Source organism: Streptomyces sp. CBMA152 (assembly GCF_014596475.1).
In the GTDB taxonomy this organism is placed as follows: domain Bacteria; phylum Actinomycetota; class Actinomycetes; order Streptomycetales; family Streptomycetaceae; genus Streptomyces.
This window is the reverse complement of sequence record NZ_MECJ01000033.1, coordinates 511,489-569,159: the sequence shown is the minus strand read 5'-3', so window position 1 is coordinate 569,159 and position 57,671 is coordinate 511,489. Positions and strand designations below refer to the sequence as shown.

Annotated in this window: 30 protein-coding genes and 1 tRNA gene (2 of these 31 only partly in view); 14 read left to right on the top strand and 17 right to left on the bottom strand. The window is 72.7% G+C overall.

Annotated elements, in window-relative coordinates; all coding sequences use genetic code 11:
• The 4 genes in view from BG418_RS35450 to BG418_RS35435 are tightly spaced (at most 33 nt apart) and all read left to right on the top strand, a layout consistent with a single transcriptional unit that may run on beyond the window.
• Nucleotides 1-15,428 carry the 3' portion of a non-ribosomal peptide synthase/polyketide synthase gene (locus tag BG418_RS35450; RefSeq protein WP_188278161.1) on the top strand. 1,786 nt of this gene lie to the left of the window's left edge, so only the last 15,428 of its 17,214 coding nucleotides appear in the window; its start codon lies beyond the left edge, outside the window; its stop codon occupies nt 15,426-15,428.
• Nucleotides 15,428-19,354, top strand: a complete 3,927-nt coding sequence (locus BG418_RS35445; protein ID WP_188278160.1) for a non-ribosomal peptide synthetase — start codon at nt 15,428-15,430, stop codon at nt 19,352-19,354. Before BG418_RS35450 ends, BG418_RS35445 begins: the two co-directional genes overlap by 1 nt.
• 29 nt (nt 19,355-19,383) lie before the next feature.
• Nucleotides 19,384-19,605: an MbtH family protein gene (locus BG418_RS35440; RefSeq protein ID WP_188278159.1), complete on the top strand. Its 222-nt coding sequence runs from the start codon at nt 19,384-19,386 to the stop codon at nt 19,603-19,605.
• Nucleotides 19,606-19,638: 33 nt separating this feature from the next.
• Entirely contained in the window at nt 19,639-20,988 is a 1,350-nt protein-coding gene (locus BG418_RS35435; protein WP_188278158.1) for a hypothetical protein, read from the top strand.
• 33 nt (nt 20,989-21,021) lie between these two features.
• On the opposite strand, the gene BG418_RS35430 is transcribed toward BG418_RS35435, so the two are convergent.
• From BG418_RS35430 to BG418_RS35420, 3 genes are read right to left on the bottom strand one after another with little or no spacing between them, the layout of a single operon-like run.
• Nucleotides 21,022-22,074: an alpha-hydroxy acid oxidase gene (locus tag BG418_RS35430; RefSeq protein ID WP_188278352.1), complete on the bottom strand. Its 1,053-nt coding sequence runs from the start codon at nt 22,072-22,074 to the stop codon at nt 21,022-21,024.
• Nucleotides 22,075-22,124: 50 nt separating this feature from the next.
• The gene (hppD, locus tag BG418_RS35425) at nt 22,125-23,213 is read right to left on the bottom strand and encodes a 4-hydroxyphenylpyruvate dioxygenase (protein ID WP_188278157.1); all 1,089 of its coding nucleotides are present in this window, start codon (nt 23,211-23,213) and stop codon (nt 22,125-22,127) included.
• A gap of 34 nt (nt 23,214-23,247) precedes the next feature.
• Nucleotides 23,248-24,489: a PLP-dependent aminotransferase family protein gene (locus BG418_RS35420; RefSeq protein ID WP_317453866.1), complete on the bottom strand. Its 1,242-nt coding sequence runs from the start codon at nt 24,487-24,489 to the stop codon at nt 23,248-23,250.
• A gap of 472 nt (nt 24,490-24,961) precedes the next feature.
• On the opposite strand from BG418_RS35420, the gene ccsB reads away from it, so the two are divergent.
• Nucleotides 24,962-26,122, top strand: a complete 1,161-nt coding sequence (gene ccsB, locus BG418_RS35415; RefSeq protein WP_188278155.1) for a c-type cytochrome biogenesis protein CcsB — start codon at nt 24,962-24,964, stop codon at nt 26,120-26,122.
• A gap of 108 nt (nt 26,123-26,230) precedes the next feature.
• Entirely contained in the window at nt 26,231-26,605 is a 375-nt protein-coding gene (locus BG418_RS35410; protein ID WP_188278154.1) for a hypothetical protein, read from the top strand.
• Between the two features lie 132 nt (nt 26,606-26,737).
• Here the strand turns inward: BG418_RS35410 and BG418_RS35405 are convergent.
• A tRNA-Arg gene (locus BG418_RS35405) sits at nt 26,738-26,810 on the bottom strand.
• A gap of 344 nt (nt 26,811-27,154) precedes the next feature.
• On the opposite strand from BG418_RS35405, the gene BG418_RS35400 reads away from it, so the two are divergent.
• The 7 genes from BG418_RS35400 (at nt 27,155) to BG418_RS35370 (ending at nt 36,584) form a co-directional block, all read left to right on the top strand.
• Complete coding sequence (locus tag BG418_RS35400) at nt 27,155-28,753, top strand: dynamin family protein (protein WP_188278351.1); 1,599 nt, start codon at nt 27,155-27,157, stop codon at nt 28,751-28,753.
• A gap of 626 nt (nt 28,754-29,379) precedes the next feature.
• On the top strand, nt 29,380-31,152 hold the full coding sequence (locus BG418_RS35395; RefSeq protein WP_188278350.1) for a GTPase: 1,773 nt from the start codon (nt 29,380-29,382) through the stop codon (nt 31,150-31,152).
• Between the two features lie 290 nt (nt 31,153-31,442).
• Entirely contained in the window at nt 31,443-31,949 is a 507-nt protein-coding gene (locus BG418_RS35390; RefSeq protein ID WP_188278153.1) for a single-stranded DNA-binding protein, read from the top strand.
• A gap of 219 nt (nt 31,950-32,168) precedes the next feature.
• Nucleotides 32,169-33,602 (top strand): LAETG motif-containing sortase-dependent surface protein, encoded by a 1,434-nt coding sequence (locus tag BG418_RS35385; protein WP_188278152.1) that lies wholly within the window; start codon nt 32,169-32,171, stop codon nt 33,600-33,602.
• Between the two features lie 200 nt (nt 33,603-33,802).
• Entirely contained in the window at nt 33,803-35,467 is a 1,665-nt protein-coding gene (gene ettA, locus BG418_RS35380) for an energy-dependent translational throttle protein EttA (protein ID WP_188278151.1), read from the top strand.
• 5 nt (nt 35,468-35,472) lie between these two features.
• Entirely contained in the window at nt 35,473-35,916 is a 444-nt protein-coding gene (locus BG418_RS35375) for a thioesterase family protein (protein ID WP_188278150.1), read from the top strand.
• Nucleotides 35,913-36,584: a hypothetical protein gene (locus tag BG418_RS35370; protein ID WP_188278149.1), complete on the top strand. Its 672-nt coding sequence runs from the start codon at nt 35,913-35,915 to the stop codon at nt 36,582-36,584. The genes BG418_RS35375 and BG418_RS35370 overlap by 4 nt, the downstream gene beginning before the upstream one ends.
• A 310-nt stretch (nt 36,585-36,894) precedes the next feature.
• On the opposite strand, the gene BG418_RS35365 is transcribed toward BG418_RS35370, so the two are convergent.
• The 4 genes from BG418_RS35365 to BG418_RS35350 all read right to left on the bottom strand — a co-directional run bounded on the left by BG418_RS35365 (nt 36,895) and on the right by BG418_RS35350 (nt 44,640).
• Nucleotides 36,895-37,869 (bottom strand): ABC transporter ATP-binding protein, encoded by a 975-nt coding sequence (locus BG418_RS35365; protein WP_188278148.1) that lies wholly within the window; start codon nt 37,867-37,869, stop codon nt 36,895-36,897.
• A 67-nt stretch (nt 37,870-37,936) separates the two neighbouring features.
• Entirely contained in the window at nt 37,937-40,690 is a 2,754-nt protein-coding gene (locus BG418_RS35360) for an ABC transporter permease (protein ID WP_188278147.1), read from the bottom strand.
• Between the two features lie 20 nt (nt 40,691-40,710).
• On the bottom strand, nt 40,711-44,007 hold the full coding sequence (locus BG418_RS35355; RefSeq protein WP_188278146.1) for an FtsX-like permease family protein: 3,297 nt from the start codon (nt 44,005-44,007) through the stop codon (nt 40,711-40,713).
• 219 nt (nt 44,008-44,226) lie between these two features.
• A complete protein-coding gene (locus BG418_RS35350) occupies nt 44,227-44,640 on the bottom strand; it encodes a globin (protein ID WP_188278145.1) in 414 nt (137 codons plus the stop codon).
• A gap of 77 nt (nt 44,641-44,717) precedes the next feature.
• Here BG418_RS35350 and BG418_RS35345 point away from each other — a divergent pair, with 77 nt between their 5' ends.
• Nucleotides 44,718-45,680, top strand: coding sequence for a methyltransferase domain-containing protein (locus BG418_RS35345; protein WP_188278144.1), 963 nt, complete (start codon nt 44,718-44,720; stop codon nt 45,678-45,680).
• 6 nt (nt 45,681-45,686) lie between these two features.
• Here the strand turns inward: BG418_RS35345 and BG418_RS35340 are convergent, their stop codons facing one another.
• From BG418_RS35340 to BG418_RS35300, 9 genes are all read right to left on the bottom strand, one after another.
• The gene (locus BG418_RS35340) at nt 45,687-46,820 is read right to left on the bottom strand and encodes an FHA domain-containing protein (RefSeq protein ID WP_188278143.1); all 1,134 of its coding nucleotides are present in this window, start codon (nt 46,818-46,820) and stop codon (nt 45,687-45,689) included.
• Between the two features lie 85 nt (nt 46,821-46,905).
• Entirely contained in the window at nt 46,906-48,264 is a 1,359-nt protein-coding gene (locus BG418_RS35335; RefSeq protein WP_188278142.1) for a VWA domain-containing protein, read from the bottom strand.
• Nucleotides 48,265-48,328: 64 nt separating this feature from the next.
• On the bottom strand, nt 48,329-49,585 hold the full coding sequence (locus tag BG418_RS35330; RefSeq protein WP_188278141.1) for a PP2C family serine/threonine-protein phosphatase: 1,257 nt from the start codon (nt 49,583-49,585) through the stop codon (nt 48,329-48,331).
• 4 nt (nt 49,586-49,589) lie between these two features.
• Nucleotides 49,590-52,232, bottom strand: a complete 2,643-nt coding sequence (locus BG418_RS35325; protein ID WP_188278140.1) for a serine/threonine-protein kinase — start codon at nt 52,230-52,232, stop codon at nt 49,590-49,592.
• Nucleotides 52,229-53,557 carry a hypothetical protein gene (locus BG418_RS35320; protein ID WP_188278139.1) on the bottom strand — a complete coding sequence of 443 codons (1,329 nt, stop codon included), beginning with the start codon at nt 53,555-53,557 and terminating at the stop codon, nt 52,229-52,231. Before BG418_RS35320 ends, BG418_RS35325 begins: the two co-directional genes overlap by 4 nt.
• A 59-nt stretch (nt 53,558-53,616) precedes the next feature.
• Entirely contained in the window at nt 53,617-54,594 is a 978-nt protein-coding gene (locus BG418_RS35315; protein WP_188278138.1) for a glutamate ABC transporter substrate-binding protein, read from the bottom strand.
• A gap of 61 nt (nt 54,595-54,655) precedes the next feature.
• A complete protein-coding gene (locus BG418_RS35310) occupies nt 54,656-56,053 on the bottom strand; it encodes a hypothetical protein (protein WP_399001519.1) in 1,398 nt (465 codons plus the stop codon).
• Between the two features lie 213 nt (nt 56,054-56,266).
• Nucleotides 56,267-57,241, bottom strand: coding sequence for an N-acetylglucosamine kinase (locus BG418_RS35305; protein ID WP_188278137.1), 975 nt, complete (start codon nt 57,239-57,241; stop codon nt 56,267-56,269).
• Nucleotides 57,238-57,671, bottom strand: partial view of a 6-phospho-beta-glucosidase gene (locus tag BG418_RS35300; RefSeq protein WP_188278136.1) — the end only. 832 nt of this gene lie beyond the right edge of the window; only the last 434 of its 1,266 coding nucleotides appear in the window; its start codon lies off the right edge, out of view; its stop codon occupies nt 57,238-57,240. The genes BG418_RS35305 and BG418_RS35300 overlap by 4 nt, the downstream gene beginning before the upstream one ends.

Here is a 57,671-nt window from a genome sequence, read left to right as displayed (position 1 = left end):
AGGGTGTGGTGATCCCTCACTCCAACGTCACCCGGCTCTTCTCCGCCACCGCCGACCAGTTCGGCTTCGGCGAGCAGGACGTCTGGACGCTGTTCCACTCGTACGCCTTCGACTTCTCGGTGTGGGAGCTGTGGGGCGCGCTCCTCTACGGCGGCCGCCTGGTCGTCGTGCCGCACACGGTCTCGCGCTCGCCCGAGGCGTTCCGTGCCCTGCTCGCCGAGCAGCGCGTCACCGTCCTCAACCAGACCCCGTCGGCGTTCTACCAGCTGATCCAGGCCGACCAGCGTCACCCCGACAGCGAACTCGCCCTGCGCTACGTCGTGTTCGGCGGCGAGGCGCTGGCCCCGGGCCGCCTCGGCGAGTGGTACGACCGGCACCCGGACGACCGGCCGACGCTGGTCAACATGTACGGCATCACCGAGACGACCGTGCACGTCACCCAGCAGGCGTTCACCCGCGAGAGCGCGGCGAGCGACAACGGCAGCACCGTCGGCCCCGCCCTCGCCGACCTGCGCGCCTACGTCCTGGACGCCGCCCTGCGCCCGGTGCCGCCCGGCGCGACCGGCGAGCTGTATGTGGCCGGTGACGGTCTGGCCCGCGGCTATCTCAACCGGCCGGGCCTGACCGCCGACCGCTTCGTGGCGAACCCGTACGGGCCCGCCGGCAGTCGGATGTACCGCACCGGCGACCTCGCCCGCTGGACCGCCGACGGCCTGCTCGCCTACGAGGGCCGCGCCGACCAGCAGGTGAAGATCCGCGGCTTCCGCATCGAGCTGGGCGAGATCGAGTCCGTGCTCGCGCGCCACCCGAAGGTCGCCCAGGTCGCGGTCGTCGTACGCGAGGACCGGCCCGGCGACAAGCGCCTCGTCGCCTACGCCGTGCTGCGCGACAGCGCGATGGACCCGGCGGAGCTGCGCGCGTACGCGGGCGAGTCGCTGCCCTCGTACATGGTGCCCGCCGCCGTGGTGTCCCTGGACGTGCTGCCGCTCACCCCCAACGGCAAGCTGGACCAACGCGCCCTGCCTGCCCCGACGTTCGAGGGCGACGACTCCGGGCGCGCGCCGCGCAACGCCCGGGAAGAGATCCTCTGCCGCCTGTTCGCCGAGGTCCTGGGCGTGGAGCGGGTCGGCATCGACGACAGCTTCTTCGACCTCGGCGGCCACTCGCTGCTCGCCACCCGCCTCGCCGTACGCGTACGCGCCGAGCTCGGCACCGAGATCATGCTGGGCACGCTCTTCGAGTCGCCGACGGTCGCGGGGCTGGCGTCCCAGCTCCCGGAGGCCGCGTCCGTACGCCCCGCCCTGGTGCCGATGCGGCGGCCCGACGCCGTGCCGCTCTCCTTCGCCCAGCAGCGGCTGTGGTTCCTCGACCAGGTCGAGGGCGGCGGCTCTACGTACAACATGCCACTGGCCCTGCGGCTCACCGGTGAACTCGACCGTGCCGCCCTGGAGTCGGCGCTGGCCGATGTCGTCGAGCGCCATGAGTCGCTGCGTACGGTCTTCCCGGACGTGGACGGCGAGGCCCGCCAGGTCGTGCTCGGCGCCTGCGAGGTGCCGGTCCCGGTCGTCGACACCGACGAGGAGGCGCTGCCCGCGCTGCTCGACGCGGCGGCGGCCACGGTCTTCGACCTGGCCCGCGAGATCCCGGTGCGCGCGACCCTGTTCTCGCTCGGCGAGCGCGAGCACGTACTCGCCCTGGTGCTGCACCACATAGCCGGTGACGAATGGTCCATGGCGCCGCTGGCGCAGGACCTGGCCGCCGCGTACACGGCCCGTATCGACGGCCGGGCGCCCGAGTGGCGGCCGCTGCCCGTGCAGTACGCGGACTACGCGCTGTGGCAGCGTGAACTCCTCGGCGACGAGAGCGACCCGGCGAGCCTCGCACACGAGCAACTGACGTACTGGAAGCGCGCGTTGGCGGCCTTGCCGCAGGAGCTCGACCTGCCCGCCGACCGGCCCCGCCCGGCCGTCGCCAGCCACCAGGGCGTGGCCCTGCCCGTCCACCTCGACGCGGAGCTCCACCAAGCGCTGCTCGCCCTCGCGGGAGAGCGCCGGGCCACCCTCTACATGGTGCTCCAGGCCGGTCTCGCCGCCCTGCTCACCCGGCTCGGGGCGGGCGACGACATCCCCGTCGGCAGCCCCATCGCCGGACGCACCGACGAAGCCCTCGACGATCTGGTCGGCTTCTTCGTCAACACCCTCGTACTGCGCACCGACACCTCCGGCAACCCCGGCTTCGCCGAGCTCGTCGACCGGGTGCGCGCCGCCGACCTGGCCGCCTACGCCCACCAGGACCTGCCGTTCGAGCGGCTGGTCGAGGTGCTGAACCCGGTGCGCTCCGCCAACCGGCAGCCGCTGGTGCAGATCCTGCTCGCCCTCCAGAACACCCCGGGCTCCACGATGGAGCTGCCGGGCCTGGAGCTCGACCGTTACGGGGTCCATCCCGGCGGCTCCAAGTTCGACCTGTCGCTCAGCCTCACCGAGACGCGCGCCGCCGACGGCTCCCCGGCCGGGCTCGAAGGCTTCGTGGAGTACAGCACCGACCTGTTCGACCAGGGCACGGTCGAGCTGATGATGGCCCGGCTCACGCGCCTGCTCCTGGCGGCGGCCGCCAAGCCCGAACTTCCCATCGGCGACCTGGAGTTGCTGACGGACGCCGAACACGCCCAGCTGACCGACGGGTGGAACGACACCCGCAAGGACCTCCCGGCGCTCACCATCCCCGAGCTGTTCGAGGCGCGGGCTGCCGCCGCCCCGGACGCGCCCGCCGTCGTCTTCGGCGACACCACCCTCTCGTACGAGGAGCTGAACGGCCGCGCCAACCGGCTGGCCCGGCTGCTCATTCAGCGTGGCATCGGCGCCGAGGACACGGTGGCGTTGATGCTGCCGCGCTCGGCCGAACTGCCCGTCGCGGTGCTCGCCGTCCTGAAGGCGGGCGCCGCCTATCTTCCGGTCGACCCCGCCTACCCGGCCGAGCGCATCGCGTATCTGCTCACCGACGGGCGGCCCACCCTCACCCTGGTCGCCCAGGGAGCGACGGCCGGGCTGCCGGACGGCACCGCGTACCTGGAACTGGACCACGAGGCGGCGGCCGACCTTCCGTCCCACGACGTCACCGACGCCGAACGCCGCAGCCCGCTGCACCCCGCCCACGCGGCCTACATCATCTACACCTCGGGCTCCAGCGGCCGCCCCAAGGGCGTGGTGTGCACCCACACCGGTGTCGCCGGACTCCTCGACGCCGACGGGCTCCTGGAAGTGGGCCCCGGTGACCGGGTCCTCCAGTTCGCCTCGCTGAGCTTCGACGCCGCGTTCTGGGAGTTCGCCATGGCGCTGCTCTCCGGCGCCACCCTCGTACTCGCCTCGCCCGACCAACTCCGGCCCGGCACCCCGCTGGTGGAGCTCGCCGCGAAGCACCAGGTCAGCCATCTGCTGCTGCCGCCGTCCGTGCTCGACGTCCTGTCGCCGTCCGACCTGCCCACGGTCCGCACCCTGCTCGTCGGCGGCGAGGCCTCGTCCGGGGAGCTGGTGGCCCGCTGGTCGCCCGGCCGTCGGATGATCAACGCGTACGGCCCCACCGAGATCACCGTGTGCGTCACCATGAGCGGCGCGCTCTGCGGCGACCAGCGGCCGCCGATCGGCACGCCGGTCACCAACATGAGCGCGTACGTCCTGGACGAGCGGCTGCGGCCCGTTCCGGTGGGTGTCGCGGGAGAGCTCTATCTCGCGGGCGACGGTGTGGCGCGCGGCTATCTGGGCCGCGCGGGTCTCACGGCCGAGCGTTTCGTGGCGTGCCCGTTCGGGGCGCCGGGCGCGCGGATGTACCGCTCCGGCGACCTGGCCAGGCGCCGGGCCGACGGCACCCTGGAGTACCTGGGCCGCGCCGACGAGCAGGTCAAGATCCGTGGCCACCGGGTGGAGCTCGGCGAGATCGAGTCCGTGCTGGGCGCGCAGGCGGGCGTCGCCCAGGCCGTCGTCGTGACCCGGGCGGACCGCCCCGGCCAGCTCGTGGCGTACGTGGTCCCGACGGACTCAGGTGTGGACGCGGCCGAGCTGCGGGCCCAGGTGGCCCGGGTGCTGCCGGAGTACATGGTTCCGGCCGTCATCGTCGAGATGGACGCGCTGCCGCTGACCCCGAACGGCAAGCTGGACCGCAAGGGGCTGCCCGCGCCGGACTTCGACATGGTGGTGTCGGGGCGTGCGCCGCGCACCCCGCGCGAAGAGGTGCTGTGCGGTCTGTTCGCCGAGGTGCTCGGCGTCGACCGGGTCGGTATCGACGACAGCTTCTTCGAGCTGGGCGGGCACTCGTTGCTCGCGACGCGTCTGGTGAGCCGGATCCGTTCGGTGCTCGGTGTGGAGCTGGCGCTGTCGGCGCTGTTCGAGACGCCGACGGTGGCGGGTCTGGCGGGGATCACGACCGAGGCGGAGTCCGCGCGTCCCGCCCTGGAGTCGCGTGAGCGCCCCGAGTCGGTGCCGCTCTCCTTCGCCCAGCGACGGCTGTGGTTCCTCAACCGCCTAGAGAGCGTGGACGCGCTCTACAACATGCCCCTGGTCCTGCGTCTGACCGGCACGGTGGACGGCGACGCCCTGCGGGCCGCCCTCGGTGATGTGGTCGGCCGCCATGAGTCGCTGCGTACGGTCTTCCCGGACGTGGACGGCGAGGCCCGCCAGGTCGTCCTCGGCGCGTGCGAGATACCGCTGCCGATCACCGCGACCGACGAGCAGGGACTGCCCGCGCTCCTCGACGCGGCCGCCAAGCAGCCGTTCGACCTCTCCCGCGACCTGCCGGTGCGCGCCGAGCTCTTCTCGCTCGGCGAGAGCGAGCACGTACTCCTGATGGTGCTGCACCACATCGCGGGCGACGGCTGGTCGATGGCACCGCTGGCCCGCGACCTGGGCACGGCGTACAAGGCCCGTCTTGAGGGTAGGGCCCCGCAGTGGGAGCCGCTGCCCGTCCAGTACGCGGACTACGCGCTCTGGCAGCGCGACCTCCTCGGCGACGAGAGCGAGCAGGGCAGCCTGGCGCAGCGCCAACTCGACTTCTGGCAGCACGCGTTGGCCGAGCTCCCGGAGGAGCTGACCCTCCCGACCGACCGCCCCCGCCCGGCGGTGGCCAGCCATGCCGGTGGCCGCGTGTCGGTGGAGTGGGACGCCGAACTGCACCGTGGGCTCACGGAGTTCGCGTGGGAGTCGTCGTCCTCGGTGTTCATGGTGGTGCAGGCGGCCCTTGCCACGCTGCTGAATCGTCTCGGCGCGGGCGAGGACATCGCGATCGGCAGCCCGATCGCGGGGCGGACCGATGAGGCTCTTGACGACCTGATCGGGTTCTTCACCAACACCCTCGTGTTGCGTACGGATGTGTCGGGTCAGCCCACCTTCCGTGAGCTGGTCTCGCGGGTGCGTACGGCGGATCTTGCGGCCTACGCGCACCAGGACGTGCCCTTCGAGCGGCTGGTCGAGCTGGTCAACCCGGCTCGCTCCCGCGCTCGGCACCCGCTGTTCCAGGTGCTGCTCGCCTTCCAGAACACGCCCGAGGTCCACCTCGACCTGCCCGGTCTCAGCATCGGGGTCGAGCCGGTCGACACGGGCGTCGCCAAGTTCGACCTGTCGTTCAACGTCCAGGAGCAGCACGGGAACCAGGGTCCGGCCGGGGTCGGCGGCACCCTTGAATTCAACGGTGACCTCTTCGACCGCGACACGGCTTCGGCGATCGCCGCGCGGCTGGAACACACGCTGCGTGCGCTGCTGTCCGACCCGGACCGGCCGGTCAGCCGGGTCGACATCCTCGGCGCGGACGAGCGGCAGCGCGTCCTGAAGACGTGGAACGCCACGGCGAGTGCGGTGGCCCACACCACGTTGCCGGAGCTCTTCGAGGGCCAGGCCGCGCGGACTCCGGATGCCCCCGCTGCCCGCCAGGGCGACGACACCCTCACCTATGCCGAGCTGAACGCGCTGGCAAACGGTGTGGCGCGGGAGCTGACCGCTCAGGGCGTCGGTCCCGAGGACCTCGTGGCGGTGGCCATGCGGCCGTCGCCGCGCCTGCTCGCCGCGCTGCTCGGTGTGCTCAAGTCCGGGGCCGCGTACCTCCCGGTCGACCACGACTACCCGGCCGACCGCATCGCGTACATGCTGCGCGACGCCGCGCCCGTGCGGCTCCTGACGACGCGGGACGCGGTGGAGGGCCGCGACGAGTTCGACGGGGTCGCGCGCGTCTTCGTGGACAGCGTGGAACCCGTCGCCGAGAACCCGACCGACGCGGACCGCATCCGTCCGCTGCGGCCGCACCACCCGGCGTACGTCATCTACACCTCGGGCTCCACCGGCACGCCGAAGGGTGTGGTGGTGGAACAGCGCAACCTCGTCGACTACTTGGAGTGGGCCGGCCGGAGCTACCCGAGCGCAGGAGGGTCCGCCCTGCTGCACTCGTCGGTGTCGTTCGACATGACGGTCACCGCGCTGCTCACGCCGCTGACCGTGGGCGGCTGCGTCGTCGTGGGCCGCCTCGACGAGAGCGAGCTCCCGGCCACCGCGCCGACCCTGCTCAAGGCGACCCCCAGCCATCTCCCGATCCTCCAGGCCCTGCCCGGGCACGCCTCGCCCACGGCCGACCTGCTGCTCGCGGGCGAGCCGCTGACCGCCGAGGCGCTGCGCGACTGGCGCGCCGCGCACCCGGACGTGACCGTACGCAATGTCTACGGCCCGACCGAGACCACGGTCAGCGCCACCGAACACCGCGTCGAGCCGGGCACGACCCCGGCCTCCGGCCCGCTGCCGGTGGGCCGCCCGCTCGCCAACACCCGGCTGTACGTGCTCGGTTCGGGCCTCCAGCCGGTCCCGGAGGGGGTTCCCGGTGAGCTGTACGTGGCGGGCAACGGTGTGGCGCGCGGCTACCTCGGCCGCCCGGGCCTGACGGCCGAGCGCTTCGTACCGTGCCCGTTCGGGGCGCCGGGCGAGCGGATGTACCGCACCGGCGACCTGGTGCGCTGGAACGTGGACGGTGAGCTGGAGTACTTGGGCCGCGCGGACGACCAGGTCAAGGTGCGCGGTTTCCGTATCGAGCCGGGCGAGATCGCGGCGGTCCTGGGCCGTCACCCGTCGGTGGCGCAGGCTGCCGTGGTCGTACGCGAGGACAGGCCGGGGGACAAGCGCCTGGTCGCGTACGTCGTGCCGACGGATTCCGTACGAGGTGTCGACGCGGCCGAGCTGCGGGCGCATGTCGCGGGCGCGCTGCCCGAGTACATGGTTCCGTCGGCCGTCGTGGCCCTCGACGCGCTGCCGCTGACGCCGAACGGCAAGCTGGACCGCAAGGCGCTGCCCGCGCCGGACTTCGACGCCGTGGTGTCGGGACGTGCGCCGCGCACTCCGCGCGAAGAGGTGCTGTGCGGTCTGTTCGCCGAGGTGCTCGGTGTGGAGCGGGTCGGCATCGACGACAGCTTCTTCGACCTCGGTGGTCACTCGCTGCTGGCCACGCGGCTGGTGAGCCGCATCCGTTCGGTGCTCGGCATCGAGCTGGCGCTGTCGGCGCTGTTCGAGACGCCGACGGTGGCGGGTCTGGCCGGTGTCTCGGCCGAGGCCGATGCGGCGCGCCCGGCACTGGTCCCGATGGACCGGCCCGACGCCGTCCCGCTCTCCTTCGCCCAGCGGCGGCTGTGGTTCCTCAACCGCCTGGAGAGCGTGGACGCGCTCTACAACATGCCGATGGTGCTGCGACTCACGGGTGAACTCGACCGTGCTGCCCTGGAGTTGGCGCTGGCCGACGTCGTCGGTCGCCATGAGTCCCTGCGTACGGTCTTCCCGGACGTGGACGGCGAGGCCCGCCAGGTCGTCCTCGGGTCCTGTGAAGTTCCGCTGCCGGTCACGGACACCGACGAGCAGGCGCTCCCCGCCCTCCTCGACGCGGCCGTGAAGACGGGCTTCGACCTGTCGACCGACATCCCCCTGAAGGCGTTCCTGTTCGCGCTCGGCGGGGCCGAACACGTACTGCTCGTATCGCTGCACCACATCGCAGGTGACGGCTGGTCGATGGCGCCGCTGGCGCGCGACCTCGGTACGGCGTACGCGGCCCGCTGCGACGGCCGCACTCCGGACTGGCAGCCGCTGCCGGTCCAGTACGCGGACTACGCGCTGTGGCAGCGCGAACTCCTCGGCGACGAGAGTGAGTCGGAAAGCCTCGCGCACGACCAACTCGCCTTCTGGCAGGACGCGTTGGCGGCCCTGCCCGAAGAGCTCGATCTGCCGACCGACCGCACCCGTCCCGCCGTCGCCAGCCACAAGGGCGGCATGGTCCCGTTCACGTGGGACGCCGAACTGCACGGCAAGCTGGTGGAGTTCGCCCGCGAGTCGTCGTCCTCCGTGTTCATGGTCGTCCAGGCCGCGCTCGCCGCGCTCCTGAACCGGCTCGGCGCGGGCGAGGACATCCCGATCGGCACCCCGATCGCGGGGCGTACGGACGAAGCGCTCGACGACCTCGTCGGGTTCTTCACCAACACGCTGGTGCTGCGTACGGATGTGTCGGGTCAGCCGACCTTCCGTGAGCTGGTCTCGCGGGTACGCAAGGCAGACCTCGCGGCGTACGCGCACCAGGATGTTCCCTTCGAGCGGCTGGTGGAGCTGGTCAACCCGGCCCGTTCGCGGGCCCGGCACCCGCTCTTCCAGGTCATGCTGGTCTTCCAGAACACGCCCGAGGTCCACCTCGAACTGCCCGGACTCACCATCGGGGCCGAGCCCGTCGGCACGGACGTCGCCAAGTTCGACCTGGTCTTCAGCCTGCGCGAGCAGGCCGGGACGACCGGTATGGACGGCGTCCTCGAATTCAGCGGCGACCTCTTCGACGAGGACACCGCCACCGGCCTCGCGCAGCGGCTGCACAGCCTGCTGCACGCGGTCGTCGGCGACCCGGACCGCCCGGTCAGCCGCGTCGACGTCCTCGACGCGGACGAGCGGCAGCGCATCCTCACCGACTGGAACACCAACGGCGAGCCGATAGCCCCGGCGACGCTGCCCGAGCTGTTCGAGGCGCAGGTCGGCCGGACGCCCGAGGCGACGGCCGTGCTGCACGACGGTGAGGCGCTGAGCTACGCCGAGCTGAACGCCCGCGCCAACCGGCTCGCCCGCCGTCTGGTCGACCGTGGCGTACGGCCGGACACGGTGGTGGCTCTGGCCCTTCCCCGGTCGGCCGAGCTGGTGCTCGCGGCCCTCGCCGTGGTCAAGGCGGGCGCGGCCTACCTCAACATCGACCCGGACTACCCGGCCGAGCGCGCCGCCTACATGTGCGCGGACGCCGTGCCCCTGGGCCTGCTCACCGTCGGCGACGCGGGCCGCCGCGTACCCGACGACGTGGCGCGCTGGCGCTTGGACGACGAGGAGTTCACGACAGGGTCGGATACGAATCTGACCGACGCCGACCGCCTCTCCCCGCTGCGCACCGGCCACCCCGCGTACGTCGTCTACACCTCCGGCTCGACCGGCAAGCCGAAGGGCGTCCTGGTCACCCACCGGGGCCTCGCCAGTCTCGCCGTCTCCCACCAGGAGGCGCTGGGCGTGGACGACGAGTCGAAGGTGCTCCAGTTCGCCTCGCTCAGCTTCGACGCCTCGGCAGGTGAGCTGGTCATGACGCTGCTCGCCGGTGCCACCCTGGTGGTGCCGCGCCCGGAGCAGGTCATCGGCGACGCGGTCGTACGGCTGATGGCGGAGACGGGCGTCACACACGCCATGCTGCCGCCCGCCTTCGTCGCGACCCTCGACCCGGAGACCGTGCCCACCCTGCGCGGGCTGATCACCGGCGGCGAGGCGTGCCCGCCCGAGGTGACCGCGCGGTGGTCGGCCGGCCGGACCATGCTCAACGCGTACGGCCCCACCGAGTCGACCGTCTGCGCCACCCTCAGCACCCCGCTGACCGGCGCCATCTCGGCCCCGATCGGCCGCCCCATCCCCAACACCCGTGCATACGTGCTGGGTTCGGGCCTGGAGCCGGTCCCGGCCGGTGTCATGGGCGAGCTCTACCTCGCGGGCGACGGCGTCGCGCTCGGCTATCTCAACCGCCCGGACCTCACCGCCGAGCGCTTCGTGGCGTGCCCGTTCGGGGCGCCGGGCGAGCGGATGTACCGCACGGGCGACCTGGTGCGCTGGAACGCGGATGGCGAGCTGGAGTACCTGGGTCGTGCCGACGACCAGGTGAAGGTGCGCGGCTTCCGTATCGAGCCCGGTGAGATCGCCGCCGTACTCGACCGGCACGCCTCGGTCGCCCAGGCCGCCGTCGTCGTACGCGAGGACCGGCCCGGCGACAAGCGGCTTGTCGCGTACGTCGTGCCGACAGACTCCGTACGAGGTGTCGACGCGGCCGAGCTGCGGGCGCATGTCGCGGGCGCGCTGCCCGAGTACATGGTCCCGGCCGCTGTCGTCGCGATGGCCGTCATCCCGCTGTCGCCGACCGGCAAGGTGCACCGCGAGGCGCTGCCCGCGCCGGACTTCGACACGGTGGTGTCGGGCCGTGCGCCGCGTACTCCGCGCGAAGAGGTCCTGTGTGGCCTGTTCGCCGAAGTGCTCGGTCTGACCCGGGTCGGCATCGACGACAGCTTCTTCGAGCTGGGCGGCCACTCGCTGCTCGCGACGCGGCTGGTGAGCCGCATCCGTTCGGTGCTCGGCGTGGAACTCCCGCTGGCCACCCTCTTCGAGACCCCGACCGTGCTCGGCCTCGCCGTGGCCTGCGACGAGGCGGAGTCGGCCCGCCCGGCGGTGGAGCCGAAGACCCGGCCCACCCCGCTGCCGCTCTCCTTCGCCCAGCACCGCCTGTGGATGCTCAGCCAGCTCCACGACGCGGACGCGCTCTACAACATGCCCGTCGTGCTGCGTCTGACCGGCACCGTGGACGGCGACGCCCTCCAGGCGGCGCTGGCCGATGTCGTCGCCCGGCACGAGTCGCTGCGTACCGTGTTCGTCGAGACCGACGGGCGCGCCGAGCAGCGCATCCTGGCGCCGGCCGAGGCGGCCTTCTCGCTGTCCTTCGTACGGGCCGACGAGCAGGCGCTGCCCGGCCTCCTGAAGGCGGCCGCGAGCGCGGGCTTCGACCTGTCGCGCGAGATACCCGTACGGGCCTCGCTGTTCACGGTCGACGAGTCCGACCACGTCCTCGCCATCTCGCTGCACCACATCGCGGGCGACGGCTGGTCGATGGGACCGCTGGCGCGAGACCTGGGCACGGCGTACGCGGCGCGCTTGGAGGGCCGTGCTCCCGAGTGGGCTCCGCTGCCCGTGCAGTACGCGGACTACGCGCTGTGGCAGCGGGAACTTCTCGGCGACGAGAGCGAGCCCGACAGCCTCGCGCACGGTCAACTCGCCTTCTGGCAGGACGCGTTGGCCGGTCTGTCCGATGAGCTGGAGCTCCCCACCGACCGGCCGCGCCCGGCGGAGTCTAGCCATGTCGGCGCCCGAGTGGTGGTGGACTGGGACGCCGAACTGCACGGGCGCATCAGCGAGTTCGCCCGTGAGACGTCCACGTCCGTGTTCATGGTGGTCCAGGCCGCTTTGGCCGCGCTGCTCAACCGCCTCGGTGCCGGTGAGGACATCCCGATCGGCAGCCCGATCGCGGGGCGGACCGATGAAGCGCTCGACGATCTGATCGGGTTCTTCACGAACACGCTGGTGTTGCGTACGGATGTGTCGGGTCGGCCGACCTTCCGTGAGCTGGTCTCGCGGGTGCGGACGGCGGATCTTGCGGCGTACGCGCATCAGGATGTTCCGTTCGAGCGGTTGGTCGAGCTGGTGAACCCGGCTCGCTCCCGGGCCCGGCACCCGCTCTTCCAGGTGCTGCTCGCCTTCCAGAACACGCCCGAGGTCTCCCTCGAACTGCCCGGACTCACCATCGGGGGCGAGCCGGTCGACATCGGCGTCGCCAAGTTCGACCTGTCGCTGAGCCTTCAGGAGGGCGCGGACGGCGTCCGGGGCATGCTCGAATACAGCACCGACCTGTTCGACCACGCGAGCGCCGAGCTCATCGCGGCCCGGCTCGGGCGGCTGCTGCACGCGGCCGTCACCGACCCGGACCGGCCGCTCGCCCTGGTCGACATCCTCGGGGCCGACGAGCGCCACCAGGTGCTCAGCGAGTGGAACGCGACCGAAGTGGCGGTCGCGGGGCTCGACTCGACCGTGCACGCCACCTTCGAGGAGCTGGCCCGCCGCAGCCCCGACGCGGTCGCCGTCACTTCCGGCTCGCTGCATCTGACCTACGGCGAGCTCGACCGGCGGGCCAACGGGCTCGCGCACCGCCTGGTCTCTCTCGGCGTACGCCCCGAGGACCGCGTGGCCGTCCTGCTGGAACGTTCCGCCGATCTGGTGGTCGCCCTGCTCGGCATCCTCAAGGCGGGCGCCGCCTACGCCCCGCTGCACGAGAGCTACCCGGACGAGCGCATGCGGGAGGTGCTGCACGGGTCCGGCGCCCGGGTCCTGGTCACGGACCACGCCTGGCGCGAACGCGGTCTGCCCGACAACGCCGAGCATGTGGTCCTCGCCGACGAGGCCGAGCCCGCCGCCACCGCCCCGGACGTGCCTCCGGTGCGCCCCGACGCGCTCGCGTACGTCATGCACACCTCCGGCTCGACCGGGAAGCCCAAGGGCATCGCGATCAGCCATCGCGCGCTGCTCGAACTCGCCCTGGACCCGTCCTGGGCCGAGGGGGACCGCCATCAGCAGGTGCTGATGCACGCCCCGTACGCCTTCGACATCTCCAACTACGAGCTGTGGGTGCCGCTGCTCGCGGGCGGTCGCGTCGTGCTCGCGCCGCCTGGCGAGCTGGACATCGCCGAGCTCAAGCGGCTGATCGTCGACGAGTCCATCACCGGCGTGCACTTCACGGCCGGACTCTTCCGGGTCGTCGCCGACGACCTGGGCGACGCCCTCGGCGGGGTCAAGGAGATCCTGACCGGCGGTGACGTGGTGTCCGTGGCGGCCGTCGAGAGCGTGCTGCGCGCCGCGCCGCACGTCGTCGTACGCCATTTGTACGGGCCCACCGAGATCACCCTGTGCGCCACCAACCACCTGGTGGGCGCGGCGGACGAGCTGGGCGACCGGCTGCCGATCGGGCGTCCGATGGCCAACACCCGCACCTATGTCCTGGACGCGGCGCTCGCGCCGGTGCCGGTCGGTGCGGTGGGCGAGCTGTACATCGCGGGCGCGGGACTTGCCCGTGGTTACCTCGACCGGGCCGCGCTCACCGGTGAGCGGTTCGTCGCCGATCCGTACGGGCCTTCGGGCTCGCGGATGTACCGCACCGGCGACCTGGCGCGCTGGCGGCACGACGGCGACCTGGAGTTCATCGGCCGCGCCGACGACCAGGTCAAGGTGCGCGGCTTCCGTATCGAGCCCGGCGAGGTCGAGGCGACGCTCACCCGGCACGCCACGGTCGCCCAGAGCGCGGTCGTCGTCCGCGAGGACCGGCCGGGCGACAAGCGGCTCGTCGCGTATGTCGTCCCGGCGGATTCTGTACGGGGTGTGGACGCGGCCGAGCTGCGCGCGCACGCGGCCGACGTGCTGCCCGAGTACATGGTCCCGGCGGCCGTCGTGGCGCTCGACGAGCTGCCGCTTACCCCCAACGGCAAGCTCGACCGGGCCAAGCTGCCCGCGCCGGTCTTCAAGTCCGAGGCCGGGAACGGCGGCGCTCCGCGCACGCCGCAGGAAGAGGTGCTGTGCCGTCTGGTGGCCGAGGTGCTTGGCCTGGAGACGGTCGGCGTCCAGGACAGCTTCTTCGAGCTCGGCGGCGACAGCATCGGCTCGATCCAGCTGGCCAGCCGCGCCCGTGCGGCCGGTCTGGAACTCGCCCCGAAGGACGTCTTCCGCACCCGCAGGCTGGCCGAGCTCGCGGCCGTGGCCGGGGAGGTCACCGCGCCCGAGTCGGCTCCGGCGGACGACGGCGTCGGCGAGGTCCCGCTCACGCCGGTCGTGCACGATCTGCGGGCACGCGGCGGCGACCTGGACGGGCTGCTCCAGTCGGTGCTGCTCCAGGTCCCGGCCGCGCTCACCGAGACGGGACTCGCGGCGACCCTCCAGGCCGCCGTCGACCACCATGACGTGCTGCGGCTCGAAGTCCTGGACGCTGATTGGCAGTTGAGGGTGCGGCCCGTCGGGGAGGTGTCCGCCGCCGACTGTCTGCGCCGGGTCGATCTGACCGGCATGGACGAGGCGTCGGCCCGCGCCCTGATGGCCAAGGAAGCCGTCGCGGCGGGCGAGCGCCTTGCCCCGGCCGACGGTGTGATCTTCCAGGCGGTGTGGTTCGACGCGGGCGCCGGGACCTCCGGGCGGCTGCTGCTCACCGTGCACCACCTCGCGGTGGACGGGGTGTCGTGGCGGGTGCTGCTGCACGACCTGAGCACCGCGTGGAGCGCGGTCGCCGCAGGCGCCGAACCCCGCCTTGAGCGGGTCGGCACCTCGTTCCGGCGGTGGGCGAACCTGCTCACCGAGGAGGCCGCGAAGCCGTCCCGTACGGCCGAACTGGCCTTCTGGACCGGGCTGCACGACCGGCCCGAGCAGCCGCTCGGCAGCCGGGAGCTCGACCCGGAGCGGGACACCACCGCGACCGCGCACTCGCTCAGCGTCTCGCTGCCCGCGAGCGTCACCGAGGCGGTCCTCACCCGGGTGCCCGCCGCGTACAACGCGGGCGTCAACGACGTGCTGCTGACCGCGCTCGCCCTGGCGTCGCTGTCGGGCCGCAACCGGCCGCAGGGCGAGCCCGTGCTCGTCGAGGTCGAGGGCCACGGACGGCACGAGGAACTGGTGGACGGGGTCGACCTGTCCCGCACGCTCGGCTGGTTCACCAGCGTCCACCCGGTCCGGATCGAACCGGGCGCGGTGGACTGGGACGACCTGTGGCAGGCGGGACCGGCTGTCGGCGACGTGCTCAAGCGCGCCAAGGAGCAGCTGCGGGCGGTGCCGGACCAGGGCCTGGGCCACGGTCTGCTGCGCTATCTCAACCCGGAGACGGCACCGGCGATGGCCGCCCTGCCGCTGCCGCAGATCGGCTTCAACTACCTGGGCAGGTTCGATGGTTCGGGCCGCTCCGCCGACTGGGGACTCGCTCCCGAGGCGGTCCAGGACGGCGGCGCGGACACCCTGCCGGTGACCGCGATGCCGCTGCGCAACCCGCTCACGGTCAACGCGATGACCCGGCCCACGACCGACGGCGCCGAGCTGCGTGCCGTCTGGACGTGGCCGGACGGCGTGCTGACCGAGGCCGAGGTGTCCGCCGTCGCGGACGCCTGGGTGCGGGCCCTGACCGCGATGGCCCGGCATGCCGAACGGGCCGACGCGGGCGGCGCGACCGCGTCCGACTTCGAACTGGTCCAGCTGGACCAGGACGAGATCGACGCGTTCGAGGACGAGTTCGGCGACGAGTTCGGTGATTTCGGCGATGACGTGATGTTCGAGGACGGGGATCAGTAATGACGCGCGCCAAGGCACGTATCGAAGACGTGCTGCCGCTGACGGCCCTGCAGGAAGGATTCCTGTTCCACTCGCTCTATGACGAGCAGGGCGCCGACGTCTACCACCTCCAGTTCGTGTTCGACCTGCGCGGCGCCCTGGACGCGGGCGCCCTGCGCCGGGCGGCCGACGGGCTGCTGCGCCGGCACGGCAATCTGCGCGGCGCCTTCCGCCAGCGCAAGAACGGCGAGTCCGTCCAGGTGGTCCCGGACCGGGTGCCGGTGCCGTGGCAGGAGATCGACCTGTCCGCGCTCGCCCCGGCCGAGCGCGAGGCACGGCTGGCCCAGGTGCTGGCGGACGACCGCGACACCCGCTTCGACCTGCGCAAGCCGCCGCTGATCCGCTGCCGCCTGGTGCGGCTCGGCGCGGACGAGCACCGCTTCGTCCTGACGAGCCATCACATCCTGTTGGACGGCTGGTCGGTGCCGCTGATGCTGCACGAGCTGTTCACCATGTACGCGCACGACGGCGCCGACCACACGCTGCCGCCGGTCCAGCCCTACCGCGACTATCTGCGCTGGCTTTCGCGGCGCGACCGCGCGGACGCCGAGTCGGCCTGGCGCGGCCACCTCGCGGGCCTGGAGGAGCCGACGCTGCTCGGCCCGGTCGGCGCGGGCCGCGAGACGGTGGTGCCCGAGGAGACCGAGGCCGAGCTCGACGCGGAACTGACCGCCAAACTGACCGAGTTGGCCCGTACGTGCGGGCTCACCCTGAACACCGTGGTGCAGGGCGCCTGGGCGCAGGTGCTCGGCGCGCTCACCGGCCGCGACGACGTCGTCTTCGGCGCCACCGTCTCGGGCCGCCCGCCCGAGCTCGCGGGCGTCGAGTCGATGATCGGCCTGTTCGCCAACACGGTGCCGGTACGCGTGCGGGTGGACCCCGCCGAGTCCGCGATCGCGCTGATGACCCGCCTCCAGGACGAGCGCTCGGCGCTCGCCGCGTACGAGTACGTCGGCCTCGGCGAGATCCAGCAGCTCGCCGGGACGGGCGGTGAACTCTTCGACACGCTGTACGTGTTCGAGAACTACCCGGCCCCGTCCGGCGACGGCAAGCCCGCCTACCAGGGCCTGGAGATCGCGGGCACGGAAGGCAGCGGCGCCGCGCACTACCCGCTGACCCTCACCGTGCTGCCGGGCAGCACGCTCCGGCTGCGGCTGACCTACCGGCCCGACCTGTTCACCCGCGAGATCGCGCTCGGCTGGGCCGACCGGCTGCGTACCGTCCTGCGGTCCCTGGTGGAGGCACCGGACCGACCGGCCGCGCACACGGACGTACTCGACACGGCCGAGCGGCACCGGATCCTTGAGGAGTGGAACGACACCGCCGCCGAGCCCTCGGCGCGGTGCTGGCCCGCCCTCTTCGAGGAGCAGGCGCAGCGCACCCCGCAGGCCGCGGCCCTCTGGGACGACGGGTCCGTGATCACGTACGCGGAGCTGAACGCCGAGGCCAACCGGCTGGCGCGGTTCCTGGTGGCCCGGGGCGCCGGTCCCGAGACCGTGGTGGCGCTCGCCCTGCCGCGCTCGCCGCGCCTGGTCGTCGCCATGCTGGCGGTACTGAAGACGGGCGCCGCCTATCTGCCGGTCGACCTCGGTCACCCGAGGGACCGCGTCGAGGCGATCCTGACGGGGGCGCGCCCGGCGGCCGTACTCACCACGCTCGACGGCGCCGACCGACTTCCCGAAGGCCCGACTGTTCTCTGCGTCGATGAACTCGCCGTAGAAATACGGGAGTTGGATGCGGGGAATCTGAGCGACGAAGAGCTTGTCGGTCCCCTGCGGCCCGAGCATCCCGCGTACGTGATCTACACCTCCGGTTCCACCGGTGCGCCCAAGGGTGTCGTCGTCGAGCACCGCAGTCTGCTCAACTTCCTCACCGCGATGGGCGAGAGGTTCCCGCTCACCGCCGCCGACCGGATGCTCGCGGTGACCACCGTCGCCTTCGACATCCACGCCCTGGAACTGCATCTGCCGCTGCTCGCCGGGGCGAGCGTGGTGGTCGCCGAACGCGACACCCTCCTCGACCCGGCCGCGCTCGCCGATCTCATCGCCGCCAGCGGCGCCACGATCATGCAGGCCACGCCCACGCTCTGGCACTCGCTGCTCACCGAGCGGGCGTCGGCCGCCGAGGGGCTGCGGATGCTGGTCGGCGGCGAGGCGCTGCCGACCGCGCTCGCCGAGCGGATGGCGCGGGCGGGCGTCGAGGCGACCAACCTGTACGGACCCACCGAGACCACCGTGTGGTCGACCGCCGTGACCCTGAACGCCGGGGCCGAGGGCGGGCCCACCATCGGCCGCCCCATCCGCAACACCCGCGCCTATGTGCTGGACAGCGCGCTGCGCCCGGTGCTCCCGGGGGTGCCCGGTGAGCTGTATCTGGCCGGTGAGGGGCTGGCCCGGGGCTATCTGGACCAGCCGGGCCTCACGGCGGGCCGTTTCGTGGCGGATCCGCACGGGCCTGCCGGGACGCGGATGTACCGCACCGGCGACCTGGTGCGATGGCGCGCCGACGGCGAGCTGGAGTACCTGAGCCGCACCGACCACCAGGTCAAGGTCCGGGGTCACCGCATCGAACTCGGCGAGATCGAGACCGCGTTGAGCGCGCACGAGACGGTCGCCCAGGTGGCGGTCGTGGTCCGCGAGGACCGGCCCGGCGACAAGCGCATCGTCGCCTACGTGGTGCCCGGTCCGGGTACTGCCTTCGACTCCGAGGCGCTGCGGACGCATGTACGCGGACGCCTGCCCGAGTACATGGTGCCCGCCGTCGTCATGGAGCTGCCCGCGCTGCCGCTCACGCCGAACGGGAAGCTGGACCGCAAGGCCCTGCCCGCCCCGGACGCCACGGCGGGCCGCACCACCGGCGGCCGGGCCCCGCGCACCGCGCGCGAGGAGGCGCTGTGCACCCTGTTCGCGGAGGTCCTCGGTCTGGACTCGGTCGGCATCGACGACGACTTCTTCGAGCTGGGCGGCCACTCGCTGCTCGCGACGCGCCTGGTCAACCGGGTCCGCGCCGACCTTGGCACCGCCACCTCGATCCGCAGTGTCTTCGAGGCGCCGACGGTCGCGGGGCTGGCCCGGCGGCTGCACCAGGACGGCGGGGACGACGACCCGTTCGAGACCATGCTGCGGCTGCGCGCCGGACGCGGTGGCACCCCGTACTTCCTGATCCACCCGGTCGTCGGGATCGGCTGGTGCTACACCGGCTTCATCACCCGCCTCGGGCCCGACGCCGGGGTGTACGCCCTCCAGGCGGGCGGCCTGAACCCCGACGACGCCTGCGCCGCCGACCTGCCCGCGATGGCCGCGGACTACGCCGCCCGCATCCGCGAGGTGCAGCCCGAGGGCCCGTACCGCCTGATCGGCTGGTCGTTCGGCGGTCTGGTGGCGCACGAGATCGCCACCCGGCTGCAGAGCGAGGGTGCCGAGGTCGACCTGCTCGCGCTGCTCGACTCGTACCCGGCTGAGAGGCCCGAGGGCGATCCGGAGGGCGACCTGCGGCAGGAGATCCTGGCCGTGCTCGCCGACGCGCTCGGCCCCGCCGCCCGCGACGGCCGCACCGGCCCGCTGACGACGGCCGAGGTCGCCGCCCTGCTGCGCGAGCACGACAGCCCGCTGGCGGACCTGGGCGAGCAGGGCATCGAGGCGCTGCACCGGGTCGCCGCCAACAACCGCAGGATTGCGGGGGAGTTCGTGCCCCGCGTCTTCCATGGTGACGTGCTGGCGTTCCGCTCCGCCCAGGGCGACGGCCCGTACGCCGTCAAGGCCTGGGACGCCCATGTGGAAGGCGAGATCCACGAGTTCGACGTGGACTGCACGCACCTGGGGATGACCACGCCGGATGCCCTCGACGTCATCACCCGCGTGATCGACGACCGTACGACCGCCCACTGAAACACCCACCCACACCAAGGAGAACCACCATGGCGACCAACCCCTTCGAGGACGAGAACGGCACCTATCTGGTCCTGGTGAACGCGGAGGGCCAGCACTCGCTCTGGCCGTCCTTCGTCGAGGTGCCGGCCGGCTGGGAGCGCGCCTTCGGCGAGGACACCCGGCAGGCGTGCCTGGACCACATCGAGCGGAACTGGACGGACATGCGCCCCAAGAGCCTCGTCGATGCCATGGGCGCGGAACGCGCCTAGCGGCGCAGTCGAAGAATTGGTGAAAGCGTGTATATGACGGAGAAGGCGTCGGTCGGGGGATCCGCCGAACACCACGAGGACGAGCTTCGCGGTGTCGGCGGGACGGCCCTCGGCCGCGGCACACGGCTGGACCGCGCACGGGCGTTGCGGGAGGCGGTCGAGGCCGTCACCGCCTGGTCGCACGAGGCGCTGGGGGACGGTCCGGAGGTCTTCGGCCGCTTTCCGTACCGGGAGGTCGTGGACTACTACCAGAAGGTGGGCAAGGCGGAGGTCTCCCACGAGCTGGTCGCGCTGCTGCGCGGGGCCCGGCTCGGGATCGAGTGTTCGGGCCGGGCGCGGCCCTGGTCGTCGCCGGACGCCTGGCTGTTCGACGCCTGGCTGCCGCTGACCTTCACCGACCGCCCCATGAACTACGTCTCGTACGCGGGCAACGACGTGATGGCGATCGCCCACTGGGACACGGACGGCACCCCGGCGGCGGCCGAGCGGGCCGACGACGTGCTGACGGCGGTGCTGATCGCCGACCTCGTCGAGCGGGAGACCACCGCGCTGGAGCAGGCCGGGGGCCACGCGGCGCAGCGCACCCGGACCACCGCCGCGTGGCAGGCGCTGGCCCGGCTCGCGGACTACGCGCCGCTGGCCCTCGCGGACCCCGCGCCGCTGGACGCGGTGCGCGCCGCGCTCGGCGAGAGCGAGGCCGACGGGGTGCCGGAGGCGGCACGGGCGGCGGTCACCGCGATCCGCGCGCAGGCGACTCCCGCTCTGCTGCGGGCAGTTGAGGTGAGTCTGCTGCCGGTCACGACGCTGCACGACGAGCAGATGTTCATCCGGTCCATCCAGCTCTTCGAGCGGCTCTTCGCCCGCGTGGCCAGGTCGCTGACCTCGGCGACCGAGGCGGTCCGCGCGGACCGCCCGGCCGACGCGGCGGCCGTCCTGGAGCAGGCCGCGGGCTGGCTGTCGGGGGCGACGGGGCCGCTGTACCGGGTCCTGACCACCATGCCGCCGGAGTCCTTCGCGGTGATCCGGGACCACACGCACGGCGCCAGCGCCATCCAGTCGAGGCCGTATCAGCTGGTGGAGACGGTGAGCGCCAAGCGTGAGGGCGAGGCGCACCGCCCGGAGAAGGGCCCGCTGTTCGCGCTCGACACCACGCTCCAGGAGGCGTTCCTGGCGCGGGCGGGCGGCTGGTCGAGCGAGGACGCCCGCCGTCTGGAGGACGCGATGCGCGGCCTCGACGCCAACTGGCGGGGCATGAAGCGCACCCACTGGGGCGTCACGATGAAGATCATCGGCAAGGTGCCGGGCACCGGCGGCACCGCCGGGGCGGACTACCTGAAGGCGGCGGCGAACGTCGGGCTGTTCCCGCAGCTCACCGCCGCCTGATCAGGATGTCTGTGCAGGCCCTGGGTCTCGTCGTCAGATGCGTACGACGTCGAGGCCCCGGGCGGCCGCCAGGTCGGGGCAGCCGGACAGCAGGAGAGCCTCCCGCAGTTCGGTGTGGAGCAGGTCGAGGACCTGCCGCGCCCCGGCCTCGCCGTCCACCGCGAGCCCCCACAGCACCGGCCGGCCGCACAGCGCCGCGTCGGCGCCGAGCGCGAGGGCCCGCAGGATGTCCGTACCGGTGCGCACCCCGCTGTCCAGCAGCACCGAGCACCGTCCGCCGACCGCGTCCAGCACCGGGGACAGCGCGGTGACGCTGGGCGGCGCGGCCGCGAACTGACGGCCTCCATGGTTGGAGACGATCACCCCGTCGGCGCCGAGCTCCACCGCGCGTACGGCGTCGCGCGGATCGAGGATGCCCTTGACCAGCACCGGCAGGTCGGTGTGCTCCCGCAGCCAGGCCAGCTCCTCCCAGCCGATCGCCGGGTCGAAGGCGAGCGCGGTGTGGGTGGCGACCGCCGAGGTGCCCGACTGCTTCGCGTGCGCGGCCGAGACCGGCGCCGGGGCGAGGTTCGCCGCCGAAACGTCGGCCGGGAGCGCGAACCCGTTGCGTACATCGCGCAGGCGGCGGCCCATGTGGGGCACGTCGACGGTCAGGACCAGCGCCTCGCAGCCCGCCCGCTCGGCCCGCCGCACCAGGTCGAGCACCACACCGCGGTCGTGCAGCCAGTACAGCTGGAACCACACGGTCCCGCCGACCTCGGCGATCTCCTCGATCGAGTAGCTGCTCAACGTGCTGATGATGTACGGGACTCGGGCGTCCCGCGCGGCCCGCGCCGCCGCGAGCTCGCCGTCCGGGTGCATCAGCCGCTGGTACGCCATCGGCGCGACCGCCAGCGGCAGCGCGGCCGCACTGCGCAGCAGCGTGCCCGAGGTGTCGGTCTCGCCCCGGGTGCCCAGGACCCGGGGCACGAGCCGGACCGCGTCGAGCGCGGTCCGGTTGGCGGCCTGGGCGGACTCGTCACCGGCGCCGCCGTCGACGAAGTCGAGGACGTCGTGGGGGAGCCGGTCCGCCGCGAGCCGCGCCATGTCGGCGACGCAGGCGGCTCTCCTGTGCGCCGGGGGTTGCGGAGGGACGGTCACTTGGCCGCGTCCTCGCGTGCCCGCTCCATCTCCAGCTCGACCGCGGAGTACAGCGCCTTGATGTTGCCGCTGCCGAAGGTCCGCGCGCCCAGGCGCTCGATGAGCTCGAAGAACAGGGTGCCGCGCGGGTGCACGGACTTGGTGAAGATCTGCAGCAGCTGGCCGTCCTGGTCCTCGTCGACCAGGACGTTGAGCGCCCGCAGCTGGTCCACCGAGTGGCGCAGCAGGTCGAGCCGGTCCGGCACCTGGTCGTAGTACGCCGACGGCGTCTTCAGGAAGGCCAGGCCCTCGGCGCCGAGCAGGTCCACGTCCCGCACGATGTCGTCGGTGGCGAAGGCGATGTGCTGGACACCGGCGCCGCCGTGCTCCTTGATGAACTTGTCTATCTGGCCCGGCTCGCGGGAGGTGTCCGGCTCGATCAGGGTGAGCGTCACCGCGCCCGACCGGCTCTGCACCACCTTGGAGTCCATGGCCTGGCCGCCGACGACGATGCGCTCGGTGAAGACCATGTCGAAGTCGAGGACGCGCTCGTAGAACTCGACGGTGGGCACCAGCTGGCCCGGCTCCAGGCACACCGCGAAGTGGTCGACGGTGTGCAGCCCGGCGGCGGCCGCACCGGTCGCCTCGGCGTCCCGGTCCACCGGCGAAAGCCCGGGCAGAACAGCGGGGTTCATGCCTTCGGGACGCTGTACGAAGGTGTGCGTGACGTCGCCGAACGCGGTGATGGAGGCGGTGACGACCCCGTCGCGCTCCTGCGGCTCGGCCACCGGCCGGGCTCCGCGCCGTACGGCCTCGGCGAAGGCGGCAGCGGCGTCCGCCACGCTCAGCGCGATGTCCGACACACCGTCACCATGGCGCTCCACATAGGCGGAAGCGGGGTGGTCGGTGCCGCGCGAGTCGGTCAGGACGAAGCGGATGGTGTGGCGCCCGAGGGCGCGAACGGAAGCGTCCGCTTCCACCGAAGGCGTCGACTGCGCGTAGACGCCGAGCCCGTAGTTGTTCACAAAGAATTCGGTCGCCTCGGTGAGGTCGCCGACCGAGAAGCCGACGTGGTCGAGGCGGAGTCCGTCAAAGGGGCTGCTCATGACATTCCGTTTCCGTGGTGTGGGCGTCGGTGTTCTAGACGTCACTTTGTTCGCGAATGAATGTCGCGAGCCGGTCGATTCCCAGCGTGATCTCGTCCGGGGAGAGGTAACTGAACGACAGGCGCAGCTGGTTGCGCGGCTGCCCGTCGCCGTAGAAGTGGTGCATGGGGGTCCACAGGACCCGGTGGGCGCGGGCGGAATGCTCAAGGAGTGCGTCGTCGACCGGGAAGGGCACGGTGACGACGACGAAGAATCCGCCGGCCGGGGTGTTCCAGGTGACCTGCGGCCGCGTTCCGGCGGGGAATTGCCGGGCCAACTCGCCCAGTAGGTGCCGGAGATTACCCTGATACAGCTCGGTTTCCCGGACATTCGCCGCGCGCAGGCTGTGGTGGTGCTCCAGGAGCTTCCCGCCGATGACGGCCTGGGCCACCGGAGAGGTGTTCACGGTGAGCATGCTCTTGAGCTTCGCCAGCTGATCGGCGAACAGTTCCGTCCGCCCGTCGGCGGCTACCGTGCGCTGGTCGGCGACGACGTAACCGATCCGGGCGCCGGGCAGACCGGTCTTGGCGAACGAGCCGAGATACACCACCCGTCGGCGCTCGCCGTCGAGCGACTTGAGTGTCGGCAGTGGCTCGATCTCGCTGTCCTGGAACAGACCGTACGGATTGTCCTCCAGGACGAGGAAATCCTGCTCCTCGGCGATACGGAGCAGACGCTTCCGAGCATCGAGGTCCAGGCCGGCGCCCGACGGGTTGGCGAAATCGGCCACCACATAGAACGCTCTGGGCCGCAGTCCGGCGGCCCTCGCCCCCTCGGCGACCCGCGCCAGATCGTCCAGATCCACGCCGTCGGCGCTCTCCTGGACCGGCAGGATCCGCATGCCGACCAGTTCGGCGGCGCCGCTCGCCCCCACGTAACAGGGCGTCGGGGCGAGCAGGACGTCGTTGTCGTCGCGGCGCAGCGCGCGCAGCGTGAGGAACAGCGCCTCCTGGCAGCCGACGGTCACGACCACCGACTCCGGGTCGATGTCGATGTTCTCGTCGACGATGAGGTTCTTCGCGATCAGATCGTGAATGATGCCCTTGGTGCGCCCGTACTGCAGAAGCGTTCTGCGTACCTGGGCCTCGTCCCCGTCGAATTTCTCCCGCAAGTGGGCTTCGAACGTACGGAGATGGCGATGCACGTCCTCCGTGTCGAAGAACCCCTCGTACGGACGTCCGGCGGCGAGGGAAAGCGCCTCGGGAAATCGCTGGGAGATCTCGTTGAGGAAGTTCATCGATTCGATGACAGGAGATTCGAGTGACCCGTGCAGGCTGAGCATGTCGATTTCTGCTGGCATGTGGTGACGGCCGTACCGGCGGCCTGACGTCCCCTCCGAAGCAAAACGGAGGCACCAACAAAAAGGCTCACTGCAAAGGAACCTGGCCCCCGTTTGCAGGTTCCTCATGAAAAGGCATGCGTTTATCGATGCATGCCGAGCATATCTTGATCGATTCAATCACGGTGTCTGATGGTCGGTCAACCTGGTGCAGCTGTACGGAGCTTGCCCAGAGACGTGCCGGGCCTTACGTGTACGGGGGATACCGGGCAGCCGGGCCGATGTCCGGTCAACTCCCTGTGACCAGGCAGTCATTGCTCGTCGCAGGGCCCGGGACCCGGCTGCCGGGCCGTCAGGAGCGGGGGCTAGGCTGAGGCCCGGGGCGGTCCGTCCCCGGCCCGCAGGCTGAATCCTTCAAAGGGGTTGAGAAGTGAATCTGGCCGCCGCCAATGAGAACTTGGCGCACATCAGTAATGTGCTGATCTATTCGTCAATGGCTGTCTACACCCTGGCCTTCCTCGCGCATATCGCCGAATGGGTTTTCGGCAGCCGTAGCAAGGTCGGCCGGACGGCGGCCGCGCTGGTGGCCGAGGGCGAGAGCGCGGGCCGCGCGGCGAAGGGCTCGGCTCAGGTGCGCAAGGCCCGGGCGGGCGGCGGGACGGCCGTGCTGGAGCGGCCGAAGGTCGTCGGACGCGCGACCGAGGGCAGCCGCGACATCGCGGACGGCCCCGGCGCCGACGGCGGCGACGAGAAGGGCAGCCTGTACGGCCGTATCGCCGTCTCCCTCACGGTCCTCGCGTTCTTCATCGCGACGGCCGCGGTGGTCACCCGCTCGCTCTCGGTGCAGCGGGCGCCGTGGGGCAACATGTACGAGTTCTCCACGACCTTCTCGACGGTGGCGGTCGGCGTGTACCTCGCGCTGCTGCTCGCCAAGAAGGAGGTGCGCTGGATCGGCCTGCCGCTGGTCACCTCCGTCCTGCTCGACCTCGGCGTGGCGACGACCTGGCTGTACACCGACAGCGACCAGCTGGTCCCGGCCCTGCACTCGTACTGGCTGTGGATCCACGTCTCCACCGCGATCTTCTGCGGCGCGGTGCTCTACATGGGCGCGGTCTCGTCGCTGGTCTACCTGCTGCGCGACCGGTACGAGGCGCGGCTCGCGGCGGGCCGGGTCGGCGAGGCGGAGAAGATCCTGGCGAGCGGACGCGCTCCGGCCGGCTCGTCCCGGGTGGTCCTGTGGGCCCGGGTGATGGGCAACGACATCATGGCCCGGCTGCCTGCCGCATCCAGCCTGGACCGCTTCTCGTACCGGGTGAACGCGGCGGTCTTCCCGCTGTGGACCTTCACGATCGTGGCGGGCTCGATCTGGGCGGGCGACGCGTGGGGCCGCTACTGGGGCTGGGACCCGAAGGAGGTCTGGTCCTTCGTGACGTGGGTCGCCTACGCGTGCTACCTCCACGCGCGCGCCACGGCCGGCTGGAAGGGCCGCAAGGCGGCGTACATCGCGCTGGCGGCGTTCGGGGCGTACCTGTTCAACTACTACGGCGTGAACTTCCTGTTCGGCGGGAAGCACTCGTACTCGGGCGTGTGATCCCCGGGACCTGCCTGCCGCCCGCGCCGCCCCGCCGTCGAACGGCTGGGCGGCGCTCGGCAGTTAGGGGCGGACGGGACCGGGTGACGCGGGCTAAAATCCGCGGTCATGTCGACCCTTGACCATGCCCCTGACGAACTGCTGGTCGCCATCGCGGCGACGGTCGAGTCGGAGCAGAGCAACCAGATGTCCCTGACCGTGGTGACCGGCGGCTCCGTGATCACCGGCCGCCTGGCCCCCGAGGCGGTCTGGAGACAGCGCGTGGCCGAAGTCCTCACGGACTCGGACAGCCTGGGCGCGTTCTCCGGCACCTTCACGACGCCCCGGCCCCCACAGCACGAGCACCCCACCCACCTGCACTTCCACGTCGCCCGAATCCTGCAGGGCACGACGGGCATCCCCGAAACGGGCGGCATGTACCGCGTCGCGATCGCGGACGTGACGGCGTGGACGGTGGGCGACTTCAGCTACTCGGACCGCTGAGCGGGTCCCTCGCGGGCACCCAAACCGCCGAGCGGGAGGCTTACGTCCCCGCTACGCCCCGCTCGCTATGTTCCCTTTGAGCAGCAAAAAGGCCCTCCCAATGGGGAGGGCCTGACACCGCACGGGCGGAAGCGCCCCCGGCAGGACTCGAACCTGCGGCCAAGCGCTTAGAAGGCGCCTGCTCTATCCACTGAGCTACGGGGGCCGGTTGGCGGCCGCGGTGGCCTGGAGCCCCCGGGCGGGCAGGGCTGCGGTCCGGAGCGGGCTCCGGGCCGGTGACCTTGCCGGGGACAAGGATAGGGCTCCTCTCACCTCGTCCCGGTTGCTTCACCTGCGTGGCACGATGTGGAGGTTCGGTGAAGCGAACCGATAATCGCAGGCGAGCGCGGAACACGCAGCGCTTTTGACGCTTGCGGCGCCGGGTGTTGTGCACTCGTTATGCCTGCGTCCCACTCATCCCGTCTGTCCCGCTGTGTCCTATCGGCGCGCGAAGGCCTCCATACGCTTCAAAAAGGCGCCAAAATTGGGCATTCTTCGCATGTGGTGACCTTGGACGTACGGCCTCAGCTGATCGACGCACTCTCCGCCCTGCGCGACCGGGTCGCCGCCGTGCGTCTTCCGCTGCCCCTGCCGGGGGCGGCGCGGGCGCGGCAGACCCGGGTCGAGCTGCTCGCGCAGCTCGACGACTATTTGTTGCCCCGGCTCAAAGATCCCGAAGCGCCGCTGCTCGCCGTCTTCGGCGGGTCCACCGGCGCCGGCAAGTCCACCCTCGTCAACTCCCTTGTCGGGCGGCGGGTCAGCGAGGCCGGGGTGCTGCGGCCCACGACCCGTACGCCCGTCCTCGTCTGCCACCCCGACGACCACCACTGGTTCACCGGAATCCGCGTACTGCCGCAGCTCACCCGCGTATGGCTGCCGCAGCAGAGCGAGGAGGCGGAGGGGGAGGAGGGCGTCGGCGGCAACGACGCGGAGAACTCCCTGCGGGTCGAGACCTCGCGGAACATGCCCCCCGGCCTCGCCCTGCTCGACGCGCCCGACATCGACTCACTCGTCGTCAGCAACCGGATCCTCGCCGCCCAGTTGATCTGCGCCGCCGACATCTGGGTCATGGTGACGACGGCGTCGCGGTACGCCGACGCCGTGCCGTGGCATCTGCTGCGTACCGCGAAGGAGTACGACGCCACGCTGATCACCGTCCTCGACCGGGTGCCGCACCAGGTCATGGGCGAGGTGTCGCGGCAGTACGCGGCGCTGCTCACCAAGGCCGGGCTCGGCGAGGTGCCCCGCTTCACCATCCCCGAGCTGCCCGAATCGGCGGGCGGCGGAAGCGGATTGCTGCCCTCCACCGCGGTCGCCCCGCTCGGCCAGTGGCTCACCCACCGGGCCCAGGACGCGGCCGCCCGCCAGCAGGCCGTCGTCCGTACCGCCGTCGGCGTCATCGACTCGCTCAACGCCCGGATGCCCGAGCTCGCCTCCGCCGTCGCCGCGCAGCACGCCGCCGCCGTACGGATGACGGGCGTCGTCGAGGAGGCGTACGAGCGGGAAGGCGCACGCGTGCGGCGCAGGCTGCAGGCGGGGGGCGTGCTCGCCGGGGACGCGCTCACCCGCTGGCGCGCGTACCCCCGGGACGCGAGCTCCGGCGAGCTGCTCGACGCGCTCGTCGAGAGCCTCGCCGAACTGCTCGGCTGCGCCGCCGACGCCGCCGACGAACGGGTCCGCGAGGCCTGGGGCCGCGAGCCCGCGGCGGTGGAGCTGGCCGAGGGCGTACGGGACCGGGAGACCGGCGACCGCATCGAGGTCGCGGTACGGCGCTGGCGGCGGGTCCTGGAGGAGCTGGCAGAGGAGGAGGTGGGCGAGATGGAACGGGCGGTTGCGCCCGCCCCCGAGGCCGTCGCGGCCCTCCTTGCGGCAGCTCTCCTCGGCGGCCGCCGGGCGCGGCGGGCCGGGGAGCGGCTGGCCGAGCGCGTCGGCGCCCAGCGTGCGCTCCGGCTGCGCGACCAGGGCGGCGAGCTGGTCAAGACCTACATCGACGAAGTCCTGAACGCCGAACGCGACCGCCGACTCGCCCCACTGGACGCGCTCCAGGTGACCCCCGAGCCCCAGGCCGAGCTGATCGCCGCGCTGTCCCTACTGCAGAAGGAGAGGTGAGCGGGGTGACCGCTCTGACGGATCGGCCGGGGGCCGACCAGCCCGACTCGCAGTCCGACGAGCCCGAGTCCGATCAGCCCGAGTCCGATCAGCCTGGGTCCGATCAGCCTGGGTCCGACCTGTCTCAATCCACCCCGTCGGCTTCCCCGCAGGACGGCGCGCAGAGCCTCTCCGAGACCGAGGTCGACCCGGCCGAGCCCACCCCATCGGGTGACGAGCCGGAGGCCACGTCGACGGGGACCGCACTCCGGGCCTCCGGGCGGACCGGGATCGGCCGTCTGGAGACCGTCGGCCCTACTTCGGGCTGGCTCGGCTTCGACCGCCCGTGGGCCGAGCGCCCGGCCGCCCGGCGTGGTGATGTGGGCGGTGGGGCGGAAGCCGTGACCCCCGGTTCCAAGCCGGCCGACGCTCCACCGCAGGCCGAGGCCCCGCCAAAGCCCGACCGCCCCGAGGCCGAGCCACCCCGCGCCCCGGGTACGGCCCCGGACGACGACGCGCGCGATGCCACGCCCCCCGCACCCGGCCCGGCGCCCCGCAACGCCGCACCCCGCAACGCCACCGCGGACGCGGCCCCGCACGCACGCCCCCGTACCCGCGACGCCGTCGGTCCCGGAGCGCGTCCGCGGATCCGCGACGCCGCACCCCCGGCGTCCGACCCCGACCCGCGCTCCGCCACCGCCTGGGATGACGGTCTGATCGCTCGACGGGTGAACGAGCAGGCGCCGGAGGAGGTTCCCGAGGAGGAGCCCGAGCCGGTCGAGGCGTACGTGCCCATCGGCGGGCCCTACGGCGGCGAGCTGCGCGGGCGGCTCGACGCGTTGCGGGAGCTCGTGGGGCTGTCGCGGACCCGGCTCGACGGGAAGACGCTGGCCGAGGCCGGACGGGTCCTCGACGAGGCGGCGGCGCGGCAGCGGCTCTCGGCCCGGCACACGGTCGTCGCCATCGCGGGAGCCACCGGCAGTGGCAAGTCGACGCTGTTCAACGCCCTCGCCGGGACGAACATCTCGGAGACCGGGCTGCGCCGCCCCACCACCGGCGCGCCCATCGCGTGCAGCTGGACGGACGGCGCGGCGGGGCTGCTCGACCGGATCGGGATTCCGGGGCGGCTGCGGCGCCGACCGCTGCCGAGCGACCCCAACGCCGAGGCGCTGCAAGGGCTCGTGCTGGTCGATCTGCCCGACCTCGACTCGGCGGTGGTCGACCACCGCCATCAGGCCGACCGCGTCCTCGCGCTCGTGGACGCCGTCGTCTGGGTCGTCGACCCGGAGAAGTACGCGGACGCCGTCCTGCACGAGCGCTATCTGCGGCCGCTCGCCGGACATGCAGAGGTGACGTTCGTCGTCCTCAACCAGGTGGACCGGCTGCCCGGAGAGGCCGCCGACCAGGTCATCGACGATCTGCGACGGCTCCTGGACGACGACGGCATGGCGCTCGGCGAGCACGGCGAACCGGGCGCCACCGTGCTGTCGCTCTCCGCCCTCACCGGCCAAGGCGTCGTCGAACTGCGCGAACTGCTCAGCCGCTTCGTACAGGAGCGCGGCGCGCCCGAGCGCCGCGTGGCGGCCGATCTGGACGCGGCAGCGGCCGGACTACGTCCGGTGTACGTCGCGGACGGGCGCTCGGGTCTTGACGAGCGGGCCCGGGAGGAGTTCACCGACCGGCTCGCGGCGGCGGTCGGCGCGGCCGCGGCGGGCGAGGCGGCCGAGCGCGAATGGCGCCGCAACGCGTCGCGCGCGTGCGGCACCCCGTGGCTGCGGCTCTGGCGCTGGTACGAGCGGACCCGCGTCCCGGGCCTTGAGTCGCCCCAGCCGAGCGCGCCGCCCGAGGAGGAGGTGACCGCCCGGCAACGCGTCGAGCAGGCCGTACGCGTGGTCGCGGACGAGGCGGCCGGCGGGCTGCCCGCACCCTGGGCCCAGGCGGTCCGGGAGGCGGCCGTACGGGGCGCCGAGGGGCTGCCGCAGGCCCTGGACGAGCTGGCCGTACGGGCCGAGCGGGAGCGGGGCACCTCGCCGCGGCCTGCGTGGTGGCCGGCGGCGGTCCTGGTGCAGGCGGCCATGACGCTGGTTCAGATCGTGGGCGGGGGTTGGCTCCTCGGCCAGATCGTCGGGGTGCTGAGCCCCGGGCTGCTCGTGCCCGCCCTGGTGATGCTGGCCGGGATCGTCGGGGGGCCGCTGGTGGAGTGGGCCTGCGGGGTCGCGGCGCGCGGACCCGGGCGGCGGTACGGGCAGGAGGCCGAGCGCCGCCTGCGGGAGGCCGCGGCGGGCTGCGGCCGCGCGAGGGTCCTCGACCCGGTCGCGGCGGAGCTGCTGCGGTACCGGGAGGTGCGCGAGCAGTACGTGGCGGTGCGGGGCGGTACGGGGGTTCGCGGCGGGTCCGGGGTGCGGGCGGGGGTGTCGTGACGGGGCGTCGGGCGGGCGTGCGGCCTGGTCGGCGGCTGTGCGTTCTGGCCGCGTGTCCTGGCCGTGCGTGCTGGCTCGGTGGGGTGGAACGCCACGTACGGGTGACGGGGTTTTCCACAACCGGCGGGTAGTCCACAGCCCCCGGCGCGAGGTCCTCCGTCCGGTCCAGCATGGAGATCGACAGCGCAAGGGTTCGATCGGCCGCCTGGGCCGGACGGAGCTGCGCCGGGGACGACTCGTGCGTGCGACAGGCGCGTGCGGAAGGCACGTACGACGGGGGAGTGGTGGGGATGAACGACACGTTGGTGACACTGGTGGGGAACGCGGCGACGCGGGTCGAGTACCGGGACTCGGCGACGGGCGGGGTGGCGCGGTTCCGGCTGGCGGTGACCCCGCGCCGGTACGACCGGCAGACGGCCGCCTGGGTCGACGGGCACTCCAGTTTCTACACCGTGTGGGCGTGGCGCACGCTCGGGCTGAATCTGGCGAGCTCGGTCGCGGTGGGCGAACCGCTGGTGGTGCACGGCCGGTTGCGGGTCCGCGACGAGGACCAGGACGGGCACCGCAGATTCTCGGCGGACGTCGAGGCGATCGCGGTGGGTCACGATCTGACGCGCGGGACATCGGTGTTCCGGCGGGTGGTGAAGGCGGACCCGGCGCTGACGGCCCCGCCCAAGGACCCGGCGGCGCGGGCCGGTTCGGATGTGCCGGATTCGACGGATCCTGGCTCGGTGGGGCCGCCACCGCCCGCGGATCCGTCCGTGAATCCGCCCGCCGTGGCGGTCAGCGTGCCCTGAACGTCCCGTTCCGTACTGGAGATTTGTCGATAACCCCAGGTGGGAGTGGGTACCGGCGATAACGATTCCGATTCGGAATGGTTATAGGACCGTATGACCGGGGATCAGGGGGCGCGGGCTCCATAGGATTCGCCGTACTCACGGGGCACTTGAGTCAGCAGGCGAGGCACTTCCCCCACGCGCACGTACGCGAAAGCGCCTCGCCCGAAGGGGAATTCTGTGTTTTCAGTCGTTCACGGGTTTTCTGTACCCAAGTCTGTACGCAAGCGCGGCGCCGCTCGCCTCGCGGCCGCTGCGGTCGTCACGGGTCTGGTCGCGGGCAGCGCGATAGCCGGTGCCGGTGCGGCGGTCGCCGACACGCCCGGCCAGCAGCACCAGGGCGGCGCGGTCGCCACCATCAAGGGTCTGGACCCGGACGCCTCGGACCGCGCCGTCATCCACCAGCAGGGCGGTGACCGTCCCGTCGCGGCCGGCCTGTTCCAGATGGTGGTCGACGGCGGCGGCACGCTGCGTACGTACTGCATCGACATCCACAACCCGACCCAGCAGGCCGCGAAGTACCAGGAGACCCCCTGGAGCGGCACCTCGCTGAGTGGCAACCCGGACGCGGGCAAGATCCGCTGGATCCTGGAGCACTCGTACCCGCAGGTGAACGACCTGACGGCGCTCGCCAAGTCGGCCGGCCTGAAGGGTCAGCTGACCAATGGCACGGCCGCCGCCGCCACCCAGGTCGCGATCTGGCGCTTCTCGGACCACGTCCAGGTCGACGCCGTGGACGGCCAGGCCAAGGATCTGGCGGACTGGCTGACCAAGTCCGCGCAGAGCGTGGACGAGCCCAAGGCGTCGCTGACCCTCGACAACCCGGCCGTCTCCGGCAAGGCGGGCACCAAGCTCGGCCCGGTGACCGTGCGCACCAACGCCGACAAGGTCTCGGTCACCCCGTCCGAGGAGCTCAAGGCCGCCGGGATCAAGGTCGTCGACAAGGCCGGCAAGGTCGTCACGGGTGCCAAGAACGGCTCGCAGTTGTTCTTCGACGTCCCCGCGGGCGCCCAGCCGGGCTCCGGCACGCTGAGCGTCCAGGCCACCACGCAGGTGCCGGTCGGCCGCGCGTTCGCCAGTGAGTCCAAGAGCCAGACGCAGATCCTCGCCGGGTCCAGCGACTCCACCGTGACGGCCGTCGCCAAGGCGACCTGGGCCAAGCAGGGCGCCATTCCGGCCGTGTCGGCGATGAAGAACTGCGCCAAGGGCGGCGTGGACATCACGGCCACCAACAAGGGCGACGAGGCGTTCACCTTCAAGCTGGCCGGCTTCACCTACACGATCGGCGCCGGCAAGTCGAAGACCGTCACTGTGCCGGTCGCCGAGGACCAGGCGTACGACTTCGTGATCACCGGGCCGAACGGCTTCAAGCAGGAGTTCAAGGGCGTCCTGGACTGCAAGACGGGCACCGGCACCACCACGCCGTCCTCGCAGCCCAGCCCCGCCTCGGCGGGCGGCACCTCGTCCGGCGGCTCCACCGGCGGCGACCTCGCCGAGACCGGTAGCTCCAGCTCCACCCCGATGATCGCGGGCATCGCGGTCGCGCTGGTCGCCATAGGCGGCGGCGCGGTGTTCTTCCTGCGCCGCAAGAAGGCCGGGACCGCTGGGCACTGACCATGCGACGGTGACGCAGAGCACTCCGTACGCAGAGTGAGCACCCTGTGACAGTGGCCCCGGTGAGCGCAGGCGCACCGGGGCCACTGGCGTTCCGTTTGACTTCCCCGTAGAACTACCCGTTTCCGCCGAGGGGTGGCGGTACGGCAAGATGGGGTGTATCTGCCCACAGCCCGATTCACACTGCCGGACGGTTTCTCTTGGCTGAGTACATCTACACCATGCGCAAGACGCGCAAGGCGCACGGCGACAAGGTGATCCTTGACGACGTCACGCTGAGCTTCCTGCCCGGCGCGAAGATCGGTGTGGTCGGTCCTAACGGTGCCGGTAAGTCCACCGTTCTGAAGATCATGGCGGGCCTTGAGCAGCCCTCCAACGGTGACGCGTTCCTGTCGCCGGGCTTCAGCGTCGGCATCCTCATGCAGGAGCCGCAGCTCGACGAGACCAAGACGGTCCTGGAGAACGTGCAGGACGGCGCCGCCGAGATCATGGGCAAGCTGAAGCGCTTCAACGAGGTCGCCGAGCTCATGGCGACCGACTACTCGGACGCGCTCCTCGAGGAGATGGGCAAGCTCCAGGAGGACCTCGACCACGCCAACGCCTGGGACCTCGACGCCCAGCTGGAGCAGGCCATGGACGCGCTGGGCTGCCCGCCCGGCGACTGGCCCGTGGTCAACCTCTCCGGTGGCGAGAAGCGCCGCGTGGCGCTCTGCAAGCTGCTGATCGAGGCCCCCGACCTGCTCCTCCTCGACGAGCCCACCAACCACCTCGACGCCGAGTCGGTGAACTGGCTGGAGCAGCACCTCTCGAAGTACGCGGGCGCCGTCGTCGCGGTCACCCACGACCGGTACTTCCTGAACAACGTCGCCGAGTGGATCCTTGAGCTCGACCGCGGCCGCGCGATCCCCTACGAGGGCAACTACTCCACGTACCTGGACAAGAAGGCGTCCCGCCTCAAGGTCGAGGGCCGCAAGGACGAGAAGCGCGCCAAGCGGCTCAAGGAAGAGCTTGAGTGGGTCCGCTCCAACGCCAAGGGCCGGCAGACCAAGTCCAAGGCGCGCCTCGCCCGTTACGAGGAGATGGCGGCCGAGGCCGACAAGATGCGGAAGCTGGACTTCGAGGAGATCCAGATCCCGCCGGGCCCGCGTCTGGGCTCGATCGTCGTCGAGGTCGAGAACCTCTCCAAGGCGTTCGGCGACAAGGTCCTCATCGACGACCTGTCGTTCACGCTGCCGCGCAACGGCATCGTCGGCGTCATCGGCCCGAACGGCGCGGGCAAGACCACGCTGTTCAAGATGATCCAGGGCCTGGAGACCCCCGACTCGGGCTCCATCCGGGTCGGCGAGACCGTCAAGATCTCGTACGTCGACCAGAGCCGCGCCAACATCGACCCGAAGAAGACCCTTTGGGCCGTGGTGTCGGACGAGCTGGACTACATCAACGTCGGCCAGGTCGAGATGCCGTCGCGGGCGTACGTCTCCGCGTTCGGCTTCAAGGGTCCGGACCAGCAGAAGCCGGCCGGGGTGCTCTCCGGTGGTGAGCGCAACCGCCTCAACCTGGCGCTCACGCTCAAGGAGGGCGGCAACCTGCTGCTCCTCGACGAGCCCACCAACGACCTCGACGTCGAGACGCTCTCCTCGCTGGAGAACGCGCTCCTGGAGTTCCCGGGTGCCGCTGTCGTGATCTCCCACGACCGCTGGTTCCTGGACCGGGTCGCGACGCACATCCTGGCGTACGAGGGCGACTCGAAGTGGTACTGGTTCGAGGGCAACTTCGAGTCGTACGAGAAGAACAAGGTCGAGCGGCTCGGGGCCGACGCGGCGCGTCCGCACCGTGCCACCTACAAGAAGCTGACCCGGGGCTGATCCTCTTGGCTCGCCACATCTACAGCTGCCCGCTCCGCTGGTCGGACATGGACGCCTTCGGGCACGTCAACAACGCGGTCTTCGTCCGGTACCTGGAAGAGGCCCGTATCGACTTCATGTTCCAGCTGGCGCAGGGGGACGGCTCGCCGTCGTTCACGGGCCCGTCCGTCGTGGCCCGGCACGAGATCGACTACGTACGGCCGCTGGTGCACCGCCACGCACCGGTGACCATCGAGTCGTGGGTCACGAAGATCGGCGCGGCGGCGCTGACGATCGCGTACGAGATCAAGGACCCCGAGCAGGTGTATGTGCGGGCGTCGACGGTCGTCGTGCCGTACGACCTGGAGGAGGCGCGGCCCCGGCGGATATCGGCGGAGGAGAAGTCGTTCCTCCAGGAATACGTCGAAGGCGCGGCGGGTGTGGCGGGCTCGGAGCGGGCTGCGGCATGACCGTGAAGCTGGGCTTCGCCGACGCCGGGGAGGTGGCGGATCTCGCCGCCTTCCTGGCGCGGCTGATCCACTACGACCGGTCGGCGGCCGTGCGGCTGCAGGCCGGTGGTGGGGCGGTGGCGGTGTTCGGCCGTCCGCCGTCGTTCGAGGTGCTGGCGATTCGTACGGCCCGGCTGGACGCGGTCGTCGAGCTCGATGTCACCGTCTCGGCCGGCGAGCTCCTTGAGGCGCTGGACGAGCCGGCGTCCGCGGTGGTGGTCCCGTCGTCGGTGACCGGGCCGCCGTGGGCGGGTGTGCTGCCGCCGCGCGGTGGCTGGCAGCAGGTGCCCGGGCTGCCCTCGGCGTCGGAGATCGGCGCGGCGGTTTCCGTGGCGGTCGCGGAGTTCCGGGCGCGGGACGAGGCGTTGCCTGCGGCTGAGCGGACTCGGGCCGAGCGGGACCGTCTCGGGCGCGAGATCTGGTCGCGGACGCTGGGGTCCACGGGGTTGCCGTTGCGGGTGGTGCATGCGGCGCAGTCGCTGGGCTTCCTGCGTCCCGGTGCGCCGGTGGCGCTCCTGGGCGCCGGGCCGTGGCTGCGGCTGCGGACGCCGTACGGGTCTGTGGCGGTCCGGTCGACGGGGTCGGGCGTCGCCGGCCTGAAGTTCTCCCCACCCCGCCCGTTGCCTTAACCCTCCGGGGGTGGGTGGGGGTGAAGGTGGTCTCCCGGGGGCTACGCCCCCGGACCCCTGGGCGGGGGCTGCGCCCCCTGCACCCCGGCTCCGTTTGTCTGCGGATCGTGCTGGGTTGCTCGCGCAGTTCCCCGCGCCCCTAAGAGGGCCCTCCGGGCCCGTCAAGAACCATGCCGGGTTGCCCGCGCCACCAGGAGGGCCCGAAGGGCCCATTTAGGGGCGCGGGGAACTGCGTGACCAGCCCCACCGGCGGCCAGCCGACGAACCCGGCCGCCCGCCCAGGGCTTCAGGGAAGGGGCGGGGTGGGGGATCAACCCCCGTCCGGCCACACCTGGATGTGGTCCGATTCCAGTTCCAGCAGCACCCGGCGTTCCATACTCAGCGCCTCCGTGTACTCCGTGGGGAGTTGGAGGCGGCCCGCCCGGTCGAGCATGGCGTATTCGCGGGCCACTACCGACTCCTCGCCCGTCGCCTCGTCGACGTGGGTGCGGCGCAGGACCTCCGTGGAGGTGCGGCCGTCGCGGATGGCGACCGTGCGGCGGACCTCGGTCGCCACCGTCTGGTCGTGGGTGACGATGACGATCGTCGTGCCCAGCTCCTCGTTCGCCGTACGGAACGCGGCGAAGATCTGCTCGGCCGTGGTGGAGTCGAGTTCGCCGGTCGGCTCGTCGGCCAGGAGGACGGACGGGTTGTTGGCCAGGGCCACCGCGATCGCCACGCGCTGCTGTTCACCGCCGGACATCTGGTGCGGACGGCGGTCCCGGCAGTGCGCGACCTCCAGCATGGTGAGGAGGGAGTCCGCCCGGGCTCCCCGAGCGGACCTGCCCGACTTGAAGCCCCCGCCTCTCAACTGCATCGGCAGCGCCACGTTCTGCGCCGCCGTCAGATACGGCAGCAGGTTCCGCGCCGTCTGCTGCCAGACGAAGCCGACCACCTCGCGGCGGTAGCTCAGCCGCGCCTTCGCGTCCATGGACAGCAGGTCGCGGCCCGCCACCTTCGCCGAGCCCGCCGTCGGGACGTCGAGGCCCGCCAGGATGTTCATCAGCGTCGACTTGCCGCTGCCGGACGCGCCGACCAGGGCCATCAACTCGCCCTCGGTGACCAGGAGATCGAGCCCCTGGAGGGCCTGGACCTCGACACCGTCCGTGGTGAAGATACGGACCAGGCGGTCGCAGGCGATCAGGGCGTCGTGGCCGTACGCCGGGCGGTCGCGGTGTGCCGTCGCCCGGGCCTCCAGCTCGGCCAGCGAACGCCCGCCGCCCGCATCGGCCTTCGTTCCCGTCATCGGCCGGCCTCCGTCTCCCCGCGCGTCCCCGTCATCTTCCAGCCCCCGTCCCCACGCCCCGTACACGTCATCTCGTATCTCCCGCCCTCAGCTCCGTGACCGAGCCACGGCGGCTCGTCCACCATGCCTGTGTCGCCGCGACCCCCACCGCCAGGGCGATCACGCACGCCGCCGGGAGCGCCAGGGACATCGGGTCCGCCCGGAGTCCGCCGGTGACCGCGGCCGTCGCGGGGGAGGCTGCCAGGGCCAGGCCCGCCAAGTCGACGCCGGGGGCGAGGAGTTCGGTCGCCGCCCAGCCCGTCAGGGCGCCGCCGATCGCCGCGAGGACCGCCTGCGGCAGGGCCTCCAGGATCAGCAGCCGTCGGCCCTGGCCACGGGTCAGGCCCATCGTCCGCAGCCGCGCGAGCAGCGCCGCCCGCTCCGGCGCACCCCGCAGCAGCGAGAGCAGCAGGGCCAGTACGGCATAGCCCGCCCCGGCCGCCACCGCCGCCGCGTAGAGGCGTTCCGCGCCCGTCTGGAGCGGGGAGTCCGTGAGTTGTCGGCGGGTGTCGCTGCGCAGTTGCACCGACGGGGGGTCCTGGGGGTGGGGGCCCGCTGTCGAAGTCACCAGACTCCGCATGGCCTTGCCGTCCACCCCCGACCCCGTGATCAGCACCGTCGTCGGGTACTTCGCGCCCAGACCGGACGCGTCCACCACGAGGAAGTCGCTTTGGGGGACCGCAGGGGTGCGGGTGCGTACGGCCACGACCCGGACCATCACGTCGTAGCCCGCCACCCGCACCTTCCGGGGGCCCTTGCCCAGGCCCGCCGCCACCTTCGGCGAGGCGATCGCCGGGACCACGCCCCGAGGCCTCGCCGACCCCGGCCCCGCCGGACCCGCACCCGCCGGTGCCCGCAGTGCGTCCGCCGCGATCGAGCCGAGCCCCGTACGGGCCGTCAGCCGTGCGTACGAGTCCGGGTCCGCGCCGATCACCGCCACCCGGTCGCCGTACGGCATCTCCACGCCGTACTCGACATGCGCGGGAGTCGCGGACGAGACGCCCGGCGCCTTCGCGACCCGGTCCGGCAGGGCGCGCGGCAGGGGGCCCACGCTGTCGATGCGTGCGTCCGCGCCCGTCGTGTACAGCGCCGCCTTGTCCCGCGCGTCCGCCACCCCGGCCAGGACCGAACCGCCGAACGCCGCCGTGGTCAGCGCCGTGAGCAGGGCGAGGAGCGGCAGGATGCCGCCGCCGGGGGCGCGGCCCGCGCGGGCGAGGGAGAGGAAGCCGACCGTGCTGCGCAGCCGGGCTGCCGGGCGGGCCGCCCAGCGCAGGGGCAGCGGGTACAGCCGTACGAGAACGAGCGCCGCGATCACACCGACGAGCACCGGCGCCGAGCTCACCAGCGCGTCGGAGCCCGCAGAGGTGGAGCGGCGGCGCAGGGCCACCACCGCGCCCACCGCCAGGACAAGCAGGGTCAGTTCGGCCACCGTGCGGCGTCGCGACGGTGTGACGCGGATGAGGTCGTCGCGGTCGGCGGCCGAGCGGACCGTGCGGTGGGCGAGTGCCGCCCGTACCGGCAGGGCCAGGCAGGACACCGCCGTCACCATCGCCACGGCGATCAGCGAGGGCTCGATCCGGCCGGTCGGGACCGCCCACACCGCGAGCGCCAGGCCCAGCGCGGCCGCCGGGACGGCCACCACCGCGGTCTCGGCCGTGAGGCGTCCGGCGATGCCGCGCAGGGAGCCGCCCCGGGCGCGCAGCAGGGCGAGTTCGGTCGTACGGCGGGCCGCCGCGAGGCCGCCCGCCATCAGCAGGACCACCCCCGCGACCGTCGCCGTACCGAAGGTGGCCACCGCGACCACCGGGGTGATCGAGTCGCGTACCGAGGTGAACAGGGTGAGGACCGCGTCGAGTTGGGTGAGGAGGGTGTCGGACTCGGAGTTCGCGCGGATGGTGGCGAGGGCCGGGCCGCCCTTGAGGGAGGCGAGCGCGTTCTTGAGGTCGCAGAGCTGCCGGGCGTTCATCGCCTGCGGGTCGGGGGCGATGTCGTTGTACGTCTCGGGCTTGCCCGTCGCCCCGACCAGCGCCGGGGCCGAGTCGGGGCCGAGCAGCAGACCCGCGTACCAGTAGTGCGGCGAGTCGCGGTCGTTCACGTCGGACTGGACGAACTCCGGCTCACGCAGCACCGGTTCGGCCGCCCAGTACGTGCCCGAGGGGCGCAGCGGTTCGACGATGCCGGTGACGCGGACCGCCAGCGGGTCGCCGATCAGGCGCTTCACATGGATGACCGAACCCACCTTGATGTGGAGGGTGTTGGCGGTCACCCGCGTCACCGCCGCCTCGGCCGTCGGCGAGGACGCGTCGGCCTTCGCGGTGGGGAGGCGGCCGGAGACCAGGCGGGTGTGGTCGGCGGGCGCGGACCGCGCGTCGACGAAGAAGCGCGGCGGCAGCCCTTCGGGCCGGGCCAGCCAGGTGTCCCGTGCGTCGGAAAGGATCTTCTCCGTGGTGCGCACCCCGTACGCCGACTGGCTCCGGTCCGGTCGCAGCGGCGCCGGGATCGCCTTCAGCGTGTCCTCGTTGCCCTGGGTCATGCGGCCGGGGGACAGGGCGTCGCCCACGGGCGGCGGGGGGATCGTGCCGGAGATCCGGATCACCGTGTTGTCCGGGGACGCCGACGTCACCGCGTGGCGCAGCCCCCGGTCCTCGTACCGGTCGATGGCGCGCGGGAGCGCCGCGGCCAGGAACGCGGTGAGCAGCACCAGCAGGGCGAGGGCGCTCGCCGCGCCCGGCGCGGTCCGCAGCCGGGTGCGCACCCAGGGGGCGACAGCCTTGGCACTCATCTCAGTTGTCCCCCTGCATCTCAGTCGTCCCCCTGATGACGCAGCGACACCGCCGGGTCGGTCCGTCGCAGCGCCAGCGCCGCCACGATCATGAGCGGTACGGCGGCGATCGCTGCGAGCAGTACGGCGAGCTGGGCGGCGGGCAGTTGCACCAGCACCTTCGGCATCGGCCGGGTGGCCTGTTCGGTCAGTACGATCAGCGGCACCACGGCTCTGGTCAGCACTTCCCCGAGCGCGAGACCGACCAGCAGGGCGAGCGCGATCAGCACCCCCTGCTCGACCGCGATCAGCCGGGCCAGCTGGCGGCGCGGGGCACCCAGCGCCCGCAGCACCGCGAACTCGGCGCCCCTTTCGCGCAGCGAGCCCGCCGCGCTCACCGCGAAGCCGACCGCCGCGAGGGCCGCCGCCACCAGGGAGGCGGCGGCGAGCGCGGCCTGCGGTCCTGCGCCCAGCGGGTCGTCGCGCAGTTGCTCGGCCACCTCGGCGCGCACCACGACCTGCTGCGGGTCGATGTCGGGCCGGGCCCGCAGCGCCGCCGCCGTACGGGCCGCCTCGCCCGGGGCGGTCGTGAGCCACCACTCGGTGGGCGCGAGGCTGGTGGAGGCGTCGACGGCGAGCCGTTCGTTGACCGCGCGCAGGTCGAGCAGGAGCGCGCCGCCGTCGTGCTCGGCGGAGCCGCCCGCGCCCGGCCCGGTCGTCGGGACATCGCGCACCCGGTCGACGACCTTCGCGCGTACGGTCTGCCCGGCGAGCTGGACCGTCACGCTCTGCCCGACCTTCGTGCCGCTGGCGGTGAGGAACCGGTCACCGGCCACGGCCGTCAGTTCCGGCGGCTTCGGCCGGGCGGCGCTGATCCGTACCGTACGGGTCGACGGCGTGTCCCAGGTGTTGGCGAGCGACATGGCGGCGCCCGTCGAGTACGGCACGGTGAGCGCCTGTCCCTGGGTCGCCGGGACCAGTTGGGACTTCGTCGCCGCGCCGCCGGACTCCATCGAGTCGGCCTGCCAGCGGTCGGCGGTGGGCAGCGTGATGGGGGTGGTGCGGCCGTCGTGGGTCACGCCGCTCAGCGCCTCGACGGTGAAGCGGTGCTGCTCGCTCGCGCCGATCGGCTCGGTGAAGTCCAGGTCGAGCCGGATGAGCGCGAGCGGCGCGGCAGGGCGGCCCACCGGCGCGCCCGCCACGGTGTCCAGGGAGATCCGGCGCTCGGCCGGGCGTCCGTCGGGCGTGAGGGATCCGGCCGGGATGCTGTACTGCACGCCGAAGCGGTCCTCGACGACGGCCGTCACATCGACGGAGGTGCGGCCCGTCGACGGCTTGCCGGACGAGTCCTCGGCGCCCAGGCGCAGTGCGAGGACGAGCTCGGCGGTGTCCGCCGGGAGCAAAGCGCCGACGCGGGGTGCGCGGGGCGGGGCGAGGCGGCGCATCGTGGACTTGGAGCCCAGGTCGTCGCGGAGCAGCAGGCCGTCGGCGTGCGCGGTGTCCAGGGCGAGCACGGTGCCGGAGCGGTTGTCGGAGAGCTCCACCGACGAGCGCGCGGCCGGGGCCACTGCCCGTACGCCCGGCAGGCCGTCGTACGAACCGGCCTGGCCCATGGTGGGGGTGCTCGACCCGGAGACCCGTACCGAGGTGCCCGCGCGGAAGTCGGCCTGGTCGTTCTGCGAGCGGTCCCAGGAGGCGGACTGGCCGAGCGCCAGGATGCCCATGGCGACCGCGAGGACGAGCAGCAGTACCGGGCCCGCGCCGCGCAGCGGGCGGCGGCTGAGCTGCCAGCCCGCCAGCGCCGCCGGAAGCCCGCGCCCCCCGGCCGCCCGGCGCTCGGCCAGGCGCGCGGCGGGCGGGAGCAGCCGCAGGGTCAGTACGGTCCCGGCGAGCAGGGCGAGCGCGGGTGCGGCCACGAGCAGCGGGTCGATGCCGAGGTTGCCCTTGCTGTCGCCGCTCAGCGCCCCCGTCCCGGAGGTCTGCCGGTCGAGCTGCCAGTAGGCGACCCCGGCGATCACCAGGAGCCCGATGTCGGCCCCGGCGCGCACGGACGCGGGCAGCGTGCCCGCGCGGCCGGGGCGTGTGGTGCGCCCCGCCGACAGGGCCGGGGCCACCACGGCCCCCGCGCACCCCAGCGCCACCAGGACCGCCACCAGCCACACCGTGCCGGTCGTCCCCGTGTCCAGGCGCAGCCCGATCCGGGCCAGCGGGCCGTGCCCGGCGAGCAGCCGGGTCAGCGGACCCGACAGGAGCGGGGCGCAGACCGCGGCCGGGGCGGCGAGCAGCAGGGCTTCGACGGCCGACAGGGTCAGCAGACGACCGCGCGAGCCGCCGCGTGCCCGCAGCAGTGCGCTCTCGCCGGTGCGCTCGCTGCTCAGCAGCCGGGCCACCAGCAGCAGCGCGTACCCGGCGAGCATCATCAGCTGCAGGGCCACGATCAGCAGCGTCGAGCGCGAGACGAGCAGGGAGCGCTCGGCCCGGTCGAGTACGTCGGGCAGAGCGGTGGAGGCGGCCGCGTCGCCCGCGAACACCCCGCTGTTCACCAGGGACTTGGGGCCCTCGGTGGCCGCCGCGCGCAGGGCGTGGATGCGGCCGGTGGTCAGGGTGGCGAAGTCGGCGGACGCGATCCAGGAGGTCTGGCCCGCGCTCACCCGGCCGCCGCTCAGCGCGGCGGGATCGGTGAGCAGCGGCCCGTACGTGGTGAAGTTGACCTTGCGCGTGCCCCGGCCGCCGAGGTCGTCCAGCTGCCAGTACGCCTCGGTGGCGTCGACGGGCCGGTAGACACCGGTGATCACGGCCTTGACCGGTGGGCCGCCGAGCCGGTCGGCGAGGGTCAGCGGGACGGGCCAGGTACGCAGGCCGAGCTGGGCGGCGGCGATCTCGGGCAGGGCCGCCTGGACCTCCCCGCGCGCGGTGGGCGCGGCCGGCCAGCTGCCGCCGGTGAGCCGGACCCGGGTGCGGTCGACGGCGGCGAAGAGGGTGAGGTCGGGGTCGCCCTTGCGGGCGCCCGGCGGCTGGAGCGAGCGCGGCAGGGCGTAGGGCCCGGACTGGGTCAACTTCCGTGTGGTGACCGGGAGTCCGTCAAAGGTGCGTGCCGCTCCCTCGCGTACGGCGGTGTCGGCGGCCTGTCGGTTGCGCTCCGGGACGTTCGCCTTGACCGTGAGGGACGCGGGTATGGCCGAGCGGGTCTGGAGGGTGTGGCGCAGGGCGGCGTCGCCGATGGAGCCGGAGAACGCGGTCAGGGCGGCGAGCACCGACGTGGTGAGCAGGACCGCGAGCAGTGCGGCGGTGAGTAGCAGCCGGTGCGCGCGCACCCGCAAGAACACGAATCCCGCCACCTACGGCCCCCCAGACTCCTCGTTCCCCCGAACGCCTGTCCAGTCGTGCTGACAGGCGACGATGCTTTCAGAGGGCACGGGTCTGTGGAAACCGCTTACGGGCCGAGCAGGGGCGACCTTCATCCGATCGTGACCGGAATGCGGTCGCGGATTGCCGCATTCCGGTGGCGGACCGGATGGAACGTCAACTTCCGCTTTGCTCGGCCGCGTTGGCCATCTCTACTCGGCGGTGTTGACCATCGAGGCGGCCGCGTACGTCAGATAGTTCCAGAGCGTGGTCTTGTGCTCCTCGGAGAGCCCCAGCTCGTCGACGGCCTCGCGCATATGGGTCAGCCAGGCGTCGTGCGCGGCCCGGTCGACGGTGAACGGCGCGTGCCGCATCCGCAGCCGGGGGTGACCGCGGTGGTCGCTGTAGGTGCGCGGGCCGCCCCAGTACTGGATGAGGAACAGCACAAGCCGCTCCTCGGCCGGGCCCAGATCGCCCTCCGGGTACATCGGCCGCAGCAGCGGGTCCTCGGCGACGCCCTGGTAGAAGCGGTGGACCAGGCGCCGGAAGGTCTCCTCGCCGCCGACCTGCTCGTAGAAGGTCTGCTCCTGAAGCGTGCCGCGCGGAATCTCATTCACATGGTCCATGGTCGCAGATGCCCCGGCCGAGGACCCTGGGCCTAGGACCACTCGCCTCCCGGGCCCGTACGCAGCACAGTGGACATATGGGCGCACACCGGGATCCGGCCGTAGCGCGGGCCGCCCTGGTCAGGGAGATCGTGGCCGGGGGCGCGCTCGCCGACCCGGCCTGGCGGGCCGCCTTCGAGGAGGTGCCCCGCGATCTGTTCGTGCCCTACTACTTCGTCGGCCGCCCCGGCGGCTACGAGCGGCTGTGGGGCGCCGACCCCGACCCGGCCCGGCGCGCGCGCTGGCTGGACGGGGTCTACACCGACATGCCGCTGGCCACCCGGGTGCGGGACGGGGAACTGCTCTCCTCCAGCAGCCAGCCGTCGCTGATGGCGCGGATGCTGGAGGTTTTGGCGATACGGGACGGGGACGCGGTCCTGGAGATCGGCGCCGGGACCGGCTACAACGCGGCGCTGCTCTGCCACCGCCTCGGCGAGGACCTGGTCACCACGGTCGACCTGGAACCGGAGATCACCGAGTCGGCCCGTACGCATCTGGCCGCCGCGGGCTTCCACCCGGCGGTGGTGACCGGCGACGGGGCGCGCGGCTGCCCGTCCCGGGCGCCCTTCGACAAGATCATCGCGACCTGCACCCTGCCGTGGGTGCCGTCCGGCTGGCTGGCGCAGTGCGCGCCGGGCGCGCTGATCGAGGCCCCGCTGGCCACCGGTCTGATCCTGCTGACGGTGCGCGACGCGGGGTACGCGCAGGGCCGCTTCCTGCACACCCCCGCGTACTTCGTCCCGCTGCGGGGCGTTGCCCCCGGCCCCGAGCGCGATGTCCCGTACGCGGGCGGGCTGCCGCACCCGGGACTGGAGAGCGAGCTGTTCCGCTTCCTGCTCGCGCTGACCGAGGACAGCCTCGATCCGTACGAGGCGTACGAGCTGTGGCGGCGCGAGGGGCGCCCGCGCCGGGAGCGCTTCGGCGTGACGGTCAGCGACGGGCGGCAGTGGGCCTGGCTGGACGACCCGCAGGGGCCCTATACGTGGCCCCTGCGGGATTGAAGCTGGTCAGCCCCTGCGTACCGTCAGCGTCGTCCAGGCGCCGACGTGCACCTGGTCGCCGTCCTGGAGCGGGACCGGGACGTACGGCTGGATCGGTTCCTCGGCGCCGTTGATCGTGGTGCCGTTCGTCGAGTTCTGGTCGACGACCGCCCAGCTGCCGTCCGGCTGCTGGACCAGGACCGCGTGCTGGTGCGAGACGCCCGGGTCCTCCGGCGGCACGGCCAGGTCGATGTCCGGGGCCTCGCCGGTGGAGTGGCGGCGGCGGCCGATGGTGAGCTGGTTGCCGGTGAGCGGACGCTGCTGCTCCGGCGAGTACGCGGGCAGGTTCAGACCCGCGGCCTCCGGGCCGCTGCGCTGCATCATCGCCATGAAGTAGTCGCGGTCCGGGCCGACCGTCACCGTCCAGCTGGTCGGCGCGGGCGGCGCGGGCGGCGGGGCCTGGAACTGCTGCTGCGGTGCCTGGGTGTGCTGGGGCGGCGCCGGTACCTGCGCGGGCGGCGGGATCAGCCAGTCGTCGGCCTCGGCCTGCTGCTGCGGCGGCTGCTGGAACGCCGGGGGCGCGGGCGGACCGGCCTGCTGGAACACCGGCGGAGGCGGCGGCCCCTGCTGTTGGAAGGCGGGCGGCTGCTGTTGCGCGGTGTCCATGGTCGGCGGCGGGGGCGGCCCCTGCCGGAACGACGGCGGGCCCTGCTGGCGCGAGGGGTCGCCGCCGATCGGTTCGGCGGGCCGGTTGACCTGCGAGGGCCGCGAGCTCTGGTACTCGTACGGGTCGCGCTGCTGCTGGGGCGGCGGCGACTGGAAGCCCGGCGGCAGGTTCAGGGCCGGTCCGGGGCTCGGCGACGGGTTCGGCGCCAGCGGCGTGTACGAGGTCGCCGTCTGGGTCAGGAAGTTCCAGCGGCACTCCTCGCAGAAGGGCGTGTTGCCCTCCCGGGGCGTGCGGCACTGCGGGCACAGCTCCGCGGGCGCCGTGGGCGCCTCGGGGCCGGGGTAGCCGTAGCCGCCGCCGGGCGGGGGCGGCGGCCCCTGCCGGAACGCGGGCGGCGGGGGCGGGGGAGGCGGCGGCACGGCGCCCATGCGATGGCCGCAGACCTCGCACCAGTCGTCGGAACCCGACTGGTGTCCGTTCGGGCAGGTCGGCATGGAGTCGTTTCCCCCTCTCCTCGTCCGGCCCGTGGGCCGAGCCACTCAAGTGGTATCGCTGCTGCTCGTACCGCTGGACGCGGTCCTATTTCTTGACGCGAACGGTCTTGGTGGAACGGGTTTCGAGAGTCATCTCGTCCGCCTCCGCGACCTTCGCCTTCAGTCGCACAGTACCCGTCGCCTCGTCGACGACGTCCACCACCTTCGCAAGCAGCTTCGCCGTATCCGCGTTCCCCGAGGCCGCGGCGAGCTGTACGGCCCGGCCGAGCTTGGCGGTCGCGCCGTCGATATCGCCCGACTTGCGGGCATCGAGACCCTGTTGGATGACTTGCGCCAGTTCCGCCTGACCCGTGTAGTGGGCGACCTGGGGGTTGATCGCGGTGGACGCGGCCATGTCCTCGGTCCACACCGCCCGCACCAGACCCTGCGAGAGCGTCTGCGGCGTACCGCCCGTCGGGTCCGGCAGGATCAGCGAGACGCGCGCGGCCAGCATTTCCTGGCCGATTCCGGCCTCCGGGACCTGGACGCACACGTGGTAGTCGCGGGACTCGTCGCCCCACGACCCCGTCGGGTAGTCCCCGGCGCGCGGGCCCGCCTCGGTGCGCCGGTCCGTCAGGTCGGCGACGGTGGGCGCCACTTGCTTCACGAACTTGATCTCCACGCCGACCGGGGTCCACAGCCGCAGCGCCACGTCCGCGACCTCCTTGCCCATCGCGGTCTCCATCATCCGCGTGAAGTCGGCGGCCAGACCCGAGGGATCGGCGACGATGTCGGCGGTGCCGAGCAGCGCCGAGGCGATCTGGGTGACCTCCTTGACCTCCCAGTCGGTCCCCACGCCCCGCGCGTCGCAGGTGAACCGTCCGGCGCAGGCGTCGAGCGCGGCCTGGAGGTCCTGCGGCGACTCGTGTTCGTTGCGGCCGTCGGTGAGCAGGATGCCGTGCCGGATCGGTACGTCGGCGTCGTTGAGCAGCCGGTCGGCCAGCTTCAGCCAGGTGCCGATCGCGGTGCCGCCGCCCGCGCTCAGCCTGCGCAGCGCCTCCTTGGCCTGCGCGCGGGTCGCCGAATCGGCGGTGGCGAGGCGGCCGTTGCCCGGGTAGACCTCCTTGGCCTGATGGGTTCCGGCCACCACGGCGAAGGCCACGCCGTCGCGCAGGGTGTCGATCGCGGCCGCCGTCGCGTCGCGCGCGTTGCGCATCTTCGTCGGCGGGTAGTCCATCGAACCCGAGCAGTCGACCATGATCACCACGGCGGCGCTGGGCGCCTGGCCCGGTATGTACGAGGGCGACAGCGCGGCCCCGGCCAGCGGGGCGCCGCCGACCGTGCCGCCGCCGGTGGACGTCACGGTGACGATCGCGTTGACCTCGCGCCCGCCCTCCGGCAGGTACTCGTTCTGGTAGACCTCGACGGAGAACCGGGGCGCCATGGACTTGGAGAAGTTGGCCATCTGAAAGGCTCCTTGAGGCTTCTGGGCCTGAAGAGAGAAGTGTGGTGGAAACCGGTACGAAGGCCTAGTTGTAGGCGGATCCTGCCCCCGTCGACGGCACCGCGAACGGCAGGACCGCCACTGTTACGTTGTCGTGGCCGCCGCCGTCGAGGGCGTGGCCGACCAGCACCTGGGCGCTGTGCAGCGGCCGTTCGGCGGCGTCCGGTGGCACGGCCCCGGCCATCTCCGCGGCGCCCTCCGCGTAGTTCCACAGCCCGTCGGTGCAGACCACGACCACACCGGAGCGGTCCGGTTTGAACGACGCGGTGTGCGGGTCCAGTTCGTACGCATCGGCGCCGAGCCAGCCCGTGATCGCGTGCGCCCGCTCGTCCGCGTACGCGTCGGCCTCGCTCATCAGGCCCGCCGCGACCATCTGCGCGGCCCAGGAGTCGTCCTCGGTGAGCCGGGCGGGCGGGGTCGTACGGTCGTCGGGCACCCAGTACGCCCGGCTGTCGCCGACCCAGCCGACCACGAGCAGCCCGCCCGCCGCGATCGCGCCGACCAATGTGCAGGCGGGCGCGTTCTCATGGCGGTGCGGGTCGTGCTCCATGGCCCGGTGGGGCTCGGTGGCCAGGGAGTTGACCGCCTCTGCGGCGGCCACGATCGCCTCGTGCATCGCCTGCTGGGGATGGGTGCCCTGCGGCAGGGCGTGCAGCAGTGTGTCGTTGGCACGGGCCGCGGCCGCCGCCGAGGCGTCGTCGGGGCGGGTCGCCGAGGAGACGCCGTCGCAGACGATCGCGACGACGGCGGGGGAGCCGTCGGGCAGCGAGGTCGTCGAGAGGGCGAAGGAGTCCTCGTTGCGGTGGTGGCGCAGACCGCGGTCGCTGACCGCCGCCACCGCGCTCAGCTCCAGCTCCATGTGGTCGCGCTCGCGCGGCTGGGCGTGCCCGCAGTTCTCGCAGTAGCCGTCCTCGTCGACCCGCCCGGCCCGGCAGGCCACGCAAACCTTGACGGGTGTCGTGACATGGGTGGCCGGCTCGGGGTCGGCGGCGCGGGGGTCCGGCGCGGGCAGGGGGTACTCCTCGGGCTCGGCCTCGATCCGTACGTCCGAGGGCGGCGCGGAGCCGGTGGCGTCCGGGCCCTCGGCCTCACGCCCGACGGGCCAGGCCTCGCCCGCCACGGGGCTGCCCAGGACCACGGTCGGGTTGTCCACGGCCGGGCCCGCCACGGGCTCCGCCGACAGGTCGTACCCGCAGCGCCCGCAGAACAGGTCGCCCGACTCCTGCGGTTCCCCGCAGTCGGGGCACGTCGACCCGGCCGCCGGCCGATGCATCTGTGCCATCAATTCACACCCACGTCCGGGGGCGGAAACGGTTTGCCCGCTCCACCAGTTCGATCCGCTCGTCGCCGCCGGCGGCGAGCCGGGCGAGCACCCGGTACGAACGCTCCAGGCCGAACCGCAGGCCCCGTTCGTCCAGCTCGCTGCCCAGCAGTATGGCCCCGGCGGACGGCCCGCCCGGGCTCTGGGCGCCCCGGCTCCCGGAGAGTACCCAGTCGAGCGCCGTGCCCAGGACCTCGGTGGCGAGCCGCTCACGGCGCACCGCGTCCAGGCCCAGCTTCTGCAGCGCGTCCACCTGGCCCGCCGCCGCCCGCAGGTCGTCGAGCAGCGGCTCGCCCGGGGAGCGCCGCCGCAGCCTCGCCCGTACGGCCGCGACCCGCGCCGCCGTGTAGTGGATCGACGCCTCCGGCACCGACTCCAGGGTGCGCACGGCCGCCGTGCGGTCGCCCGCCGCCAGCTGCACCCGGGCCAGGCCGAACGCGGCGCTGACATAGCTCGGGTCGGTGGTCCACACGAGCCGGTAGTACTCGGCCGCGTTGTCCAGCTGCCCCAGCACCTCCGCGCACACGCCGAGCGCCAGCTTGGGCGCGGGCTCGCCGGGGAAGGCGTCGTAGACCGCGTCGAAGGAGAGCGCGGCGTTCTCGTGGTCGCCGGAGACCAGCGAGGCGACGCCTCGGTACCAGACCACCCGCCAGTCGTCGGGGTGGTCGTGCTCCAGGGACTCAAGGCCCTTGGCGGCGGAGACCAGTTCGCCCATGTCGAGCCGGGCCCGCAGCTCGCGCAGCCGCTTCTCCACCGAGTTGGCGGGCGCGGCCCGCAGCGCGGCGATCAGCTCGGCGGGCGCGGCCGCCATCAGCCCGGCGAGGAACCCCGCGTTGGGGTCGTTCGGGTCCACGTGCGGCACCGGCAGCGCCAGTGAGGTCGCGCCCGCGTCGAGCGCCCTGAGCTGGGCGTCTGAGCCCACGCCCGTGCCGTACGGGTCGGAGCCGCCCCCGACGCGGGGCGCGGGGACGACGGCGGTGGCGGTACGGGTCGCGGGGGCGGTGGCCGGGGCCGTCGAAGGGGGCAGCGCGGTGGTGGGGCTGGCGGTGACGGCAGCTGCCGAGCCGTTCGCCGCCGCGCGCTTGCGGGCGAGGCGGCTCGGGGGTAGCACGCGGGCGCCGAGCGCCGACACATCGCCGGTGAGCTCGGCGAACAACTGCGTGTCCGGGACGCGCAGTTCGGTCCCGAACAGGGTCGACAGGGACGGGCGCGGACGGCCGGTCTGCAGGGACACGACCTCCCGCAGCACGCCCGTCAGCTGCTCGGCCATCTCCTGCGCGGAGGCGAACCGGCGCGCCGGGTCGGGGTCGGTGGCCCGTACGAGCAGCCGGTAGAACGACTCGTACGTACGGAAGACCTCGATGTTGTCGGGGTCGGGCAGGCTGTCCGCGAAGACGTTGGTGTAGCCCTGGAAGTCGAAGGTGAGGACCGCGAGCGTACGGGCCACCGTGTACAGGTCGGAGGCGACCGACGGGCCGGACTCGGCGACCTCGGGGGCCTGGTAGCCCACCGTGCCGTAGATGGCCGACTCGTCGTCGTCCATCCGGCGCACCGCGCCCATGTCGATCAGCTTCAGCTGGTCCTCGGTCTGGATCGCGTTGTCGACCTTGAAGTCGCAGTAGAGCAGATTGCGGCTGTGCAGATGGCCGAGCGCCTCAAGGGCCTCGATCCCGTACGCGCACGCCTGCTCGACCGGGAGCGGGTCGCGCCTGCCGTCGGTGCCGCGCCGGTCGTTGGCGATCTCCTTGAGCGACTTGCCGCCCACGTACTCCATGACGATGTAGCCGTCGAGGGAGCCGGTGGACTGGTCGAGGTGTTCCACGAAGTTGTAGATGCGGACGATGTTGGAGTGCTCGATCTCGGCGAGGAAGCGGCGCTCGGAGATCGCGGCCGCCATCGCGTCCTGGTCGCCGGTGTCGAGCAGGCCCTTGAGGACCACCCAGCGGTCGGAGACCGCCCGGTCGATGGCGAGGTAGACCCAGCCGAGGCCGCCGTGGGCCAGACAGCCCACCACCTCGTACTGGCCGTGCACGATGTCGCCCTCGTGGAGCTTGGGCACGAACGAGTACGGGTGGCCGCACTTGGTGCAGAACCCCTCGGTGCGCCCGGCCCGTTCACCGCGCGAGCGGCCGACCGGCGCCCCGCAGTCCGACTTCGAGCAGAATCGCTTCCGCTCGGGGACCTCCGGGTGCTCCATCACGGCCTTCGCCGGGTCGGGGCGGGGCACCCCGGGCACGGTGACGAGCCCGGCGCCGAGTCTGCTGCGCCCCGAACTGCCGGTCGCCGAGCCCGAGCTGCGCACCGAGACCGAGCGCGAGCTGCCGGACCCGCCGGTCAGCGAGCGCGACAGGCGCCCGGAGACCGAGCGCCGGGACGTCGAGGACCGCGAGGACGCCTGCGACGAGCGCGAGGAGCCCGCCGAGCGGGCCGACGAGGAGCCGCCGCCCTTGAGCCTGCCGCCGGTGATCCCGGTCGCGGGCGAGCTCAGCGTCCCGTTCACGGAGACGACCGGCGCCAGCCCGCAGGTGTCGCAGTACAGCTCACCGCCGCCCATGTCCTCGTACGCGCCCTCGCAACCGGGGCGCTGGCACTTCTTCTGCTCGCTCATGATTCCCCCCTCTGGTCAACGGGTCCCGGCTGCCTCGGCACCAGTACCTCCGCCGCCGCCTGCTGGTAGCGCAGCACCGCCTGCTCGGCGACGCGCAGATCGCAGGGGGCGGACCACAGCATCCGGCGCGCCGCGTCGTACCGCTCGATGAGCAGCGGGTCCTCGGCCATGCCGTGCCGGGCGACCTTCGCCTTGTACGCGTCGAGCCTGCCGCGCAGCTCCGCGCGGACCGCCAGCGGCGCGGTGACGGCCGTCAACGACTCGCGGGCGCGCAGCAGTTCGTCCTCGGCCTCCCGCTCCAGCGATTCCAGCAGCGGCGAGAGCCGGTGCCACTGCGCGTGTCTGCGGTACTCGGCGGCGGCCACCAGGCGCTCCTGGAGCGCGGTCGGCGGGCCGCTCACCGCGGGCACCTCGGACGCGGCGATCTTCGCCAGGACCTCGCCGCGCGCGGCCCGCGCCTCGGTGAGCGTACGGTCCGCGCGCGAGAGCACGTCCCGCAGGCGCAGCAGGCGCATCTCGGCATCCTGACGCACCGTCAGAACTGCTTCGATCTCCCGGCGCACCTCGTCGAGGGCGCGGGCGGCCCGGTCGTAGCGTTCGGTGTCCGGGCGCCCGCCCCCCGGCGCCGAACTGCCGGGCGCGGAGAGCCAGAACGCCAGCGGGTCCGAGACCACCTGGGCGCGCAACACCGTCAGCTCCTCGGTGATCGACTCCAGGTCGTCGCCCGACGGATGCTCCCCGGGACGCACGCCCACCGAGTGCGCCAGGCCCCGGGTGCGGTGCAGCTCGGCCGCGAGCAGGTCTATCCGGGCCGGGAGCGCCGACCACACCGCGTCGGCCGCGACCACCAGGTCGAGCGAGCTCGCGTACAGCTCGTTCATCCGGCCGACCAGCTTCTCCAGCGTGAACGACTCGGTGAGCCGGGCCGGGCCGGTGATCGAGGCCGCGGCCTGGGCCGATCCGGCCACCGTCACGGACTCGCCGAGCAGCCGCTCGGTGAGTTCGAGCAGATCCTCGCGGGACGGCCAGCGGCGCCGCTCGCGCAGCTCACGCGCCGCGTCCACGGCCGCCTTGTACGCGTCGAAGTACGTCCACAGCAAGGAGATCGACTGCTCGGCCGCCGCCCAGCGCTCCCGGGTGACCCCGGTCAGCTCGGCGCCTTCGAGCAGCCGTCTGCCCGCGTGGTCCTGGAGCGCGAGCAGCGAGGTCTCGATCGCCTCGTGCTCGGCGTCGAGCCGGGACAGCGCCCGGTCCACCTCGTCCCGGTCGAGCACCGGCCGGGCGGGCCTCCCCGAGGAGGAGCCGGGGAAGGATCCCGCGCCCATCGATCACCTCTCTGCTCCGCGTCCACTGCGCTGGTACGACACCGGTGCCGATCCGGTTGCTACGAACGGTACTTGGGCTCGGGCGGGCCGGTTATGCCGGGCAGGTCGGCGGCGAGCCACTTGCGGTACGCCGTCATCCAGGGACTGCCCTCGCCGCCGTTGCGGTAGTCCACCAAGACCTGGTTGATCCGCCGGACGAGGTCCGTGTTCTGAAGGTTGGTGGCCACCCCGTAGTACTCAGGGGTCAGCGGGACGCCCTTGAGCTGGACCGTCGGGTCCTGCGCGGCCTGGCTCGCGGCGAGCGCGCTGTCCGTGACCACCGCGTCGGCCAGGCCCAGCTGGAGACGGACCAGGCAGTCCAGCTGGTTGGGCACGGTCTGGTTCTTGTAGACCGCGCCGTTCGACTCCTTCTCCAGGGCGTCGAACGCGGTCGAGCCCGCCGCCACGCAGACCCTCTTGCCGTTCAGCGTGGAGTTGAAGCCCGTGATCGAGGACTGCTTGGGCGCGAGCACCTGCTGCCCGACCGTGAAGTACGCCGAGGAGAAGGCGACCTGTTCGATCCGCTTGCAGGTGATGGTCATCGTCCGCACGACGACGTCGACCTGGTTGTTCTGGAGCGCCGAGATGCGCTGGCTGGTGGGGATGGCGCGGTAGATGACCGCGTCCGGGTCGCCCAGGATGTTCTTGGCGATGGCCCGCACCAGATCGATGTCGAAGCCCTCCAGCTCCCCGGTGTTCGGGTTGCGGTAGCCCCAGCGGAAGCTGTTCTGGTCGACGCCCGCGTACAGCTTGCCGGCCTTCCTGATCTTCTCGATGCTCGGCCCGTCGGCGGGCGACGGCGGCAGGCTGGCCTCGGGGTCCTTGCAGGTGTCGGCCTTCGCCTGGACGCCCTGCGCCACACCGGACCCGCCGACCTGCGTACTGTCCTCGTCCGCCCCGTGCCGCGACACCGGGACGAGCAGGGAAGCGGCGGCGGCACAGGCCAGGGCCATCCCGCCGACGCCGCCCCACCCGCGGAGCCTGCCGTTCCTGTTCATCGCGCCTCCTCCCAGGACCGCTGTGCCGCTCGGGCCGGTGTTCCCCTGTACCCCACGGTGCTCACCTGTACTCCGCGAGCCTGCGGCTGACGCCGACACCGGCCGCCGCGGCACCGAGCACCGCGAGCACGGCCGCGCCCAGCGGAAGCCCGGTCAGCGCGCCCTTGCCGTCCGAGGCGGCCCGGGTGAACTCGCTCTGCTCATGGCCGATCGCCTTCTCCAGGGCCGCGTCGACCCGGTCGAAGGACTGGCCGGTGGAGCCGGTCTCGCCGATGACCTGCTTCAGAGCGCCGTCGTAGTCGCCGCTGTCGTCGGTCCTACGCGCCGTGGCGTGCCGCTGCTGCCACTCGGTGACGCTGCTCTGCGCGTCCGAGACCGGGGTGCGCCCCGAGCTGTCGTCGGCGAGCTTCCCGGCCGAGCCGAGCTGGGCCACGAGGTTCTTCATCTCCGCCTTGTAATCAGCGTCGTACTTGTCCTTGCCGCCCGCCGTGAGGACGGCCCCGCGCGCCACCAGCGTCAGGTTCTCGTTGGCGCGGGCCTGCAGCGAGTTGATCCGGGCGTCGTTGAGCACCTTCAGCGACTCCTGCCCGTGCGAGCGCGAGGTCGAGAGGTCACTGGAGGCCACCGCGTGCGCCGCGACCAGCCACAGCAGGACGACCACCGAGGCGGCGCTGGCCGCGACCAGCCCCTGGTTGAAGACCCGGTTCGTACGGAGATAGTTGCGCCGCTGGGCCCAGAAGAGCCCGCCGAGCGCGACCACTCCGACCGCCAGCGCCGCGTACGGCCAGGTCTCGGCCTGGTCGTAGTCGTCGTAGAGCCGCCCGGTCTCCGCCGCGTACAGCGCGTGGGCGGCGGGCAGCAGGTCGTTGGTCATCTTGTCGTTGGCGAAGCGCAGATAGGCGCCGCCGACCGGGAAGCCCTGCCGGTTGTTGGCGCGGGCCTGCTCTATCAGCCCGTTGTAGACCGGCAGTTGCTCGTTGAGCTGGGCGATGGACTGGGCGGAGCCGGATGAACCCGTGGTGTTGGCGGCGGCCTTGACGAGCAGCCTGGACGCGGTGGCGATGTCCGCCTCGTAGCGCAGGCGCACGTCGTGCGGCTCCTGCGCGCCCGCGAGGAAGCCGCTGGCGGCGGCGGTGTCCGCGTCGGCGAGCGAGCGGTAGATGGAGGCCGCGTCCGCGCTCAGCGGCTGGCTGCGGCTCACCACGTCGTCGGCGGCGGCCGCCCGGTCGGTGACCTCCCAGGCGGTGACCGCGCCGAACGCCACGACGAGCAGCGCGACGACCGTACCGACGATCCACAGCCGTCCCGGTTCGGTGGTCGCGGCCGCCCGCAGCCGCTCGCGCGCCTCGGCCCAGCCGCCCCGGCGCGGGGCGGGAGGCTGCGCGGGATACGCCGGTGCCGATGTCCGTGCCGTCGCCGACGCCTCTTCGGGTGCGCGCGTGTTCGGCGGGTGTGCCACTAGACCTCCCCCTCGGTCACCCAGTGCCTGGTCAGCAGTATGGACGCAGGGACCGGCCACGACACAAGGGCTGACCTGATCTTGTTACCCGCCCGCCCCGGCCCTGTCCCTCTCCGCTACCCCGTTCCCCACCGCATACTTCCCCCTCATGTATACGCCGATGGCACCCATTCGGTTCCCTTCCGGGCGTACGGATAAGGGGGCTTCGTACACCTAGACGTACTGCCGACGCAGCCGTTCGAGCACCTCCTCCCCGGCGCCCACCACATCGAGCCCCAGCAGCCCCGCCCCCAGCACCGGCGACTCCGCGACGACCAGCGGGACCGCCTTGGGGGCGCGGGCCGCCAGCAACTCCCGTACACCGTCGTCCAGTTGGGGATGGCGCGCGGCGAGCACGCTGCCGCCGAGCAGGACCGGGGTCTCCTCGTCGAGCAGGCCGAGGCGGTCCAGGGCCACCACCGCGAGCGCGACGATCTCCTCGGCCTGCCGGTCCACCAGCGCCCGCGCGACGCGGTCACCGGCCGCCGCGACCTCGAACAGGACCGGGGCGAGCTCATGCCTGCGGGCGGCCGGGACGCGCTTCAGGTGCAGTGCCTCGATCAGGGCGTACATCGACGGCAGTTGGAAGTGCCCGGGCAGCGCGCGGGCCAGCGCGGTGGGCTCGCCCCGCCCGTCCTCCGCGCGCGCGGCGAACCACAGAGCCTCCTCCGCCAGGCCCCCGCCGCCGCCCCAGTCGCCGGAGAGCTTGCCGATCGCGGGGAAGCGGGCGGTGCGGCCGTCCGGGGTCATCCCGACGCAGTTGATGCCCGCCCCGCACACCACCGCGACCCCGCGCGGCTCGGCCCCGCGCGGCAGCCCGGCCCGCAGGATCGCGAAGGTGTCGTTGTACACCTGTACGGTCCCGCCCCAGCCCCGGGCGGTCAGCGCCTCGGCCAACTCCCGCTCCTCGACGGGCAGATCGGCGTTGGCCAGGCATGCCGACACATGGTCGACAGCGACCGGGCCGGTGTGCCCGGCGTCCTCCCAGGCCGCTTCGACCGCCTGCGCCAGGTCGTTCACCGCCGCCGTCACGCCCACGGCCGGGGGACGGAAGCCGCCGCCCCGGGCCGTGCCCAGGACCGTCCCGTCCGGGCCGATCAGGGCGACATCGGTCTTGCTGTTGCCGGCGTCGATCGCCAGCACACTCATACCCACGAAAGGTGCTCCCGGTTGTGCGCGAGGAGCCGGTCGGTCAGGCCCTCGGCGTGGTCGTACTGCCCCACCAGCGGATGCGCGAGCAGCGCGCGGAAGACCCGGTCGCGTCCGCCGCGCAGGGCGGCTTCGAGCGCCAGGTCCTCGTACGCGGTGACGTGTCCGATCAGTCCCGCGTACAGCGGGTCGAGCTCGGGCACGGCCAGCGGCACCGGGCCGTCCTTGTCGACCCGCGCCTGCACCTCGATCACCGCGTCGTCGGCGAGGAACGGCAGGGTGCCGTTGTTGTACGTGTTGACGACCTGCACCGGGCTGCCGCCGTCGCCGAGCAGCGAGGCCGCGAGGTCGACGGCCGCCTCCGAGTAGAAGGCGCCGCCGCGCTTGGCGAGCAGCTCCGGCTTCTCGTCGAGCGCCGGATCCCCGTACA

Excerpts from the sequence above, each read along its gene's own strand:
- BG418_RS35445 (WP_188278160.1), top strand. The coding sequence starts at position 15,428 with ATGACGCGCGCCAAGGCACGTATCGAAGACGTGCTGCCGCTGACGGCC.
- BG418_RS35440 (WP_188278159.1), top strand. The coding sequence starts at position 19,384 with ATGGCGACCAACCCCTTCGAGGACGAGAACGGCACCTATCTGGTCCTG.
- BG418_RS35435 (WP_188278158.1), top strand. The coding sequence starts at position 19,639 with ATGACGGAGAAGGCGTCGGTCGGGGGATCCGCCGAACACCACGAGGAC.
- BG418_RS35430 (WP_188278352.1), bottom strand. The coding sequence starts at position 22,074 with ATGGCGCGGCTCGCGGCGGACCGGCTCCCCCACGACGTCCTCGACTTC.
- hppD (WP_188278157.1), bottom strand. The coding sequence starts at position 23,213 with ATGAGCAGCCCCTTTGACGGACTCCGCCTCGACCACGTCGGCTTCTCG.
- BG418_RS35420 (WP_317453866.1), bottom strand. The coding sequence starts at position 24,489 with ATGAACTTCCTCAACGAGATCTCCCAGCGATTTCCCGAGGCGCTTTCC.
- BG418_RS35410 (WP_188278154.1), top strand. The coding sequence starts at position 26,231 with ATGTCGACCCTTGACCATGCCCCTGACGAACTGCTGGTCGCCATCGCG.
- BG418_RS35390 (WP_188278153.1), top strand. The coding sequence starts at position 31,443 with ATGAACGACACGTTGGTGACACTGGTGGGGAACGCGGCGACGCGGGTC.
- BG418_RS35370 (WP_188278149.1), top strand. The coding sequence starts at position 35,913 with ATGACCGTGAAGCTGGGCTTCGCCGACGCCGGGGAGGTGGCGGATCTC.
- BG418_RS35365 (WP_188278148.1), bottom strand. The coding sequence starts at position 37,869 with ATGACGGGAACGAAGGCCGATGCGGGCGGCGGGCGTTCGCTGGCCGAG.
- BG418_RS35360 (WP_188278147.1), bottom strand. The coding sequence starts at position 40,690 with ATGAGTGCCAAGGCTGTCGCCCCCTGGGTGCGCACCCGGCTGCGGACC.
- BG418_RS35350 (WP_188278145.1), bottom strand. The coding sequence starts at position 44,640 with ATGGACCATGTGAATGAGATTCCGCGCGGCACGCTTCAGGAGCAGACC.
- BG418_RS35345 (WP_188278144.1), top strand. The coding sequence starts at position 44,718 with ATGGGCGCACACCGGGATCCGGCCGTAGCGCGGGCCGCCCTGGTCAGG.
- BG418_RS35340 (WP_188278143.1), bottom strand. The coding sequence starts at position 46,820 with ATGCCGACCTGCCCGAACGGACACCAGTCGGGTTCCGACGACTGGTGC.
- BG418_RS35335 (WP_188278142.1), bottom strand. The coding sequence starts at position 48,264 with ATGGCCAACTTCTCCAAGTCCATGGCGCCCCGGTTCTCCGTCGAGGTC.
- BG418_RS35330 (WP_188278141.1), bottom strand. The coding sequence starts at position 49,585 with ATGGCACAGATGCATCGGCCGGCGGCCGGGTCGACGTGCCCCGACTGC.
- BG418_RS35325 (WP_188278140.1), bottom strand. The coding sequence starts at position 52,232 with ATGAGCGAGCAGAAGAAGTGCCAGCGCCCCGGTTGCGAGGGCGCGTAC.
- BG418_RS35320 (WP_188278139.1), bottom strand. The coding sequence starts at position 53,557 with ATGGGCGCGGGATCCTTCCCCGGCTCCTCCTCGGGGAGGCCCGCCCGG.
- BG418_RS35315 (WP_188278138.1), bottom strand. The coding sequence starts at position 54,594 with ATGAACAGGAACGGCAGGCTCCGCGGGTGGGGCGGCGTCGGCGGGATG.
- BG418_RS35305 (WP_188278137.1), bottom strand. The coding sequence starts at position 57,241 with ATGAGTGTGCTGGCGATCGACGCCGGCAACAGCAAGACCGATGTCGCC.